The sequence below is a fragment of the Streptomyces sp. NPDC045998 genome, assembly GCF_056430285.1.
Window position 1 is genome coordinate 64,100 of record NZ_JBWKLJ010000015.1, and the last position, 47,545, is coordinate 111,644.

At 74.5% G+C, this 47,545-nt stretch carries 14 protein-coding genes and 1 pseudogene; 5 read left to right on the forward strand and 10 right to left on the reverse strand.

Features of this window, described 5'->3' with window-relative positions; genetic code table 11:
• Positions 1-131: 131 nt before the first annotated feature.
• The 3 genes from AC07FJ_RS32270 to AC07FJ_RS32280 form a co-directional block, all read right to left on the reverse strand.
• Positions 132-416 (reverse strand): acyl-CoA carboxylase epsilon subunit, encoded by a 285-nt coding sequence (locus AC07FJ_RS32270; protein ID WP_479052751.1) that lies wholly within the window; start codon positions 414-416, stop codon positions 132-134.
• Positions 417-448: 32 nt separating this feature from the next.
• A complete protein-coding gene (locus AC07FJ_RS32275; protein ID WP_479052752.1) occupies positions 449-2,038 on the reverse strand; it encodes an acyl-CoA carboxylase subunit beta in 1,590 nt (529 codons plus the stop codon).
• Between the two features lie 241 nt (positions 2,039-2,279).
• Complete coding sequence (locus AC07FJ_RS32280) at positions 2,280-3,125, reverse strand: NAD(P)H-binding protein (protein ID WP_479052753.1); 846 nt, start codon at positions 3,123-3,125, stop codon at positions 2,280-2,282.
• Between the two features lie 143 nt (positions 3,126-3,268).
• On the opposite strand from AC07FJ_RS32280, the gene AC07FJ_RS32285 reads away from it, so the two are divergent.
• Positions 3,269-4,036 carry an SDR family oxidoreductase gene (locus AC07FJ_RS32285; protein WP_479052754.1) on the forward strand — a complete coding sequence of 256 codons (768 nt, stop codon included), beginning with the start codon at positions 3,269-3,271 and terminating at the stop codon, positions 4,034-4,036.
• Positions 4,037-4,249: 213 nt separating this feature from the next.
• Here AC07FJ_RS32285 and AC07FJ_RS32290 read toward each other — a convergent pair whose 3' ends face one another.
• From AC07FJ_RS32290 to AC07FJ_RS32315, 6 genes are all read right to left on the reverse strand, one after another.
• The gene (locus tag AC07FJ_RS32290; protein ID WP_479052755.1) at positions 4,250-5,887 is read right to left on the reverse strand and encodes an FAD-binding oxidoreductase; all 1,638 of its coding nucleotides are present in this window, start codon (positions 5,885-5,887) and stop codon (positions 4,250-4,252) included.
• 261 nt (positions 5,888-6,148) lie between these two features.
• Complete coding sequence (locus AC07FJ_RS32295) at positions 6,149-7,963, reverse strand: AfsR/SARP family transcriptional regulator (protein WP_479052756.1); 1,815 nt, start codon at positions 7,961-7,963, stop codon at positions 6,149-6,151.
• Positions 7,964-8,315: 352 nt separating this feature from the next.
• Positions 8,316-9,878, reverse strand: coding sequence for an aspartate aminotransferase family protein (locus AC07FJ_RS32300; RefSeq protein ID WP_479052757.1), 1,563 nt, complete (start codon positions 9,876-9,878; stop codon positions 8,316-8,318).
• 11 nt (positions 9,879-9,889) lie between these two features.
• Positions 9,890-11,548, reverse strand: a complete 1,659-nt coding sequence (locus AC07FJ_RS32305; protein WP_479052758.1) for an MFS transporter — start codon at positions 11,546-11,548, stop codon at positions 9,890-9,892.
• A gap of 32 nt (positions 11,549-11,580) precedes the next feature.
• Positions 11,581-12,462 carry an alpha/beta fold hydrolase gene (locus tag AC07FJ_RS32310; protein ID WP_479052759.1) on the reverse strand — a complete coding sequence of 294 codons (882 nt, stop codon included), beginning with the start codon at positions 12,460-12,462 and terminating at the stop codon, positions 11,581-11,583.
• Between the two features lie 15 nt (positions 12,463-12,477).
• A complete protein-coding gene (locus tag AC07FJ_RS32315) occupies positions 12,478-13,797 on the reverse strand; it encodes an FAD-dependent oxidoreductase (RefSeq protein ID WP_479052760.1) in 1,320 nt (439 codons plus the stop codon).
• A gap of 353 nt (positions 13,798-14,150) precedes the next feature.
• On the opposite strand from AC07FJ_RS32315, the gene AC07FJ_RS32320 reads away from it, so the two are divergent.
• From AC07FJ_RS32320 to AC07FJ_RS32330, 3 genes and pseudogenes are all read left to right on the forward strand, one after another.
• Positions 14,151-27,986: a type I polyketide synthase gene (locus AC07FJ_RS32320; protein ID WP_479052761.1), complete on the forward strand. Its 13,836-nt coding sequence runs from the start codon at positions 14,151-14,153 to the stop codon at positions 27,984-27,986.
• Positions 27,987-28,103: 117 nt separating this feature from the next.
• Positions 28,104-38,801 (forward strand): annotated as a pseudogene (locus AC07FJ_RS32325) (type I polyketide synthase); the annotation flags it as partial.
• A 38-nt stretch (positions 38,802-38,839) separates the two neighbouring features.
• Positions 38,840-45,397: a thioester reductase domain-containing protein gene (locus tag AC07FJ_RS32330; protein ID WP_479052762.1), complete on the forward strand. Its 6,558-nt coding sequence runs from the start codon at positions 38,840-38,842 to the stop codon at positions 45,395-45,397.
• Positions 45,398-45,488: 91 nt separating this feature from the next.
• Here AC07FJ_RS32330 and AC07FJ_RS32335 read toward each other — a convergent pair whose 3' ends face one another.
• Complete coding sequence (locus tag AC07FJ_RS32335; RefSeq protein WP_479052763.1) at positions 45,489-47,120, reverse strand: FAD-binding oxidoreductase; 1,632 nt, start codon at positions 47,118-47,120, stop codon at positions 45,489-45,491.
• 303 nt (positions 47,121-47,423) lie between these two features.
• Here AC07FJ_RS32335 and AC07FJ_RS32340 point away from each other — a divergent pair.
• Positions 47,424-47,545: biotin carboxylase N-terminal domain-containing protein (locus AC07FJ_RS32340; protein WP_146166841.1), on the forward strand; the 122-nt coding region annotated here is incomplete at its 3' end.

The following is a 47,545-nucleotide window of genomic DNA, read 5'->3' on the forward strand; positions in this document are numbered from 1 at the left end:
TCCCACATACAAGCCACCCTCCCCACCCCCCCCCCCCCCCCCCCCCCCCCCCCCCCCCCCCCCCCCCCCCCCCCCCCCCCCCCCCCCCGCTGCTGTGGTGACGCCGCCCCGTCGGCGGCGGCCCGTGTGCGTCAGGCCGCGTCGCGCCAGGTCGGGGCGTGGGCCGCGGCCCAGGAGGTGGCCGCCCTTCGGCGGGCCGCCGACGGGAGCCAGGGGGCTCCGTTGCGGCGGCGGGCCCCGTCGCGTTCCCGGGCCTCGCGGGCCGCCTCCTCCGCGCGGGCCGCCAGCACCGCCGACAGGACCGCCGCCACCGCGGCCACCTCCTCGGCGGTGGGCGACCCGCCCGTGATGCGCCACACCTGGCTCGTGGCCTCCTCCGGCAGATCGCTCACCGCGCTCACCGCTCGTACCGCCATGGTTCCTCCTCGGGCCGGCCGGTCGTCCGGCGTCACTGGGGCTGGTTGCCGTGCTTGCGCGTGGGCAGCGGCGCGTGCTTGTCGCGCAGCATGGCCAGCGCGCCGATGAGCGCGGAACGGGTGTCGGCGGGGTCGATGACGTCGTCGACCAGACCGCGCTCCGCGGCGTAGTAGGGGTGCATGAGCTCCCGGCGGTACTCCTCGATACGGGCCGCGCGGGTGGCGTCGGGGTCGTCGGACGCGGCGATCTCGCGGCGGAACACCACGTTCGCCGCGCCCTCGGCGCCCATCACGGCGATCTCGTTGGTGGGCCAGGCCAGCGCGATGTCCGTACCGATGGAGCGGGAGTCCATCACGATGTAGGCGCCGCCGTACGCCTTGCGCAGCACCAGGGAGATGCGCGGCACGGTGGCGTTGCAGTACGCGTACAGCAGCTTGGCTCCGTGCCGGATGACGCCGCCGTGCTCCTGGTCGACGCCGGGCAGGAAGCCGGGCACGTCGACGAGGCTCACCAGCGGGATGTTGAAGGCGTCGCACATCTGGACGAAGCGCGCGGCCTTCTCCGAGGACTCGATGTCGAGGACGCCGGCCAGCGTCTGCGGCTGGTTGGCGACGATGCCGACGACCTGGCCGCCGAGCCGCGCGAGCGCGCAGATGATGTTGGGCGCCCAGCGTCCGTGCACCTCGAAGTAGTCGCCGTGGTCGACGATCTCCTCGATGACGGCGTGCATGTCGTAGGCCCGGTTCGGGTCGGCGGGCACGAGGTCGAGCAGCGACTCGTTGCGCCGGTCCGCGGGGTCGTCGGCCAGCTCCGACGGGGGCAGCTCGCGGTTGTTGGACGGCAGGTACGACAGCAGGTGGCGCACGTCCTCCAGGCAGTGCTCCTCGTCGTCGTACGCGAAGTGGGCCACGCCGGAGGTGCCGGCGTGGACGTCGGCGCCGCCCAGGTCGTCCTGGGTGATCTGCTCGCCGGTCACCGCCTGCACCACGTCGGGGCCGGTGATGAACATCTGCGAGGTGCCGCGCACCATGAAGACGAAGTCGGTGAGCGCCGGGGAGTACGCGGCGCCGCCCGCGCAGGGGCCCATGATGACGCTGATCTGCGGGATGACACCGGAGTTGCGGACGTTGCGCTGGAAGATGCCGCCGTAGCCGGCGAGGGCGGTGACGCCCTCCTGGATACGGGCGCCCGCGCCGTCGCAGAGACCGACGATGGGGGCGCCGGCCTTCTCCGCGAGGTCCATCAGCTTGTGGATCTTCTGGGCGTGCGCCTCGCCGAGCGCGCCGCCGAAGATGCGGAAGTCGTGGGCGTACGCGAAGACGGTGCGGCCGTCGACGAGGCCCCAGCCGGTCACCACGCCGTCGCTGTAGGGCTTGCGCGCCTCCAGGCCGAAGCCCGTGGCGCGGTGCCGGCGGAACGGCTCGGTCTCGGTGAACGTGCCCTTGTCGAAGAGCAGTTCCAGCCGCTCGCGGACGGTGAGCTTGCCCTTCTTCTTCTGCGCCTCGGTGGCCTGCGCGCTGGGGCCGGCCAGCACCTGCTCGCGCAGGTCCGCCAGCTCCGCCACCCGCCCGGCCATCGACGCGGGCGAGGGGCTGGGCGGCCGTTCCTCAAGGATGCTCATGCCTGTCCTTTCCAGATGCGGGGGAAGGTGGTTCTCGTCGACGCGCCGGGCGGCGCGGAACACCGTGCACCGGGCGTGCGCCTCGGCATACCACTCATAGTGGGAAATTCCGCTACAGGTCTTCTTGAGGTTGCCTTGAACCGCCGTCGGGCCCCACGTGGCGGGGGCGACCGTGCGAGGCGGCCGCGCCCCGCCCGGTGAGCGCCGGGTGCCGGGCGGGGGCGGCCGCTCCCCCGGCGCGTCAGGCGCGCCAGGCTCCGGCCGCCGCGGCGTCGGCCGCGTAGGCGGCGAAGGCGCGCGGCTCGCGGCCGAGGGCCTCGCGGACGCCGTCCGACACCTTCCGCTCGAAGCCCTGGGCGATCGGGTACATGGCCGCGGCCCACAGCTCCGCGTCCGGCTTGGCGACGCCCTGCCCGACGAGCTCGGCGACGAACTCGTCGGCGGTGAGCGGCGTGTAGCGGACGGTACGGCCGGTGGCCTCCCGGATCAGTTCCAGGACCTCGGCGAGGGTCACGGGCGCGGGCCCGGACAGCTCGTACGTGCGGCCGGCGTGGCCCTTCTCGGTGAGGGCGGCGACGGCGACGGCGGCGATGTCCTCGACGTCGATCCAGCTGGCGGCGCCGTCACCGGCGGGGAGGCGCAACTCCCCGGCCAGGAGGCCGTCGTTGAAGAAGCCCTCGCTGAAGTTCTGGGCGAACCAGCCGGGCCGCAGCACCGTCCAGTCCAGGCCGCTGTTCCGGACGGCGGCCTCGCCGGCGAGGAAGTCCTCGCTGGTCTCGGCGGCGGAGCCGTAGTAGCCGGGGGTGTCCACGCCGCGCGCGGACAGCAGGACGAGGCGCTCCACCCCGGCGCGGGCCGCCGCCTCGACGAACGCGCCGGTCCTGTTGGCGCCGTCGAGCTGGACGATGTACACGCCGCGGACGCCGTCGAGGGCGGGGCCCCAGGTGGACTCGTCCAGCCAGTCGAAGCGGTGCTCGGCGTTGCGGGACGCGGAGCGCACCGGCACGCCGCGCTCGGTGAGCTGCCGTACGACGCGGCTCCCGGTCTTTCCGGTGCCGCCGATCACGAGAACGGGTTCGTAGGTCATGGCCGGAGACTAATTCCGCGATCGCGTGCGCAGACCGGGCGATGGGCCGGGAATGGGCGGGCGGTGAGGGCACCGGAGGACGATCGCATTCGCGGCCCTGGCATCAGAGGTCGCCACGGTCGAGAGAATTGGGAGTTCCCTGCATGACTGCCCTCACGAACAAGACGGCTTTGGTCACCGGCGGCAGCCGGGGCATCGGGCGTGCCATCGCCAAGCGGCTGGCGAAGGAGGGCGCGCTGGTCGCGCTGACCTACTCGAGCGACGAGGCCGCCGCCAAGGAGACGGTGACCGCGATCGAGGCCGACGGCGGCCGCGCCTTCGCCTTCCGCTCGGAGCTCGGTGTCCCGGGTGACGCCGCCGCCCTGTGGGCGGAGTTCGACGCCCGCATCGGCCAGTACGCGGACACCCCGGGCCTGGACATCCTGGTGAACAACGCGGGCGTCGCCGGCCCGGGCCTCATCCACGAGGTCTCCGAGGAGGACTACGACCGCGTGTTCGCGGTCAACGCCAAGGCCCCGTTCTTCATCATCCAGAAGGGCCTGGAGCGGCTGCGTGACGGCGGCCGCATCATCAACATCTCCTCCGGTGTCACCAAGGTGGCCTTCCCGGGCATGACCTCCTACGCGGCGACCAAGGGCGCCCTGGAGGTCCTGACGCTGACGCTGGCCCAGACCCTGGGCTCCCGCGGCATCACCGTCAACGCGGTGTCGCCGGGCACCATCGAGACGGACATCCACCCGTGGATGGCCGACCCGGCCGCCAAGGCCCACGCCGCCGGCTTCTCGGTGTTCAACCGGGTCGGCCAGCCCGAGGACGTCGCCGACGTGGTGACCTTCCTCGCCTCGGACGACGCCCGCTGGGTGACCGGCCAGAACATCGACGCGAGCGGGGGTTCCGGCCTGGGCATCTGACCGGTTCGGCACAGAGGGGCCTTCTTCCGTCCCGCACGCGGAAGCCAGCCGCCCCCTCCCCCTCGCAGAGAGGGGAGGGGGCGGCTCCTTCGTGTGCCCCTTCCCGTGTGCGAGGGGCCCGCGGGCGGCCGGTGAACGCCGGAGCGGGCCTCCGGTCGCCGAGGGTTCGCCTCGCCGTCCGAAGGCCCGCTCCGTCAGCCGGAGGCCGCGGGGTCAGGGCTTGATGCTGAGCGCGTGCCGGAAGAGGTTGTGGGGGTCCCAGGTCCGCTTGGCCGTCTGGAGGCGGCTGTAGCCGTCCTTGAAGTAGAGCGTGCCCCAGTGGACGCCGGAGGTGTTGAGCGCCGGGTCGGCCAGGTCGGAGTCGGCGTAGTTGATGAACGCGCCGTCGTTGACGCCGCCGGGCCGCGGGACGCCCCCGGTGGCGGCGTGGACGTCCCGGTAGAACTCCCGTACCCAGGCGATGTTCTGGGCGTCCTCGGCCTCGGTGGCCCACAGGTCGATGAAGAGCATCTTGATGATGGAGTCGCGCTGGGCGGTGGCCGTGGCGCTGGACGCGAGCTGGTTGGCCCTGGCGCCGTAACCGGCGATCTCCACGAGGGCGGCCGGGTTGTTGTAGTCGGTGCGGTTCAGGTGCTTCCAGAACGCCTTGAGCTGGGCCGCGGGGAACGGCTTGCGCAGGTAGGCGGACTTGGCCTTGAAGCGGCCCTTGCCCTCGAAGCCGCTGCCGCCGAGACCCGGCCAGTTGAGCACGTTGTACAGCCAGTCGACGCGCTTGCGGGTGTCGACGCGGTACGTCAGGCCGGTGCCGGCGACGATCGCGGCGAGGTAGTCGTCGAGGAGCTTGTCGGCGTCCGGCACGGCCGAGTCGATCTGGGTGGTCATCAGGAACTCGCCGGCCGAGCGGTGCCGCGGCTTGATGGCGCTGAAGAGCTTGGCGTACGGAGCGGTGGGCGACTGGTTCGCCGCGTGCCACGCCGAGAAGTTGTAGAGCAGCCTGCTGAACGCGGCCTCGGTCATGCCGGTCCAGGAGAAGGCGACCTCGGAGAGGATCAGCTCCCGGGGGGCCTTGGGCAGGAGCGCGGCCGGGTCGGCGCCGGTCGCGCCCGGGGTACGGAACCAGTAGCGGGTGACGATGCCGTAGTTGCCGCCGCCCGCGCCGGTGTGGGCCCACCACAGCTCGCGGTTGGGGTCGTCCTGGGCGCAGGTGGCGACGACCTTGCGGGCCTTGCGGTCGGCGCCGACGACGACGATCTCGATGGCGGCCAGGTGGTCGACGGTGACGCCGTGCGAGCGGGCCAGCGGGCCGTAACCGCCGCCGGGGACGTGGCCGCCCACGGCGACGGACGGGCAGGTGCCGCCCGGCAGGGTGACGCCCCAGTTGGTGTAGAGCGTCTCGTAGACGGAGCCGAGCCGGGCGCCGGGCTCGATGGCGAACGCGCGGCGCGTGGAGTCGTAGCCGATGGCCGTCATGGCGGAGACGTCGATGAGGACGCGTATCTCCGGGTTGGTGCTGAAGTCCTCGTAGCAGTGGCCGGCGCTGCGCACGGTGAAGCGCAGGCCCTGGTCGAGGGTCTCCTGCACGGCCTGGACGACCTGGTCGGCCGTCTTGGCCACGAGGACGTAGGCCGGCGTGCCGATCCAGCGGCCATTGGCACCGGTGACGAGCGAGGCGTAGCGCGGGTCGTCGGGCGTGACCTTGACGAGCGCCTCGCCGGCCACGGCCTCGGCCGGGGTGGGCGTGTCGGCGTACGCCTCGCCCGCCCAGCCGCCGATGGCCGGGAGGGCCAGGGCGGCGGCGCCGCCGGCTACCGCGCTGTTTCGCAGGAACACCCGGCGGGAAAGTCCGGTCATTGCGAGGTACCTCCGTGAGGATGTGATTCCGGGAATTGCGGATTTCGCTGTGGGGGTGTGGGTTCGAACCGCATGGGTACGGAACTCGACAACCACAGCCGTTCCTCACGCGGAGGTGGCATGGGTTTCATGACGTTCAGCCCCAATGGCGCCGAACGTTATAGGCCAGTTCCCACCGTCGGGTAACCCCTGACCAATTCCATTTGTGTGCCCCGTTTGAAATGCCGGAACGCCGGCTCGGCCGGCGCCCCGGCGGGCCGTTCACATCGCGCGGGCGCGGGCCGCGCGGCTGTGGGCGAGGACGTCGACGGCGCGCCAGGTGCGCGGCTGTCCTTCCACCGGGGTGTAGGCGACGGCCGACGCGGTGGCCGCGCGGGTGGTGTCGCAGACCTGGATGGTGCCGGCGGGGGCGGTGCTCAGCAGGCCCTGGCAGAGGTCCAGAAGGGCGCCGTTGACGGAGGGCGGCAGGGCCTCCCCCGGGTGGAAGCGGACGAGCGCCTGACCGGTGGCGACGGAGGCGTGCAGGACGACGCCGCGGCGCGACTGCGGACGGGCCGGGTACGCGCCGGTGCCGCCGGGTGCGGCCAGCGCCTCGCGCAGGGCCGCGGCGGCGCGGACGGCCCGCAGGGCGGCGCCGTCGTCGCTCTCGGTACGGAAGACCCCCAGGGTGACCGGACCTATCGTGGCGACGGGCTCGCCGCCGAACCGTTCGATCTGCCGCTGGGCGGTGGCGCTGGCGCACTCCAGCAGCTCGTCCATGAGCTCTTCGGGGTACGCCGTGAGGCCGCCGCCCGGCAGGGGCCCGGGGACCCGGGTGCGGGCGAGGAGGACGCTCAGGCGCTGACGCTCCGTCACCATGCCGGTGCCCTGCCCGGGGACCGGGCGGCGTGCCGCGACCGGCCGGGCGGCCGCGGCCGTACGGACCGGGGCGGCGCCGGGGCGCGGACCGTGCGGCGGGGGCACGGCGCGGGCCGGGGCGGGCCGGCCGGGGGCGGGCCGTTCGGTGAGCTGGGCGGGCGGACCGCCGTTGACACGGCCCTGCCGGGCGGCCGCACCCGGGGCGCCGGAAAGGCCCGGGGCGCCGGTCAGGGGGCGGGGCCTGGCGGCGGCCGCGACCGGGCCGGCCGGGGTGGCCGGGGTGGCGGGTTGCGTGCCGGGCCGGGTGGTGGGCGGCACGGTCCTGCCGTGGTCCCGGGCGGGCGCGGCGGGTGACACCCTGGTGAGCGGACGGTGCCTCTCCGCCCATGGCGCGGCGCCTCCGTCGGCGGCGGCCGGGCCGGTGCCGAGGGCGGTACCGCCGCCGAACACCGGGACGTCCAGGAGGTCGAGGGCGGGATCCTGGGCGAGGATCGCCTGCTGCAGGCGGCGCAGTTCGTGTCCCGGCTCCAGGCCGAGGTCCTCGATGAGGGTGGCCCGGATGCGGTTGTAGACGCCGAGGGCGTCGGCCTGCCTGCCGCACCGGTACAGGGCGAGCATCAGCTGGCCGGAGCTGCGCTCGCGCAGCGGCTCCGCCTCCACGGTGGCCTCGATCTCGCCGATGACGGCGTAGTGCTGGCCGCAGCTCAGCCGGGCCTCGAAGTAGTCCTCCAGGACGTCGAGGCGGGCATTCTGCACGGCCGTCAGCTCGGGCCACATGATGCCGATCTCGACGAGGTCGGCGAGGACCGGGCCGCGCCACAGCTCCAGCGCGCGGCACAGCAGGGCCAGGGCCTCGTCCGGGGAGCCGGCGGCCAGCTTGGCGCGGCCCTGCGCGACCCACATGCGGAAGAGGTGGAGGTCGACCCGGTCGGGTTCGACGCAGATCATGTAGCCCGGTACACGGGTGACGAGTTCCGCGGAGGACCCCCCGGCCGGGGCGTGCGTCCCCAGCAGGCCCCGCAGGCTCCAGACCGCGTTCTGCAGGATCTTGCGGGCGGTCGCGGGAGCGTTGTCGGCGCCCCAGAGGGCCGACAGGAGGCGGCTGGTGGGGACGACCTGATTGGCCTGGAGCAACAGATAGCCCAGGGTCGCGCGCTGCTTCGTCCCCCCGAGGGGGACCGGTACGTCGTCCGATGTGACTTCGAGCGGTCCCAGCATCCGAAAGCGCATGTCTCCCCCACGTCCGAGCCGATGGGCTCTGCCACTTGACCCGGAGATTACAAACCAGCAGTCCGGTTTGTCAAAGAGACATACGCCGATCGACTATGCGGACGACACGCCCGGACGCCGCCGACAGCTCCGCACCACCGGTGACGTCGCGTCAAAACAGCAGGCCAGAGGGCCCGGACTGGGAAGAAGTCCGGGCCCTCTGGGGGTTCCGCCAACCCCCGATAGCCGGGAGTCGAGAGGCGAGGTGATGCGGTGGCGAGGTGGCCGCGAGGTGATCTACGCCACCGAAAACCAGACCGGACGGTCTGTTAACGGATCACCACGCGGCGAGGATGGTGCCTCACTGGGGGGCGAGGGCGGCGCCGTCGGTGTCGCGGATGACGGCGCACACGTCCCGCAGCCCCGTCTCCAGCCGGCCGATCTCCTCGTCCGTGAGGTACACGGACGGCTCGAAGCGCAGGGTGTTGACGGCGCTGGACGTCGGGAAGACGCGGACGCGGTGCGCGCGCAGCAGGTGCCCGGCCACGAAGTAGCCGAAGAACCCGCTCAGCGCCACCTGCCGCAGCGGCTCGGCCGCCGCACCCGACTGGTCGTGGAACTCCAGCCCGAGCATCAGCCCGCGCCCGCGGACGTCCTTGACGACCTCGGGGAAGTCGTCCCGGACGGACCGCAGCATGGCGAGCAGCCGCTCCCCGCGCTCGGCGGCCGTGCGGTACACGGCTCCGCCGTCCGCCTCCATGAGCTCCAGCACCTTCAGCGCGACGAGGCAGGAGAAGCTGTCCTTGGCGAAGGTCGAGCTGTGGGCCAGCTCGAACTGACCCCGGTACAGCGGCCTGCGGACCAGCATCACCGCGGCCTTGGCGATGCCGCCGCCGAGGCTCTTGGCGAGGGTGTAGTAGTCGCCCTTCAGGCCGAGCCGCGTGGCGGCCAGGAAGGTTCCGGTGCGGCCCATGCCGGTCTGGATCTCGTCGATGACGAGCGGGATGCCGGTCTCGGCGCACACCTGCTGGATCTCCTCCGCGAACGCGGGGGTCAGCTCGTGGATGCCGCCCTCGCCGAGGACCGGCTCCAGCACGAACGCCGTGAACAGCGGGAAGTCCCGCTCGACGAGCTGGACCTCGCCGCCCTCGACCGCCAGGTCGAGGACCGTGGCCCGCTCCTCCTGGACGATCTTGCGCAGCGCCCCCGGCTGGTCGCGGGGCACGAATCGCGCCTGCGCGGCCAGCGCCCGGAACGGCAGCCGGTAGACCTCGTTGTGGGTCAGCTGGACGCTGCCCGCGAGCTTGCCGTGGAAGCCGCCCTCGGGCACCAGGAACAGCGGCTGCCGGGTGAACTGCGCCTCGTTGCGGCGGCGCACCTCGGCGGCCAGCTCCTCCGCGGAGTCGGCGAGCCCGGCGGGCAGGACGGCGGTGCCGGCGGCGACCCGCGCGGTCACCTCCGTGAGGTGCCCGTCGATCTCCTCGGCCAGCGCCGCCACGCGCAGGCCGCGGTCGAGCTCGGCGTGCTTCATGGCCGCCTCGTTCGCCTCGGCGCCGCTGTTGGCGAAGATGGCGTAGTACGACTCGTCGTCGCCGCGCTCCCGCTGGATGATGCGGTTGAGCGCGGCCGCCACGTCGTTGGCGTACGGGTGGCGGGAGAACTGCGCGTGGACGGGGGTCCCGCCGTCGAGCAGCTCCTTGGCATACGCGTTGATCTCGGGGTGGTTGTGCCCGAGCATCAGCGAGCCGTAGCCGCCGACGAAGTCGGTGACGGGGATCTCGTCGCCGTTCTCGCCGCGCAGGTAGAGGGTGTTGCGCTCGCCGCGTACGTACTCGGCGTCGAGGCCGCCGGAGGCGAGTACCTCGAGCAGGAAGGGCTCGGCGTACTCCGATCCCGCGGCGTGCGGGGTGGTGTTCTCGGTCATCTGACGCCCCTTCAGGCCGTGGTGACGGTCTCTTCGCGGGCGCCCGCGGGGGCCCCCGCGCCGGCCTGCGCGGCGGCCTCGCCCGGGACCTCGGCGGAGTCCGGAGCGCCCTCGTCGGCCTCCGGGGCGGCCTCGCTGCCGATCGCCGGGATCTGCCGGAGCAGGGCGAGGACGATGACGGCCGTCAGCACCGCGAGCCCGGCGCTGACCCAGGCCGTCATGTGGAAGCCGGCGGTGAAGGCGTCCCGCGCGGCGGCGACGAGCTGGCCCGCCTGCTCCGCCGGGAGCGACTCCGCGGCGGCGGTGGCACCGCCCACCGAGTCGCGCGCGGCCTCGGCGGCCGAGGCCGGGATGCCGGCCGGGGCGGACTCGGCGACGTCGCCGCGGTAGACGGCGACGGCGACGCTGCCGGTGACCGCGATGCCCAGGGCGAGACCCAGGTCGTAGGCGGTCTGCCCGGTCGCGGCGGCGGCACCGGCCTTCTCCGGCGGCGCCGAGCCGACGGCGAGGGCCGTGCCGAGGACGCTGATCGGGGCGACACCGAACATGACGACCGCCAGGCCGATCGAGGCCGGTACGACACCGTCCTTGTCCCCGTCGGCGGCGACGGTCAGGGCGAAGCCGACCAGGGTGACCAGCAGGCCGGCGGTGATGACGTACGCCGGGCGCATCCGCTTGGCGAGCACGGGGGTCAGCTGGGAGCCGACGATGAGGCCCACCGCGCCGGGCAGCAGCCACAGACCGGCCGCCAGCGGGCTCAGCCCGCCCGCCACCAGCAGGTACTGGGGCACCAGGTACTCGACGCCGTTGAGCGCCATCATGCCGAACAGCAGGGTCAGCAGTGCGCCGGTGAAGGCGCGGCCGCGGAACAGGCGCATGTCGAGCAGGGGCGTCTCGAGGCCGTTCTGCCGGCGGACGAACACCACCGCGAGGACGACTCCGGCGACGATGGCCACCAAGTTGACGGTGGACCAGCCGTCCTCGGCGAACTTCTTCACGGCGTAGACGATCGGCAGCATCGCGGCGAGGAACAGCACGACGCTGGCGAGGTCCATGCGGCCCGGGTTCGGGTCGCGGTACTCGGGCAGCAGCACGGGCGCCAGGAGCAGCGGCACCAGCATGACCGGCACGCCCATGAGGAACACCGAGCCCCACCACCAGACGTCCAGCAGGACGCCGCCGATGACGGGGCCGATCGCGATGCCGACCGAGAGGGAGGTCACCCACATGGCGATCGCCGTGGCGCGCTGCTTGGCGTCGGCGAACATGTGGCTGATCAGGGAGAGGGTGGAGGGCAGGACGGCGGCGCCGGCCACGCCGAGGAGGCCGCGGGCGACGATGAGCACCTCGGGGCTGGTCGCGTAGGCGGCGAGCAGCGAGGAGGCGATCACGCCGAGGGAGCCGAGGATCAGCAGCCGGCGCCGGCCGAGCCGGTCTCCGAGCGTGCCCATGACCACCAGGAAGGCGACGGTCATGAAGCCGTAGATGTCGGTGGTCCACAGCAGCTGGGAGCTGCTGGGCTGGAGGTCGGCCGCGAGGTACGGGGTGGCCAGCCACAGCACGCCCAGGTCGGCTGTCATCAGCGTGACCGGGAGCAGCAGCACCAGCAGTCCGAGCCACTCGCGTGGTCCGGCCCGCAGCTCCGCCGCGGGTGCGGTGTTGGAGGACATGAGTGAGGGGGTCCCTTCTTCTGCCTGATGGTTCAGTACGTCGCGGGGGGCGCCGCGGGCGCGGGTTCGGCCGTGCCGTGGGTCCGCACGCGGGCGGTGATCTCGGCGGCGATGGTGGTGGGGTCCTGCTGCGGCTGCCAGTGCGAGGTCTCGTCCAGGGTCACCAGCCGGTAGGGGCCGGTGACGTGCCGGGCGGTGTGCTCGACGGCCAGTTCGCTGACGGCCGTGTCGGTGCGGCTGTAGACGAACGTGGTGGGCACGGTGACCGGGCCGAAGTCGAGCGGGTCACCGAGCAGGTCGTTGGCGCGGTACCAGTTGAGGGCCGCGTCGAGGGTGCCGGGGCGCGTGTGGGTCGTCACGTACCGCGCGATCTGCGCGTCCGTCAGGACGCCCTCGCCGGCCTGGGTGAACCAGGCGTGGAGCTGCGCGGCGCCGTCCGCGAGGAAGTGCTCGGCGGCGCCGTCCGACACGAGGAACTTCACGTACTGGGAGCTGCGCTGCTGCTCCTCGTCGACGCGGTACGCGTGCTGGTAGGCGTCCAGGTGGGGGATGGCGAGGGCCGTCAGGGTGCGCACCCGGTCGGGCCGCTTCGCGGCCAGGTACCAGGCGACGGCGGCGCCCCAGTCGTGTCCGACGACGTGGGCGGTCTCGACGCCGAGGCGGTCGAGGACGCCGAGCGCGTCGGCGGCCAGGTGCGGCAGCCGGTAGGCGTCGACGTCCGCGGGGCGGGCGCCGGGCGAGTAGCCGCGCTGGTCGGGGGCGATGGTGCGCAGCCCGGCCGCGTGGAGGAGGGGGGCGGTCTCGGTCCAGGACTCCTTGTTGTGCGGGAAGCCGTGGAGCAGCAGGACCGGTTCGCCGTCGAGCGGTCCGTCGACGGCGACGTCGAAGACGAGGTCGTCCAGGGTGATCTGCATGGTGGTCGCCGCCCGTCAGTTCCGCGGTCCGGCGAGGGCGGCCTCGATCTCGGGGTCGTGGAGGACCGACGGCGGGTCGACCAGGCCGATGACGCGGGAGTACGCGCGGGCGACGGCCGCGTCGCGGGCGGCGCCGTCCTGGACCTGGGCGATGAAGGCGTGGGCGGCCTGGACCTCGGGGGTCCGCTCGCCCTCGACCTCGGGGAAGCTCAGGTCGGCGCCGACGGCCATCTCCCAGCAGCCGTCGACCGCGTCCGTCGCCAGGTCGCGGAAGTACGCGAGGGCGTCCGGGCGTCGGTTCTCGGCGACGTGCTTGCGCAGCACGAGGGAGCCCATCGCGGCGACGGTCATGCCCTGCGCGTAGCTGGGGTTGAAGCTGCACACGGCGTCGCCGATGACGAGCAGGCCGGACGGGAAGTCCGTCATGCGCTGGTAGTGGCGGCGCAGGTTGGTGGGGAACTTGTAGGCGACCGGGTCGTCGAGCGGCTCGGAGACCTGCAGCACCTCGTGGATGTCGGGCGCGGCGAGGGACTTGATGAAGCTGATGAAGCCCTCGGGGTCGGTGGGCGGGTGGTCGCCGAGGATGCCGTACGCGGTGACGATGGCGCGGTCGCCGTCGATCTTCTGGCAGATGGCGCCGCGCGGGATGCCGGCGGAGGCGACGGTGTTGATGGAGATGTTGCCCTCGAACGCCTCGTCGGGCACGCGGTAGTAGCGGGTGGTGTAGCCGAGGCCGATCTTGTGCTTCTCCTCGGGCACGGCCTCGTAGCCCAGCTCCTCCAGCCAGACGGAGGTGCGTGAGCCGCGGCCGGTGGCGTCGACGACGAGGTCGGCGTCGAGGGTCTCCTCGGCGCCGTCGCGGGTGACGACGACCCCGGTGACCTCGCGGCCGTCCGCCTCGGTGCGCAGGCGCAGGATGGTGGCGTTCTCCAGGACGCCGACGCCGTCGAGGGCCAGCACCCGGTCGCGGACGTGCCGCTCCAGGAAGGGGCGGCTGGAGGTGAGGGCGACGAGGCCGGACTCGACCTGCACCAGGCGCTTGCCGTTGATGATCCAGCGGACGTCGCCGGCGACGTCGCCGGTCTGGGCGCCGTCGGCCCTCATCTCGTCGGTGATCCCCGGGAAGTACTCCTCGGTGATCTGCTGGCCGCGGGCCAGCAGGCCGTGCAGGTGGTGGCCCTGCGGCAGGCCGCGGCGCAGGTCGCCGGGGCCGGTGAGCTCGTCGCGGTCCACGATGACCACTTCGGCAAAGGTCTCGGACAGCGCACGTGCCGCGAACAGTCCCGCCATGCTGCCGCCGAGCACTATCGCGCGGCCTTCCCGATCGTTGATCATGGCGATTCGATCTCCTTGAATTCGCTGGGGATTCCCGGGGCGGGGCCACGACGAACTCGCCGAAGAACTGCCGTGACTTCATATCGCGTGAGCCCGCGTAAGAAGGTATCCAGTCCCGTCCCACCGGCCGCCCACCGTGCGGCAACGCGTGGGTCATCGGCCTTCCCCCACGCGGGAGTTACCGTCGCGTGACTGTTCGAAAACCCTGCGTCATTAGCCTTTCGAGCATCAGCTTTCAAGGTTTCGTACAGAACTCGCGCGAAGAACTCCGGGCGCTTTCCGCAGGAGGCGCGGGCGCCCGCGGAATTCATCCGCCGGGGAGTTCACCGAGTGGTCCATGGAGCGACACAGCCATGAAAGGGCAGCCGAGCGTGGTGACGAGTGAGAACAATCCTGTAGCAGCCGGGGCACCGAAGGGGAAGGCCGCGAACGCCGGCCCCGGGGAGCCGATCGCTGTCGTGGGGCTGTCCTGCCGGTTCCCCGGTGCGGCGGGGCCGGCCGAGTTCTGGAACCTTCTGCGCGAGGGCGCGAGCGCCGTCACGGAGGTGCCGCCGGGCCGCTGGGACGTGCCCGAGGACGCGGCCCCGGGCACGCGTGAGGGTGCCCGGCGCGGCGGATTCCTGCCCGACGTCGACCACTTCGACGCGGGCTTCTTCGGCATCTCACCGCGCGAGGCCGCCGCGATGGACCCGCAGCAGCGGCTGGTGCTGGAGCTGACCTGGGAGGCGCTGGAGGACGCCGGGATCGTGCCGGCGGCGCTGCGCGGCACGTCCACCGCGGTGTTCGTCGGCACGCTGCGCGACGACTACACGAACCTGCTGTACCAGTACGGCGCCGAGGCGGTCACGCAGCACACGATGACGGGCGTGAACCGCGGCGTCATCGCCAACCGGGTCTCGTACCAGCTGGGCCTGCACGGGCCGAGCATGACGGTGGACTCGGCGCAGTCGTCGTCGCTCGTCGCGGTGCACCTGGCGTGCGAGAGCCTGCGCGCCGGGGAGTCGACGACCGCGATCGCGGCCGGGGTGAACCTCAACCTGCTGGCGGAGAACGCCCTCACGGAGGAACGTTTCGGCGCGCTCTCCCCCGACGGCGTGTCGTACACCTTCGACGCCCGCGCGAACGGCTTCGTGCCCGGCGAGGGCGGCGGCGTCGTCGTGCTGAAGCCGCTGTCGGCGGCCCTCGCGGACGGCGACCGGATCCACGGCGTGATCCGCGGCACCGCCGTCAACAACGACGGCGCCACCGAGGGCCTGACGGTGCCGGGCCGCGACGCCCAGGAGCAGGTGCTGCGCCTGGCCCACGAGCGTGCCGCGCTCAGCCCCGACGAGACCGTCCAGTACGTGGAGCTGCACGGTACGGGCACGCCGGTCGGCGACCCGATCGAGGCGGCCGCGCTCGGCGCCGCGCTCGGCGCGGACCGCGCGCCCGGGGACCCGCTGCTGGTGGGCTCCGTCAAGACGAACATCGGCCACCTGGAGGGCGCCGCCGGTATCGCGGGGCTCATCAAGACCCTGCTGAGCATCACGCACCGCGAGCTGCCGGCGAGCCTCAACTTCGAGACGCCCAACCCCGCCATCCCGCTGGACGAGCTGGGTCTGGCCGTGCAGCGCGAGCGCACGGCCTGGCCGCGTCCGGACCGGCCCCTGGTGGCCGGCGTCAGCTCCTTCGGCATGGGCGGCACCAACGCCCACGTCGTGGTGGCGGAGGCGCCTTCGACGGCGGCGGCCGAGCCGGTCGTCGCCCCGGAGGGCGCTCCCGACGCCCTGGCCTGGGTGGTCTCGGCGCGGTCGGAGGCCGCCCTGCGCGCCCAGGCCGGGCGCCTGGCCGCGTTCGCCGCGGCGGAGGACGCGCCGCGGCCGCTGGACGTGGGCCTGTCGCTGGCGACGGACCGTACGGCCTTCGCCGAGCGCGCGGTCGTCGTCGGCGCGGACCGGGACGAGCTGGTGGCGGGGTTGCGGGCGCTCGCCGAGGACCGTCCGTCGGGCGCGGTCGTCCGCGCGGACGGTGACGGGACGGCGGGGCCGGCCGGCACCGCGTTCCTGTTCACCGGCCAGGGCGCGCAGCGCACCGGCATGGGCCTGGAGCTGTACGAGGCCTATCCCGCGTACGCGAAGGCGTTCGACGCGGTGTGCGCGGAGCTGGACCCGCTGCTGGACAAGCCCCTGCGCGAGGTCATCGCAGACGGGCGGGAGCTGGACCAGACCGGTTACACCCAGCCCGCCCTGTTCGCCACCGAGGTCGCCCTCTACCGACTGCTCGAGTCCTGGGGCGTGACCCCCGACTACGTCGCCGGGCACTCCATCGGCGAACTGGCCGCCGCCCACATCGCGGGTGTCCTCAGCCTGGCCGACGCCGCCCGACTGGTCGCGGCCCGGGCCCGGTTGATGCAGGAGCTGCCCACGGGCGGGGCGATGATCGCCCTCCAGGCCACCGAAGACGAAGTCCTGCCGCTTCTCACCGACTTGGCCGACCGCCTCTCCATCGCCGCCATCAACGGCCCCGAGTCGGTCGTCATCTCCGGCGACGAGACGGCGGCCTCCCGTGTGGCGGCGCACTTCCGCGACCTGGGCCGCAAGACGAAGCAGCTCACCGTCTCGCACGCCTTCCACTCCCCCCGCATGGACGCCATGCTGAAGGAGTTCCACAAGGTCGCCAAGGAGCTCACCTACCACGAGCCGACGATCCCCGTCGTCTCCACCCTCACCGGCACCCTCGCCACCGGCGACGACCTGCGCACCCCGTGCTACTGGTCCGAGCAGGTCCGCCAGGCCGTCCGGTTCGCCGACGCCGTCGCGACCCTCCGCGAGCTCGGCGCCACCACCCTCATCGAGGTCGGCCCCGACGCCGTCCTCAGCCCCCTCGCGGGCGCCGTCCCCGCCCTGCGCGCCGGCCGGTCCGAGGCGCGCACGGTCCTGACGGCCGTGGCGACGGCCTTCACGCAGGGCGCGGACGTCGACTGGGCCGCGGTGTACGGGCCGTGGGGCGGCCGGCGCGTCACCCTGCCCACGTACGCCTTCCAGCGGAGGCGCCACTGGTTCGACGCGGCCACCCGCAAGGAGGCGGTCCTGCCGGCCTCCGGCGACGGCGGTGTCCGGGCCGAGGCGGCCGCGGCCGCTCCGCGCGGGGCGCTCGGCGAGCGGCTGGCCGGGCTGTCCGGCGACGAGCGGCGGCGCGCCGTGGCCGAGCTGGTCACCGGGCACGTCACGGCCGTCCTGGAGTACGGCGACGACGAGCGCCTGGAGCTGCGCACGCCGTTCCAGGAGCTCGGGTTCAGCTCGATGATGACGACCGAGCTGCGCGCGGCGCTCGCCCGCGCGACCGGTCTGGACCTGCCGACGAGCCTGCTGTTCGACCACCCGACGCCGCAGGCGCTGATCGAGTTCGTGGAGGCGGAGCTGCTGGGTGCGGCCGGCGACGCCGACACGTTCGTGCGGCCCGTCGACGCGGACGAGCCGATCGCCATCGTCGGCATGGCCTGCCGCTACCCCGGCGGCGTGGCGTCCCCCGAGGACCTGTGGCGGGTGGTCGCCGAGGGCGTCGACGCGATCTCGGAGTTCCCCACGGACCGCGGCTGGGACGAGGACCTGTACGACCCCGACCCGGACCGGCCCGGCAAGAGCGCGGTGCGCCACGGCGGGTTCCTGCACGACGCGGGCCGCTTCGACGCGGGCTTCTTCGGCATCTCGCCGCGTGAGGCGCTGGCGATGGACCCGCAGCAGCGGCTGCTGCTGGAGACGGCGTGGGAGGCGATCGAGCGGTCCGGGATCGACCCGGAGGCGCTGCGCGGTTCGCGCACGGGCGTCTTCGTGGGCGCCACGGCCCTGGAGTACGGGCCGCGCATGTACGAGGCGCCGGAGAACGTCCGGGGCAGCGTCCTCACCGGCAGCACCGCCAGTGTGATGTCGGGCCGCATCGCCTACCAGCTGGGGCTGCTGGGCCCGGCCGTCACCGCCGACACGGCCTGCTCGTCGTCGCTCGTGGCGCTGCACCTGGCGATCCGCTCGCTGCGTTCGGGCGAGACGAACATGGCGCTGGCGGGCGGCGCGACCGTGATGTCCTCGCCGGGCATGTTCGTGGAGTTCTCGCGGCAGCGCGGCCTCGCCCCCGACGGCCGCTGCAAGTCGTTCGCGGCGGCCGCCGACGGCACCGGCTGGTCCGAGGGCGTGGGCCTGCTCCTGGTGGAGCGGCTGTCGGACGCGCGCCGCAACGGCCACCGCGTCCTCGCCGTCATCCGGGGCTCGGCGATCAACCAGGACGGCGCGTCCAACGGACTGACGGCCCCCAACGGCCTGTCGCAGCAGCGGGTCATCCGCCAGGCGCTCGCCGACGCGGGCCTGACCACGGCCGACGTGGACGCCGTCGAGGCGCACGGCACCGGCACCCGGCTCGGCGACCCGATCGAGGCCGAGGCGCTGATGGCGACGTACGGCAGCGACCGGGAGGACCGCGCGCCGCTGTTCCTGGGCTCCCTGAAGTCCAACATCGGCCACGCCCAGGCGGCGGCCGGTGTCGGCGGCGTCATCAAGATGGTCGAGGCCATGCGCCACGGCGTCCTGCCGAGGACGCTGCACGTCGACGAGGCGTCGCCGCACGTCGACTGGAACCGCGGCGCGGTGGAGCTGCTGACCGAGGCGCGCCCGTGGGAGGCGCCCGGCCGGCCGCGGCGGGCCGCGGTGTCGTCGTTCGGCATCAGCGGCACCAACGCCCATGTCGTCCTGGAAGAAGCCCCCGAGGAGGCGGCCCTCCCGGCCGGGGAGCCGGCGGGCCTCGCCGCGCCGGCGCTGCCCGCGCCGTGGCTGCTGTCCGCGCGGGACTCCGCCGCGCTGCGCGACCAGGCCGAGCGCCTGCGGGCGTACGCGGCGGGCGACGGCGCGCCGGACGACGCGGCCGTGGGCCGTGCGCTGGCCACCACGCGTACGGCGTTCGAGCAGCGGGCGGCCGTGGTCGCCGCGGACCGTGCCGGGTTCCTGGCCGGTCTGGACGCACTCGCCCGTGGGGAGCAGGCGCCCGGCGTGGTGACGGACAGCGCGGCGCACGCGGGCCGTACCGCGTTCCTGTTCACCGGTCAGGGCGCCCAGCGGGTCGGCATGGGCCGTGAGCTGGCGGCGCGCCACCCGGTGTTCGCGGCGGCGCTGGACGAGGTGTTCGCGGCGTTCGCGCCGCACCTGGAGCGGCCGTTGCGCGAGGTGGTGTTCGCGGACCCGGACGGTCCGGACGCCGCGCTCGTCGACGAGACGACGTACACGCAACCGGCGCTGTTCGCCGTCGAGGTGGCGCTGTTCCGGCTGCTGGAGCACCACGGGGTGACCCCGGACCTGCTGGCCGGGCACTCGATCGGCGAGCTGGCCGCCGCGCACGTGGCGGGCGTGCTGTCGCTGGAGGACGCGGCGAAGCTGGTCGCCGCCCGGGGCCGGCTGATGCAGGCGGCCCGTGCGGGCGGCGCCATGATCGCCGTGCAGGGGCAGGAGGCGGAGATCGCCGCCTCGCTCGCCGGGCACGAGGACGCGGTGGCGATCGCCGCCGTCAACGGGCCCGACTCGGTGGTGATCTCCGGGGACGCGGAGACCGCCGAGCGGATCGCCGCCGAGTGGCGGGAGCGCGGCCGCAGGACGAAGCGCCTGACGGTGTCGCACGCCTTCCACTCGCCGCACATGGACGGCATCCTCGACGCGTTCCGCGAGGTCGCCTCCCAGGTCGACTTCAAGGCGCCGCGCATCCCGATCGTGTCCACGGTGACCGGAACGAGGGCCACGGACGCCGAACTGACCTCGCCGGACTACTGGGCCGGGCAGATCCGGGCCACCGTGCGGTTCCTGGACGCGGTGCGCGAACTGGCCGCCCAGGGCGCCACGGTGTTCGTGGAGGCCGGCCCGGACGCGGTGCTGACCGCGCTCACGCGCGGCGCCCTGGACGACGTCACGGCCGTGCCGCTGCTGCGGGCCGGGCAGCCGGAGGGCGACACGCTCGTCGAGGGCCTGGCGCGGGTGTACGCGGCGGGCGCGCCGCTGGACGGGGCGTCGTTCTTCACGGGCGCCGGCACCCCGGCCGCGTCGGCCGACCTGCCGACGTACCCCTTCCAGCGGCAGCACTACTGGCTGGCGCCGTCGGTGCCGGCGGACGCGCGGAGCCTCGGGCTCGACCCTGCCGGGCATCCGCTGCTGTCGACGACGCTGGACCTGGCGGAGCGCGAGGACGCGGTGTTCACCAGCCGGCTGTCGCTGCGCGGCCACCCGTGGCTGGCGGACCACACCGTCGGCGGGACCGTGCTGGTGCCGGCGACCGCGTTCCTGGAGCTGGCCGCGGCGGCCGGCGACCACCTCGGCGCGCCGCGCGTGGAGGAGCTGACGCTGGAGGCGCCGCTGCCGCTGACGGAGCGTGCGGCGGTCCGCGTCCAGGTGGCGGTCGGCGCGGCGGACGCCTCGGGTGTCCGGCCGTTCTCGGTGTACGCCCGCCCGGACACGGGTGACGCGGGCGCGGGCGTCGGCGACGACGCGGCCCGCGCCTGGACACGGCACGCGGCCGGTGCGCTGGCCCCGGCCGCGGAGACGGCGGACGAGGCCGACCGCTGGACGGCGTGGCCGCCCGAGGGGGCGGTCCCGGCGGACCTGACCGGTGTGTACGAGCGCCTCGCCGCGCTGGGGTACGGGTACGGCCCCGCGTTCCAGGGGCTGCGGGCGATGTGGCGGGCCGGTGACGAACTGTTCGCCGAGATCCGGCTGCCGGAGGAGCACGCCGAGGCCGCCGCGCGGTTCGCCGTGCACCCGGCGCTGTTCGACGCGGCGCTGCACCCGCTGGTGCTGGACGCGGCCGTGGAGGGCGAGACGGACCGGATCCGGCTGCCGTTCGCCTGGTCCGGGATCGACGTACGGGCCACGGGCGCGGCCGAGGTGCGGCTGCGGATCTCGCCGCTCGGCGCGGACACCTACCGGCTGAGCCTGGCGGACGCCACCGGCGCCCCGGTCGCCGAGGTGGAGTCGCTGGTGCTGCGGCCGATCGCCCGCGCGGACCTGGAGTCCGCGGCGGCCGGCCCGGTCGACGACGCGCTGTTCACGGTGGAGTGGGCCGCGGTGGCGGCGCCCGAGGGCGAGGCCGACCCGTCGTGGGGCCTCGTCGGCGACGACCTGGACGCGGCCGTCGGCGTGGACGTGGCGGTGGTACGGGTGTCCGGCACCACCGGCGCGGACGGCACCGCGGGTACGGACGGCACCACCGGTGCGGACGGCATCCCGGCGGCGGCGCACGAGGCGACCGTACGGACCCTGGAGCTGGTGCGGCGCTGGCTGGCCGACGACCGGTTCGCCGACGCGCGGCTCGCGGTGGTCACCGGGGGCGCCGTCGCGGCGCTGCCCGGCGAGGGCGTCGCGGACCTGGGCGCGGCCCCGGTGTGGGGCCTGCTGCGGTCGGTGCAGTCGGAGCACCCGGACCGGGTCGTGCTGATCGACCTGGACGCGCCGGACGCGGCCGTGCCGGTCGCGGCGCTCGCCGCCGGTGCGGCGGGCGAGCCGCAGCTGGCGGTGCGCGGCGGCGCCCTGTACGCGCCGCGCCTGGCCCGCGCCGGGCGCGGCTCCGCAGCGGCGGAGCGCCGCGTGCTCGACCCCGGGGGCACCGTGCTCGTCACGGGCGGCACCGGCGGGCTGGGCGCGCTGTTCGCCCGGCACCTGGTCGCCGCGTACGGGGTGCGGCATCTGCTGCTGAGCAGCCGGCGCGGTCCGGACACGCCGGGCGCGGCGGAGCTGGTGGCCGAACTGTCCGCGCTGGGCGCGGAGGTGACGGCCGTCGCCGCGGACGCCGCGGACCGTGCGGCGGTCGAGCGGCTGCTCGCCGCGGTCGACCCGGCGCACCCGCTGACCGCCGTGGTGCACACGGCGGGGGTGCTGGCGGACGGGACCGTGGAGTCGCTGACGGAGGAGCGCGTGGCGGCGGTGCTGCGGCCGAAGGTGGACGCGGCCTGGCATCTCCACGAGCTGACGAAAAATCAGAATCTGTCGGCGTTCGTGCTGTTCTCGTCCGTGTCCGGGCTGACCGGCACCGCCGGGCAGGGCAACTACGCCGCGGCCAACACCTTCCTGGACGCCCTGGCCGCGCACCGGCGCGCCGCCGGCCTGCCGGCCACCGCGCTGGCGTGGGGCCTGTGGGACGGCAGCCACGGCATGGGCGCGTCCCTCACGGACGCGGACCTGGCCCGCTGGAGCCGGGCCGGGATGACGCCGCTCACGCCCGAGCAGGGCCTGGCCCTGTTCGACGCGGCGCTGGCGGGCGACGAGCCCCTGTGGGCCCCGGTGGCCCTGAACCCGGCCCGGTTCGCGGGCGGTGCGGAGCCCGTACCGGCCCTGTACCGGGGCCTGGTACGGACCCGTACCCGGCGGTCCGCGGCGCGCGGAGCCGAACCGACCGCGGGCGGCGGTACCGACTGGGGCCGGCAGATCGCCGGACTCCCCGAGGAGAAGCGCCGCGAGGCGGTCCTCGACCTGGTGCGCGCCACGGTCGCCGGGGTGCTGGGCCACGCGGGCGCGTCGGCCGTCGAGCCGGACCGGGCGTTCAACGACATCGGCTTCGACTCGATGGCCGGAGTGGACCTGCGCAACCGGCTCGCGGCCACCACGGGGCTGCGGCTGCCCGCGACGGCCGTGTTCGACCACCCGACGCCGGCGGCGCTGGCCACGTACCTGCTGACCCGGGTGTCCGCCGCGAAGGCCCCGGCCGCCGTGGCGAAGACGCGGTCGCGGGGTGCGACGGACGAGCCGATCGCCATCGTCGGCATGGCGTGCCGCTACCCGGGCGGGGTGTCGTCGCCGGAGGAGCTGTGGCGGCTGGTCGCCGAGGGCACCGACGCGGTCAGCGGGTTCCCGGTGAACCGCGGCTGGGACCTGGACGCCCTCTACGACCCGGACCCGGAGCGCACGGGCACCTCGTACGTCCGCGAGGGCGGGTTCCTGCACGACGCGGACCTGTTCGACCGGGAGTTCTTCGGCATCTCGCCGCGTGAGGCGACCGCGACGGACCCGCAGCAGCGGCTGCTGCTGGAGACCGCGTGGGAGACGTTCGAGAGCGCGGGCATCGACCCGGCCGTGCTGCGCGGCAGCAACACCGGGGTGTTCACGGGCGCCATGTACGACGACTACGCGTCGCGGCTGGCGACCGCCCCGGAGGAGTTCGAGGGGTTCTTGCTGGCCGGGAACCTGTCCAGCGTGATCTCGGGCCGGCTGTCGTACACGTACGGCCTGGAGGGCCCGGCGGTCACCGTCGACACGGCGTGCTCGTCGTCGCTGGTGGCCCTGCACCTTGCGGCGAACGCGCTGCGCTCCGGCGAGTGCGACCTGGCCCTGGCCGGCGGTGTGACCGTGATGAACGGCCCGAACACGTTCGTGGAGTTCTCGCGGCAGCGCGGCCTGTCGCCCGACGGGCGCTGCAAGTCGTTCGCGGCGGCCGCCGACGGCACCGGCTGGTCCGAGGGCGTGGGCCTGCTGCTGGTCGAGCGGCTGTCGGACGCGCGCCGCAACGGCCACCGCGTGCTCGCGGTGGTCCGCGGTACGGCCGTCAACCAGGACGGCGCGTCCAACGGGCTCACCGCCCCCAACGGGCCGTCCCAGGAGCGGGTCATCCAGCAGGCGCTGGCGAGCGCCGGGCTCCGGCCGGGCGACGTGGACGCCGTCGAGGCGCACGGCACCGGCACGCGGCTCGGCGACCCGATCGAGGCGCAGGCCCTGCTCGCCACGTACGGCCAGGACCGGCCCGACGGGCGGCCCCTGTACCTGGGTTCGCTGAAGTCGAACATCGGCCACAGCCAGGCGGCGGCCGGCGTCGGCGGCGTCATCAAGATGATCGAGGCGATGCGGCACGGCGTCCTGCCGAGGACGCTGCACGTGGACGAGCCGTCCCCGCACGTGGACTGGGACTCCGGCGCGCTGGCCCTGCTGACGGAGGAGACCTCCTGGCCCGAGACGGGACGGCCGCGACGCGCGGGGGTGTCCTCGTTCGGCATCAGCGGCACCAACGCCCACGTGATCATCGAGCAGGCCCCGCCCGCGCCGTCCACCGCACCGCGCACCGCCCCGCAGGAGGCGGCGCCCGCGGTGGTGCCGTGGATCCTGTCCGCCAAGGACGAGGCGGCCCTGCGGGCCCAGGCGGCGAAGCTGCACCGGTACGCCGTGGAGGCACCCGAGGTGTCCGTGGCCGACATCGGCCTGTCCCTCGCCACCGAGCGCGCCGTCCTGGAACAGGGCGCGGCGGTCGTCGGCCGGGACCGGGAGGAGCTGCTGCGCGGCCTGGCCGCCCTCGCCGACGGTGAGGGCACGCCGGCGGGCGTGGTGCGCGGGCACGCGGCGCGCCCCGGCAAGCGGGCCTTCCTGTTCACCGGGCAGGGCAGCCAGCGGCTCGGCATGGGCCGCGAACTGTACGAGGGCGACCCGGTGTTCGCGCGGGCCCTGGACGAGGTGTGCGCGCACCTCGACCCGGAGCTGGCCCGCCCGCTGAAGGACGTGCTGTTCGCCCGTCCCGACACGGCGGACGCGGCGCTGATCGACCAGACCGCGTTCACGCAGGCCGCGCTGTTCGCGGTGGAGGTGGCGCTGTTCCGGCTGTTCGAGCACCACGGCATCACCCCCGACTACCTCCTGGGCCACTCCATCGGCGAGGTGACGGCCGCGCACCTGGCGGGCGTCCTGGACCTGCCGGACGCCTGCTGCCTGGTCGCCGAGCGCGGCCGGCTGATGCAGGCGGCCCGCGAGGGCGGCGCCATGGCGGCCGTGCAGGCCACGGAGGAGGAGGTGCGCGCGTCGCTCGCGCCGTACGGCGGTGCCGTGGCGGTCGCGGGTGTCAACGGGCCCGACTCGATGGTGATCTCTGGTGACGCGGACGCGGTCGACGAGCTGACGGCGGCGTGGCGGGCCAAGGGTGCCCGTACGAAGCGGCTGCCGGTGTCGCACGCCTTCCACTCGCCGCACATGGAGGAGGTCCTGGACGAGTTCCGGGAGGTGGCGTCGGGGCTGACGTTCCGTCCGCCGCGCATCCCGGTGGTGTCCAACGTGACCGGCGCGCTCGCCACCGCGGAGCAGCTGACTTCGCCGGACTACTGGGCCACCCACATCCGGGAGGCGGTGCGCTTCCTCGACGGCGTGCGCTGCCTGGAGGCCGAGGGCGTCACGGACTTCGTGGAGCTGGGCCCGGACGGGGTCCTCACCGCGCTGGCCCAGTCCTGCCTGGAGCAGGAGGCCGGGCTGCTGGTGCCGGCGCTGCGCCGGGACCGCTCCGAGCAGGAGACCGTCATGGGCGCGCTGGCGCGGCTGCGCCTGCGGGGCGCGTCGCCCGACTGGGCGACGGTCTTCCCGGGCGCCCGCACGGTGCCGCTGCCCACGTACGCCTTCCAGCGCGAGCGCTACTGGCTGGAGGGCACCGAGGCCCCGGCCGACGCGGCCGGTCTCGGGCTCGCCGCGACGGAACACCCGCTGATCGGTGCGGCGGTCGGCGTGGCCCACCGCGACGAGCACCTGTTCACCGGGCGGTTGTCCCGGCGCAGCCACCCCTGGCTGGTGGAGCACGCCGTGCACGGCACGGTGCTGCTGCCCGGCACGGGCCTGGTCGAGCTGGCCGCCCGGGCCGGTGAGCGGCTGGGCGCCGAGCGGGTCGAGGAGCTGATGCTGTCGGCGCCGCTGGTCCTGCCCGAGGACGGGGCCGTACAGGTACAGGTGGTCGTCGGCGAGGCCGACGGGGCGGGCCGCCGCTCCGTGGAGGTGTTCTCCCGGCCCGACGACGGCGACGAGTCCGGGGAGCGCCCCTGGACGGCGCACGCCTCCGGCACGCTCGCCCCGGCAACAGGGGCCACGGGCACCGCGCTGACGGCGTGGCCGCCGGCGGGCGCGGTCGAGACGGACCTGAGCGGCGTCTACGAGCGCCTGGAGACCCTGGGGTATCAGTACGGGGAGGCGTTCCGCGGGCTGCGCCGGGTGTGGCGCGGCGACGGGGAGGTCTTCGCCGAGGTCGCGCTGCCGGAGCCGGTGCGCGGCGATGCCGGGCGGTTCCTGCTGCACCCGGCGCTGCTCGACGCGGCCCTGCACACCCTGCTGCCGGGCGTCGTCGACGAGAAGGGCCAGGCGCGGCTGCCGTTCGCCTGGTCCGGGGTCACGGTCCACGCCGTGGGCGCCTCGGTGCTGCGGGTGCGGCTGGCAGTGTCCGGCCAGGACACCGACACGCTGGAGGCCGCGCTGACGGTGGCGGACGGCACGGGCGCCCCGGTGGCGACCGTGGAGTCGCTGCTGCTGCGGCCGCTGTCGGCACAGGCCCTGCGCGAGGCGGCCGCGACGACCCGGGACGGGCTGTTCGGCGTCGTCTGGACGCCGCTCGCCCGCCCGGCCGGTACGGCTCCGGTGGACGCCTCCGGCTGGGCCGTCCTCGGTGACGTCACCGTGCCGGGCGCGTCCCGGCACACCGGCCTCGACACCGTCGAGCGGGCCGACACCCTGGTGTACGCGCCGCCCGCCGGTACGGGCACGGGCACGGGCAGCGCCGAGGAGGCCCACGCCGCGCTCCGGGACACCCTCGCCACGCTGCGGTCGTGGCTGGCGGACGAGCGCTTCGCGGACGGCAGGCTCGTCGTGACGACGCGCGGCGCGGTCGCGACCGGACCCGGCGAGGACGTCACCGACCTGGTCCGGGCGGGTGTCTGGGGTCTGGTCCGGGTGGCCCAGACCGAGAACCCGGGCCGTATCGTCCTCGTCGACCGCGACACGGACACTCTCGACCCGCGGCACGTCTCCCCCGACGTTCCGCAGGCCGCCGTACGCGGCACCGCGCTCCTCACGCCGCAACTGGCCCGCACGACGGCCGGGGCGGCGGAGCCCGCGCCGCGCTGGGACGGCGGCACGGTCCTCGTGACCGGTGCCACCGGCGCCCTCGGCGGCGTCCTGACCCGGCACCTCGTCACCCGGCACGGGGCACGGCACCTGCTGCTGCTCAGCCGCCGCGGCATCGACGCCCCCGGCGCCGCCGACCTGCGGGACGAGCTCACCGGGCTCGGCGCCGAGGTCACGGTGGCCGCGTGCGACACCGCCGACCGCGAGGCGCTGGCCGGAGTGCTGGCCGCCATCCCGGCCAACCGGCCGCTCACCGCGGTCGTCCACACCGCCGGCGTCCTCGACGACACGGTCCTCACGGACCTGACGCCGGAGCGGCTGGCGAAGGTCCTCCAGCCGAAGGTCGACGCGGCCTGGAACCTGCACGAGCTGACGAAGGACCAAGACCTGACGGCCTTCGTCCTGTACTCGTCGATCGCGGGCCTGATCGGCAACGCCGGGCAGGCCAACTACGCGGCGGGCAATACGTTCCTCGACGCGCTCGCCCAGCACCGCCGGGCCCACGGCCTGCCCGCCACCAGCCTCGCCTGGGGCCTGTGGGCCGAGGCCTCCACCATCAGCGGCGGCCTCGACGAGACCGACCTGCGCCGGCTCGCCCGGCTGGGCCTGCTGCCGCTGTCGTCGGACGACGCGATGGAGCTGTTCGACGCCGCGCCCACCACGGGCGAGGCCGTCCTGGCCGTCACCCGGCTCGACACGGCCGCGCTGCGCAGGCAGCCCGACCGGCTCCCGGCGATCCTGCGGGCCCTGGCGCCGAGCGCACCGCGCCGTACCGCCGCGGCGGCCGGCACGGCCGGCGGCTCGGACGGCGAGGGCGGTCCCTCCCTGGCGGAGCGCCTCGGCGCACTGCCGGAGGAGCAGCGCATGGAGGTCCTGACGGACCTGGTGCGCGCCCAGGTCGCCGGGGTGCTGGGGCACTCCGACCACGGCGCCGTCGACGCCGGGCGCGCCTTCCAGGAGCTGGGCTTCGACTCGCTCACCGCCGTGGAGCTGCGCAACCAGCTCAACGCGGCGACCGGGCTGCGGCTGCCGTCCACGCTGGTCTTCGACTACCCGAACCCGACCGCGCTCGCCGCGTACCTGCGGCAGCAGATCACGGTCGAGGAGGTGTCGGCGGCGACCCCGGTCCTGTCGGACCTGGACCGGCTGAAGCACTCCATCCAGTCGGCCGCCGCGGCCGACCGGGAGGCGTTCGAGCAGATCACCGGCCGGCTCAAGGAACTGCTGGACCTGGCCGGAGCGGCGGCGGGCGAGGGCGACGGCGACGAGGCCGTCGGCCGGGACCTGGACACGGCGACCGACGAGGAGCTGTTCGCGCTCCTCGACGACCTGAACTGAGGCCGCGCGATGGCGGCGGACACCGAGGCGCGACGACGCGCCCACAACGACCTTTCACCACCGAGCCACATCACGTCGGGGAGCTGAGAACACGTGGCGAACGAGCAAGAACTGAGGGAGTACCTCAAGCGGGCCATCGCGGACGCGCGGGACGCGCGCAAGCGCCTGCGCGAGGTCGAGGACAAGGCCCAGGAGCCGATCGCGATCGTCGGCATGGCCTGCCGCTACCCCGGTGGCGTCACCAGCCCCGAGGACCTGTGGCGCCTGGTGTCGGACGGTGTGGACGCCGTCGGCGGCTTCCCGACGAACCGCGGCTGGGACCTGGAGCGGCTGTACGCCCCCGACCCGGACGAGCCCGGCACGTCGTACGCGACCGAGGGCGGGTTCCTGCACGACGCGGACCGCTTCGACCCGGAGTTCTTCGGGATGTCGCCGCGCGAGGCGCTGGCGGTCGACCCGCAGCAGCGGCTGCTGCTGGAGACGACCTGGGAGACCTTCGAGCGGGCCGGCATCGACCCGGCGTCGCTGCGCGGCAGCCGTACCGGCGTGTTCACCGGCCTCATGTACAACGACTACGGCTCCCGCCCCCACCTGCCCGCCGAGGGCAACGAGGGCTATCTGTTCAGCGGCAGCGCCGGCAGCATCGCCTGCGGGCGGCTCGCCTACACCTTCGGCCTGGAGGGCCCCACCGTCACGGTCGACACGGCGTGCTCGTCGTCGCTGGTGGCGATGCACCTCGCGGTGAACGCGCTGCGGGCCGGGGAGTGCGACCTCGCCCTGGCCGGCGGTGCCGCGGTGATGTCGACGCCGACCGCGTTCGTCGAGTTCTCGCGGCTGCGCGGCCTGGCTCCCGACGGGCGCTGCAAGTCCTTCGCGGAGGGCGCGGACGGCACCGGCTGGGCCGAGGGCGTGGGCCTGCTCCTCGTCGAACGGCTGTCGGACGCGCGCCGCAACGGCCACCAGGTGCTGGCCGTCATCCGCGGCACGGCCGTCAACCAGGACGGCGCCTCCAACGGCCTCACCGCCCCCAACGGCCCCTCCCAGGAGCGGGTCATCCGCCAGGCCCTCGCCAACGCCGGCCTCCAGCCGCACGACGTGGACGCCGTGGAGGCCCACGGCACCGGTACGGCCCTGGGCGACCCGATCGAGGCGCAGGCCCTGCTCGCCACGTACGGCCAGGACCGGCCCGAGGGGCGGCCCCTGTGGCTGGGCTCTCTCAAGTCGAACATCGGCCACGCCCAGGCGGCGGCCGGTGTCGGTGGCGTCATCAAGATGATCGAGGCCATGCGGCACGGCGTCCTGCCGAGGACGCTGCACGCCGAGGAGCGCTCGTCCCGCATCGACTGGGACGCGGGCGCGGTCGAGCTGCTGACGGAGGCCCGTCCGTGGCCGAAGTCCGATACGCCGCGCCGCGCGGGCGTGTCGTCGTTCGGCTTCGGCGGCACCAACGCGCACGTCGTGATCGAGGAGCCCGAGGAGGTCGCTCCCGCCGAGGACGCGTCCGACGAGCCGGTCGCGGCCGCCCCGCCGGTGAACGCGTGGGTGCTGTCCGCCCGTACGCCCGATGCCCTGGCGGGCCAGGCGCAGCGGCTGCTCGCGTACGCCGAGGAGCGGGACGGGCTCGACCCGGCCGCGGTGGGGCACTCGCTGCTGACCACGCGCGCCCTGTTCGACCACCGTGCGGTGGTGGCCGGTGCCGACCGCGACGAACTGCTGGCGGGACTGCGGGCCCTGGCCGCCGGGGAAACCGCCCCGTACGTGGCCCAGGGGACGAAGACCGCCGGGAAGACCGGCTTCCTCTTCACCGGCCAGGGCGCCCAGCGCACCGGCATGGGCCTGGAGCTGTACACCACCTACCCCGCGTACGCGGAAGCCTTCGACGCCGTGTGCGCCGAACTCGACCCGCTGCTGGACAAGCCCCTGCGCGACGTCATCGCGACCGGCGAGGAGCTGGACCAGACCGGCTACACCCAGCCCGCCCTGTTCGCCACCGAGGTCGCCCTCTACCGGCTCCTGGAGTCCTGGGGCATCACCCCCGATTACGTCACCGGGCACTCCATCGGTGAGCTGGCCGCCGCCCACATCGCGGGCGTCCTCAGCCTGGCCGACGCCGCCCGACTCGTCGCCGCACGCGCCCGGCTGATGCAGAACCTGCCCACCGGCGGGGCCATGATCGCCCTCCAGGCCACCGAAGACGAAGTCCTCCCCCTCCTCACCGACCGGCTCTCGATCGCCGCCATCAACGGCCCGGAATCCGTGGTCATCTCCGGCGACGAAGCGGCGGCCTCCGATGTGGCGGCACACTTCCGCGACCTGGGCCGCAAGACCAAGCAGCTCACCGTCTCGCACGCCTTCCACTCCCCCCGCATGGACGCCATGCTCGACGAGTTCCGCCGCACCGCCGCCGAACTCACCTACAACGAACCGACGATCCCCGTCGTCTCCACCCTCACCGGCACCCTCGCCACCGGCGACGACCTGCGCACCCCCACCTACTGGGCTGACCAAGTCCGCCAGGCGGTGCGGTTCGCAGACGCCGTCACCACCCTCCGCGACCTCGGCGCCACCACCCTCCTCGAAATAGGCCCCGACGCCGTCCTCAGCCCCCTCGCCGACGCCACCCCCACCCTCCGCAAAAACCGCCCCGAAGCACACCAACTCGTCACGGCCGTCGGCGAGTTTTTCTCCCGGGGCGGCCGCGTCGACTGGGAGCGGTTCCTCGGCGGGCGTCCGGGCGAGCCGGTCGACCTGCCGACGTACGCCTTCCAGCGTGACCGATACTGGCTGGACGCCTCCGACGCCCCGGCCGACGCCTCCGGGTTCGGCCTGCTCGCGACGGAACACCCGCTGCTGGGTGCCACCGTGGAGCTGGCGGACGGTGACCACACGCTCTTCACGAGCAGGCTGTCGCTCGCCACGCACCCGTGGCTCGCGGACCACGCCGTGGCCGGGACGGCACTGCTGCCGGGCACCGGTTTCGTGGAGCTGGCGGTTCGCGCGGGCGAGCAGCTGGGCTGCCCGAGCCTGGAGGAGCTGACCCTGTCGGCGCCGCTGGTGCTGCCCGAACAGGGCGGCGTACAGGTGCAGGTCGTCGTGCGCGACGCGGACGGCGCCGCCGGCGGGCACCGGGCGATCGAGGTGTACGCGCGGCGCGAGGGCGACGCGGGCGGCGACGCCGGCCCGTGGACGCTGCACGCCAGGGGCACGCTGGCGCCCGCCGCACCGGCCGAGCAGGGCACCGCCCTGGTGGCGTGGCCGCCGGCCGGTGCCGTCGAGGTCGAGCTGACGGACGTGTACGAGCGCCTGCTGGACGAGGAGTACGCGTACGGCGGCGCGTTCCGCGGCCTGCGCCGCGTGTGGCGCGGCGCGGACGGCGAGCTGTTCGCGGAGGTCGTGCTGGAGGAGGGCGCGCGGGGTGACGCGGGTCGGTTCCTGCTGCACCCGGCGCTGCTCGACGCGGCCCTGCACCCGCTGCTGCCGGGCGTGGCCGACGAGGACCGCGTGGCGATGCTGCCGTTCTCCTGGTCCGGGGTGCGGGTGTACGCGTCGGGCGCGACGGCGCTGCGCGTACGGCTGACCCCGTCGGGCGCCGACACGGTGTCCCTCGCCGTGGCGGACGCGGTGGGCGCCCCGGTGGCGTCCGTCGAGTCGCTGCTGCTGCGGCCGCTGTCGAAGGAGGCGCTGCGGGAGGCCGCGTCGACGGCACGCGACGGGCTGTTCCGGGTCGTGTGGTCGGCGGGCGCGCCGGCGGCGGCGCCGGTGGACGCGTCCGACTGGGCGGTCGTCGGCGGGGTCGCCGTCGAGGGCGCCGCGCGGTACCCGTCGCTGGACGAGGTCCCGGCCGGGACGGGCACGGTCGTGTACGCGCCGGCCCCGACGGTCGGCTCCGACGACGTGGCCGGGACGGCGCACGCCCTGCTGCGCGACACCCTGGCGGCGCTCCAGGCGTGGCTGGCGGACGAGCGGCGGGCCGACGCGACCCTGGTCGTGACGACGCGCGGCGCGGTCGCGACCGGACCCGGCGAGGACGTCACGGATCTGGCGCACGCCGGTGTGTGGGGTCTGGTGCGGGTGGCCCAGAGCGAGAACCCGGGCCGTATCGTCCTCGTCGACCGCGACACGGACACCCTCGACCCGCGGCACGTCTCCCCCGACGTTCCCCAGGTCGCGGTCCGGGGCGCGGAGGCCCTGACGCCTCAGCTGGCCCGTACGACCACCACCGCCGAGGAGGCGCAGGCGCCGCGCTGGGACGGCGGCACGGTCCTGGTGACCGGTGCCACCGGCGCCCTCGGCGGCGTCCTGGCCCGCCACCTGGTCACCCGGCACGGGGCACGGCACCTGCTGCTGCTCAGCCGCCGCGGCATCGACGCCCCCGGCGCCGCCGACCTGCGGGACGAACTGACCGGGCTGGGCGCGCAGGTGTCGTTCGCGGCCTGCGACGCCGCCGACCGGGAAGCGCTGGCCGGAGTGCTGGCCGCCATCCCGGCCGACCGGCCGCTCACCGCGGTCGTCCACACCGCCGGCGTCCTCGACGACGGGCTCCTGTCGTCGCTCACCGCCGAGCGGCTGGCGAAGGTCCTCCAGCCGAAGGTCGACGCGGCATGGAACCTGCACGAGCTGACGAAGGACCACGAGCTCACGGCGTTCGTCCTGTACTCGTCCATCGCGGGTCTCATCGGCAACGCCGGGCAGGCCAACTACGCGGCGGGCAACACGTTCCTCGACGCGCTCGCCCAGCACCGCCGCGCCCACGGCCTGCCCGCCACCAGCCTCGCCTGGGGCCTGTGGGCCGAGGCCAGCACGATCAGCGGCGGCCTCGACGAGACCGACCTCAAGCGCATCGAGCGCACCGGGCTGCTCCCGCTGTCCTCGGACGACGCGATGGAGCTGTTCGACGCCGCCCCCGCCACCGGCGAGGCGGTCCTGGCCGTCACGCGGCTCAACACGGCCGCGCTGCGGCGCCAGGACGACCCGCAGCCGCTGCTGCGCGGGCTCGTACCCGCGGCTCCCCGCGCCACGGCCGCGTCGGCCGCGACGGGCGGCGGGGACGCCGGCTCGCCGCTGGCGCAGCGGTTCGCGGGCCTGTCGCCGGACGAGCGCCGGCAGGCGCTCACGGACCTGGTACGTGCCCAGGTGGCCGGGGTGCTCGGCCACGCCGACCCGTCCGCCATCGGGGCCGAGCGGGCGTTCCAGGAGATCGGCTTCGACTCCCTGACCGCCGTCGAGCTGCGCAACCAGCTCAACAAGGTGAGCGGACTGCGCCTGCCGACCACGCTCGTCTTCGACCACCCCAATCCGGCGGCGCTCGCCGCGCACCTGGAAGCGGAGCTGTTCGGCTCGGCGCCCGAGGCGGCCCCGGCCGTGGTGACGGCAGACTCCTCGTCGCTGGAGCCGATCGCGATCGTCGGCATGGCCTGCCGCTACCCGGGCGACGTCAACGGGCCCGAGGACCTGTGGCGGCTCGTCGCCGGCGGCGTCGACGCCATCACCGCGTTCCCGTCCAACCGCGGCTGGGACCTGGAGAACCTCTACCACCCCGACCCGGAGCACACCGGCACCACGTACGCCAAGGGCGGCGGGTTCCTGCACGACGCCGACCGGTTCGACCCCGAGTTCTTCGGGATGTCGCCGCGCGAGGCGCTCGCCACCGACCCGCAGCAGCGGCTGCTGCTGGAGACCGCGTGGGAGACCCTGGAGAACGCGGGCATCGTCCCGGCGTCGCTGCGCGGCAGCCGCACCGGCGTGTTCGCCGGCGTGATGTACCACGACTACGGCTCCCAGCTGGACAGCGTCCCCGAGGACCTGGAGGGCTACCTCGCCAGCGGCAACGCGGGCAGCGTAGCCTCCGGCCGGGTGTCGTACACGCTGGGGCTCGAAGGCCCCGCGGTCACCGTCGACACGGCCTGCTCGTCGTCCCTCGTGGCCCTGCACATGGCGGCCGGCGCCCTGCGCTCGGGCGAGTGCGACCTCGCGCTGGCGGGCGGCGTGACCGTGATGGCGAGCCCGACCTCGTACGTGGAGTTCTCGCGGCAGCGCGGCCTGGCTCCCGACGGGCGGTGCAAGCCGTTCGCCGACGGCGCGGACGGCACCGGCTGGTCGGAGGGCGTCGGTCTGCTCCTCGTGGAGCGGCTGTCGGACGCGCGCCGCAACGGTCACCAGGTGCTGGCCGTGATCCGCGGCACGGCCGTCAACCAGGACGGCGCCTCCAACGGCCTCACCGCCCCCAACGGCCCCTCCCAGGAGCGGGTCATCCGCCAGGCCCTCGCCAACGCCGGCCTCCAGCCGCACGACGTGGACGCCGTGGAGGCCCACGGCACGGGCACCCGGCTCGGTGACCCGATCGAGGCGCAGGCGCTGCTGGCCACGTACGGCCAGGACCGGCCGGCCGACGGGCGGCCGCTCTATCTGGGCTCGCTCAAGTCGAACATCGGCCACAGCCAGGCGGCGGCGGGTGTCGGCAGCGTCATCAAGATGATCGAGGCCATGCGGCACGGCATCCTGCCGAAGACCCTGCACGTCGACCGGCCGACCAGCCACGTCGACTGGGAGGCGGGTGCGGTCGAGCTGCTGACCGAGGCCCGCCCGTGGGAGGCGCCCGGACGTCCGCGGCGCGCGGCGGTGTCGTCGTTCGGCATCAGCGGCACCAACGCCCACCTCGTACTGGAGGAGCCTCCGGGCGCCGACGCACCGCAGGACGGCCCGGCCGTCTCCCTGCCGGTCACACCGTGGGCCCTGTCCGGCCGCACGCCCGAGGCGGTGTCCGACCAGGCCGCCCGGCTGCTGGCGTACGCCGAGCGGCACGCGTCCCTGGACCCGGCCGCCATCGGCTGGTCGCTCGCCACGAGCCGGACGGCCTTCGACCACCGTGCGGTGGTGGCCGGTGCCGACCGCGACGAACTGCTGGCGGGCCTGCGGGCCCTGGCGGCCGGAGAGTCGGCGCCGTACGTGGCCCAGGGGACGAAGACCGCCGGGAAGACCGGCTTCCTCTTCACCGGCCAGGGCGCCCAGCGCACCGGCATGGGCCTGGAGCTGTACACCACCTACCCCGCGTACGCGGAAGCCTTCGACGCGGTGTGCGCGGAACTGGACCCGCTGCTGGACAAGCCGCTGCGCGAAGTCATCGCAGACGGGCGGGAGCTGGATCAGACCGGTTACACCCAGCCCGCCCTGTTCGCCACCGAAGTCGCCCTCTACCGCCTCCTGGAATCCTGGGGCATCACTCCGGATTACGTCACCGGGCACTCCATCGGCGAACTGGCCGCCGCCCACATCGCGGGCGTCCTCAGCCTGGCCGACGCCGCCCGACTCGTCGCCGCACGCGCCCGGCTGATGCAGAACCTGCCCACCGGCGGGGCCATGATCGCCCTCCAGGCCACCGAAGACGAAGTCCTCCCGCTCCTCACCGACTTGGCCGACCGGCTCTCGATCGCCGCCATCAACGGACCCGAGTCGGTCGTCATCTCCGGCGACGAGGACGCGGCACAGACGGTCGCGGAACACTTCCAGAAGCTGGGCCGCAAGACCAAGCAGCTCACCGTCTCGCACGCCTTCCACTCCCCCCGCATGGACGCCATGCTCGACGAGTTCCGCCGCACCGCCGCCGAACTCACCTACAACGAACCGACGATTCCCGTCGTCTCCACCCTCACCGGCACCCTCGCCACCGGCGACGACCTGCGCACCCCCGCCTACTGGGCCGACCAAGTCCGCCAAGCGGTGCGGTTCGCAGACGCCGTCACCACCCTCCGCGACCTCGGCGCCACCACCCTCCTCGAAATAGGCCCCGACGCCGTCCTCAGCGCCCTCGCCGACGCCACCCCCACCCTCCGCAAAAACCGCCCCGAAGCACACCAGCTCGTGACGGCCGTCGGAGTGCTGCACAGCCGGGGTGTGCGGGTCGACTGGCGGGCGCTGTTCGCGGGTTCCGGTGCCGAGGCAGAGCCGCGGCCCGTGACGCTGCCGACGTACGCGTTCCAGCGCCGGGCGTTCTGGCTCACCGGTACCGCCGGAGGCGGGGACTCCGGGTACGGCCTGGCGGGCACCGGGCATCCGCTGCTGGGTGCGGCGGTGACCGTGGCGGGAGCCGAGCAGACGCTGTTCACCAGCCGGTTGTCGGCGCGTACGCACCCGTGGCTGGCCGAGCAGGCGGTGTTCGACGCGCCGGTGGTGCCGGCGTCCGCGCTGGTCGAGATGGCCGTGCGGGCGGGTGACGAGCTGGGCCTGCCGGGCTCGGTGGAGCTGGACCTGGTGGCGCCCGTGGTGCTGCCCGCGGACGGTGCGGTGCAGCTGCAGCTGGGCGTGGGCCCGGCGGACGCGGCCGGCCGCAGGCCGTTCACCGTGCACAGCCGCGGCGAGGACGCCGGGGCGGACGCGGTGTGGACGGTCCACGCCCGGGGCTTCCTGGTGCCGGCCGGTACGGGTACGCCGGAGGCCGCGTCGGCTCCGGTGCCGTCGGACGGCCCGTCGGTGGAGGTGCGGCTGCCGGAGGACCTGCTGCCGGACGCCGCCCGCTACGAGCTGCACCCGGCGCTGCTGGAGGCCGCGGTGACCGCGTCCGCCGGCGACGGCGAGCCGGGGACGACCCGGGTGCCGGCGCGCTGGGAGCAGGTGCGGCTGCACGCGAGCGGCGCGACCGCCGTCCGCGTACGGATCGCGCCGGCCGAACTGCCTCTGCCGGAGTCCGCGGCGGACGCGGGTGCCGGGGCCGATGGCGGCGGTGCGGTGGACGCGCACGCGGTCGCGGTGGTGCTGGCCGACGCGGAGGACCGGCCCGTCGTGACGATCGGGCGGCTCGTCTTCCGGGACGTGCCGGACGCGGCGTTCAGCGGGGCCGCCGTGGACGCGGCGAGGCCGCTGTTCGAGCTGGACTGGGAGCGCGCCGCGCTGCCGGCTCCGGACGGTTCGCTCCGTTGGGGCGTCCTCGACGGGGACGGCCTGGACGCGGCGGGCGCCGTCGCGGGCGCGGGTGCCGAGGTGCCCGTGTTCGACGAGGTGGCGGCGGTCGGCAAGGCCGTGGAGGCCGGGGCCGGGGTGGACGCCGTGCTGGCCCGGTTCGCGGCCGGTGCCGCGGACGACGTGGTGGGCGCCGCCCACGCGGCGGCGCGGCGGGCGCTCGGTCTGGTGCAGGAGTGGCTGGCCGAGCCGCGGCTCGGCGGTACGCGGCTGGTGGTCCTCACGCGGGGCGCCGTCGACACGGGCGCCGAGGGCGTGCCGGAACCGGCCGCGGCGACCGTATGGGGCCTGCTGCGGTCGGCCCAGGCGGAGGCGCCGGACCGGTTGACGCTGATCGACCTGGACGGGGCGCCGGGCGCCACGGCTGAGGCGCCGGACGCCGCCGGTGCGACGGCGGAGGTGCTGTCCGCGGTGGTCGCCTCGGGCGAGCCGCAGGCGGCGGTACGCGGCGGTGCGGTGCTGCTGCCGAGGCTGCGTCGTATGCCGGTGGGCTCCGCGCAGGGTGGTACGGAGGGCCGGGCCGCGGCCTGGGACCCGGACGGCACCGTGCTCATCACGGGCGGTACGGGCGCCCTGGGCGGCCTCTTCGCCCGGCACCTGGTCGCCGAACACGGCGTGCGGCACCTGCTGCTGCTGAGCCGCCGCGGGGCCGGGGCCCCGGGTGCGGCCGAGTTGGAGGCGGAGCTGTCGGCGCTGGGCGCGCGGGTCACGTTCGCGTCCTGCGACGTGGCCGACCGCGAGGCGCTGGCGGCCGCGCTGGCCGCCGTACCGGACGCGCATCCGCTGCGGGGTGTCGTGCACACGGCCGGTGTCCTGGACAACGGGTTGGTGCCGGCGCTGACCGAGGGCGGTCTGGACGCGGTGCTCCGCCCGAAGGCGGACGCGGCCTGGTACCTGCACGAGCTGACGGAGCACCTGGATCTGTCCGCGTTCGTCCTGTTCTCGTCCAGCGTGGGCGTGATCGGCGGGCCCGGGCAGTCCAACTACGCGGCGGCCAACGCGTTCCTGGACGGGCTGGCCGGTCACCGGGCGGCCCGGGGGCTCGCGGCGACGTCGATCGCCTGGGGCCTGTGGGGTCTCAGCTACGGCATCAACGGGGCGCTGACGGACAACGACCTGCAGCGGTTCGGCCGCGAGGGCTTCCGGCCCGTGTCGCCGGAGGAGGGCGCGGCGCTGTTCGACTCGGCGCTCACCGACAGCACGGCCGCCGTCGTGGCGCTGCCCGTGGACCTGTCCGCGATGCGGGCGCACGGTCAGGTGCCGCCGGTGTTCCGGTCGCTGGTGCGGGTGCCGGGCCGGCGGGTGGCCCGGTCGGGCGGCGGCGAGGTGGAGTCGCTGGCGCGACGGCTGGCCGGGCTGTCGGCCGTGGAGCGCCGGCAGACGGTCCTCGACCTGGTGCGTACCGAGGTCGCGGCGGTGCTGGGGCACTCCGGGGTCGACGCGGTCCACGCGGGGCGCGCGTTCCAGGAGATGGGCTTCGACTCCATGACGGCGGTGGAGCTGCGGAACCGGCTGAACGCCAGGACCGGGGTGCGGCTGGCCGCGACCGTGGTGTTCGACCACCCGAACCCGGAGGCGCTGACCGAGCACATCGTGGCCGAGATGGCCCCGGAGGGCGACGGCCCCGGCGCGTCCCAGCCTCTGCTCGCCGAGCTGGACCGGCTGGACGCGGCACTGGCGGAACTGGGCGACGACGCCGCTCGGACGGCCGTCTCCGTACGGCTCCAGACCCTGCTGTCCCGGCTCAACGAGACCGCGGCGCAGAGCGGCCGGGACGAGGAGGTGGCCGAGGCCCTGGAGGCCGCCTCCGCGGAGGACCTCTTCGACTTCATCGACAACCAGCTCGGCCGCAGCGCGAACTGATCACCCCCACGACCAGCCCGAGGAGAAGTTGATCCCGCATGTCCCTTGAATCACCTCAGACGTCAGGTCAGGACGCCGGCAAGGACGGGGCGTCCGCACGCGAACAGAAGATGGTGGAGTACCTGAAATGGGTGACCACCGACCTGCAGAAGGCCCGGCAGCGGCTCGCCGAACTGGAGGCCGGCACCGAGGAGCCGGTGGCGATCGTCGGCATGGCGTGCCGCTTCCCCGGCGGGGTGACGTCCCCGGACGAGCTGTGGCAGCTCGTCATGGACGAGGCCGACGGCATCACCGAATGGCCCACCGACCGCGGCTGGGACATCGACTCCCTCTACGACCCGGAGCGCGGCAAGCCGGGCAAGTCGTACACGAAGAAGGGCGGTTTCCTCGACGGGGCGGCCCTCTTCGACCCGGGCTTCTTCGGCATATCGCCGCGTGAGGCGCTGGCGATGGACCCGCAGCAGCGGGTGCTGCTGGAGACCGCCTGGGAGACGTTCGAGCAGGCCGGCATCGACCCGGCGACGCTGCGCGGCACCCCGGTGGGCGTGTTCGCGGGTGTCGTGGAGCAGAGCTACCTGGGGCTGGAGGGCCCCGAGGAGCTCGAGGGCTACCTGATGACCAGCAAGCTCAGCAGTGTCGCCTCGGGCCGCATCGCGTACACCTTCGGTTTCGAGGGGCCCGCGGTGTCGGTGGACACGGCCTGCTCCTCATCGCTGGTGGCGCTGCACCTGGCGGTGCAGTCGGTCCGCAAGGGCGAGTCGACGCTGGCGCTGGCCGGCGGTGCCACGGTGTCCGGCAACCCGAGCGGGTTCGTGGACTTCTCGCGGCAGAACGGGCTCGCCGAGGACGGCCGCATCAAGTCCTTCGCGGCGGCCGCCGACGGCACCGCCTGGTCCGAGGGCGTGGGCCTGCTGCTGGTGGAGAAGCTGTCGGACGCGCGCCGCAACGGCCACCGCGTGCTGGCCGTGATCCGCGGTACGGCCGTCAACCAGGACGGCGCGTCCAACGGCCTCACCGCGCCCAACGGTCCCTCCCAGGAGCGGGTCATCCAGCAGGCGCTGGCCAGCGCCCGGCTGTCCGCGTCCGACGTGGACGTGGTGGAGGCGCACGGTACGGGCACCCGGCTGGGCGACCCGATCGAGGCGCAGGCGCTGCTGGCCACGTACGGGCGGGGCCGGCCGGAGGGCAAGCCGCTGTACCTGGGCTCGCTGAAGTCGAACATCGGGCACACGGTGGCGGCGGCCGGCGCGGGCGGCGTCATCAAGATGATCCAGGCGATGCGGCACGGCATCCTGCCGCGGACCCTGAACGTCGACACGCCGACCCCGATGGTCGACTGGGAGGCGGGCGCGGTCGAGTTGCTGACCGATGCCCGGCCGTGGCCGGACACGGGCGCGCCGCGCCGGGCGGGCGTCTCGGCGTTCGGTGTGAGCGGCACCAACGCGCACGTGATCCTGGAGGAGCCGGCGGCGGAGGACCTGGCCGGTACGGCGGAGGCGTCCGGTGACGGCGAGGCCGCGTTCACGCACCCGCTGCTGCCGTGGGTGGTGTCGGCGAAGACGGCGCAGGCCCTCGCGGCGCAGGCCGGGCGGATGCTGGCGCACCTGGAGCGGGACGCGGACCTGGTGTGCCCGCTGAACGTGGCGTATTCACTCGGTACGGGCCGCTCCGCGCTGGAGCGGCGCGCGGTGGTCGTCGGCGCGCACCGGGACGAACTGCTGGCGGGGCTGCGGGCCCTGGCGGCCGGGGAGCCGGCGCCGCACGTCGTCCAGGGGACACGGACCACCGGCAAGACGGCGTTCTTGTTCACGGGCCAGGGCGCGCAGCGCACCGGCATGGGCCTGGAGCTGTACGAGGCTTATCCGGCGTACGCGAAGGCGTTCGACGCGGTGTGCGCGGAGCTGGACCCGCTGCTGGACAAGCCGCTGCGCGACGTCATCGCCGCCGGGGGCGAACTGGACCAGACCGGGTACACGCAGCCGGCGCTGTTCGCCACCGAGGTGGCCCTGTACCGCCTGGTGGAGTCCTGGGGCGTCACGCCGGACTACGTCGCCGGGCACTCCATCGGCGAACTGGCCGCCGCCCACATCGCGGGCGTCCTGAGCCTGCCCGACGCGGCCCGGCTGGTGGCCGCCCGGGCCCGGCTGATGCAGAACCTGCCGGCCGGCGGCACGATGATCGCCCTGCAGGCCACCGAGGAGGAGGTCCTCCCCCTCCTGAAGGATGTCGGGGACCGGCTGTCGGTCGCCGCCGTCAACGGGCCCACGTCCGTGGTCGTCTCGGGCGACGAGGCGGCGGCCTCGGACGTGGCGGCGCACTTCCGGCGGCTGGACCGCAAGACGAAGCGGCTGACCGTCTCGCACGCCTTCCACTCGCCGTGCATGGACGGCATGCTCGACGAGTTCCGCCGTATCGCCGGCGAACTGACGTACAACGAGCCGACGATCCCGGTCGTGTCGACGCTCACCGGCCGGCTCGCCACCGGTGACGACCTGCGCACCCCCGCCTACTGGGCCGACCAGGTCCGCCGGGCCGTCCGCTTCGCCGACGCGGTGACCACCCTGCACGGCCTGGGCGCGACCGCGTTCGCCGAGGTGGGGCCCGACGCGGTGCTGACCACGCTGGTGCGGGACACGGTCGACGTGGGCCCGGAGGCCGCGGTGCCGCTGCTGCGGCGCGGCCGGCCGGAGCCGGAGGGCCTGGTCACCGGGGTGGCCCGGCTGCACACCGCGGGCGTGCCGGTGGACTGGCAGGGCTTCTACGCCGGTACCGGGGCGCACCACACCGACCTGCCGACGTACGCGTTCCAGCACGAGCGGTTCTGGGTGGAGACCTCGGGCGTGGTCGCCGAGGCCTCGGACCTGGGCCTGGAGTCGGCGGAGCACCCGCTGCTGGGCGCCGCGGTGACCGTAGCGGGCGTCGAACAGACGCTGTTCACCAGCCGGTTGTCGGTGCGGACCCATCCGTGGCTGGCCGACCACGTGGTGCTGGGGCAGACGCTGGTGCCGGCGACGGCGCTGGTGGAGATGGCCGTGCGGGCCGGCGACCAGCTGGGCTGCACCGTGCTGGAGGACCTGTCGATCCTCGGCCCGCTGGCGCTGCCCGCGAAGGGCGGGGTGCACGTGCAGGTCAGCGTGGGCGCCGCGGACGCGGGCGGCCACCGGGAGGTGTCGATCTACTCGCGGCCCGACAGCGCCGACGTGCCGTGGACGCTCAACGCCCGCGGGCACCTCGGCTTCCGCGGCCCGGACGCCCCGTTCACGCTCGCGCAGTGGCCGCCGGCCGGCGCGGAGGAGGTGCCGCTGGACGGCGCCTACGAGAAGCTGGCCACGCAGGGCTACGCGTACGGGCCGGTGTACCGGGGTCTGGACGCGGTGTGGCGGGTCGGCGAGAACGAGGTGTACGCCGAAGTGAGCCTGCCCGAGCAGAGCCGCACCGGCGTCGAGGGCTTCGGGCTGCACCCGGCGCTGCTGGAGATCGCGCTGGCCGCCTCCTGCCTGGCCACGTACGGCAGCAGCCCGGCCGGCGCGGTGTGGATCTCGACGGACTGGCACGGCGTACGGCTCCACGCGACCGGGGCGCGGAGGCTGCGCGTGCGCCTGGCCGTGGGCGAGGACGGGGCGCTGGAGGTGCGGCTCGCGGACATGGCGGGGCAGCCGGTGGCGACCGCGTCGGCGGTCGCGTGCCGGGCCATCGCCGTCGGCGAGCTGTCCAACGCCCTGGCCAGGAACCGGGACGCGCTGTTCCACGTGGACTGGGCCCACTACCCGCTGGTGCCGGCGGACGAGCCGGAGCACTGGGCGGCGCTGGGCGAGGGCCCGTTCGCCGCGGGCCGCGCCTTCGCGGACGTGGCGGCGGTCTCGGGAGCGGTCGCCGCCGGTGAGCGCGTCGACGTCGTCCTGGCCCCGCTGGGTGCGATGTCCGACGGTGCCGCCGGGACATCCGGTGACGTGGCGGCCGCAACCCACACGGTCGCGCGGGACGCGCTGGACCTGGTCCAGCGGTGGCTGGCGGACGAGCGACTGGCCGACACCCGGCTGGTGGTGCTCACCCGCGGCGGCGTCGCCGTCACCGACGCGGAGGACGTCACCGACCTGGGCGCCTCCGCGGTGTGGGGCCTGCTGCGGTCGGCGCAGTCGGAGAACCCGGGCCGGATCGTCCTCGTCGACATGGACGGCCAGTCCTCGTCGGCGGCGGCGCTGCCCGCGGTGCTGGCCGCCGGGGAGCCGCAGGCGGCGGTACGCGGCGGGCGGGTGCACATCCCGCGGCTCGGCCGGGTCGCCGAGTCGGCGTCCGGCACCACCGGCTCCTGGAACCCCGACGGCACGGTGCTCGTCACCGGCGGTACGGGCAGCCTGGGCGCCCTGTTCGCCCGGCACCTGGTCACCGAGCACGGTGTGCGGAGCCTGCTGCTCACCAGCCGGCGCGGCCCGGCCGCCGAGGGCGCGGCCGCGCTCGAGGCGGAACTGCGGGCGCTGGGCGCCGAGGTGACGATCGCCGCGTGCGACGTCGCGGACCGGGAGGCGCTGGCCGCGCTGCTGGCGTCCGTACCGGAGGACCGCCCGCTGACCGGTGTGCTGCACACGGCCGGTGTGCTGGACGACGGGCTGGTCGGCTCGCAGACCCCGGAGCGGCTGGCGGCGGTGCTGCGGCCCAAGGTGGACGCGGCGTGGCACCTGCACGAGCTGACGAAGGACCTGGACCTGTCGGCGTTCGTGCTGTTCTCGTCGATCGCCGCGGTCGTCGGCGGCCCCGGCCAGTCGACGTACTCGGCGGCCAACCACTTCCTGGACGGGCTCGCCCAGCACCGCAGGGCGCGCGGTCTGGCGGCGACCTCGCTCGCCTGGGGCCTGTGGTCGCAAACCAGCGGCATGACCGGGCACCTCGACGAGGCCGACCTCAAGCGCATCGCCCGCGGCGGGTTCCGGCCCGTCGAGTCGGAGCAGGGCCCGGCGCTGCTGGACCTGGCGATGACGACGGGTCACGCGACGCTCGCGGCGACGCCCATGGACCTGGCGACGCTGCGGGAGCAGGTGCAGGTGCCGGTCCTCCTGCAGAAGCTGGCCCGCTCGTCGGGGCGGCGGACCGCGCAGAACACCGAGGTCTCCACGGAGTCGCTGGCCGACCGGCTGGCGGGGCTCTCCGAGGAGGAGCAGCGGACGGCGGTGCTGGAGCTGGTGCTGGGCCGCGTGTCGGAGGTGCTGGGCCACGCGGACGCGTCCGGGGTGTCGACGGACCAGCCGTTCTCGGCGCTCGGCTTCGACTCGCTGACCTCCGTCGAGCTGCGCAACCAGCTCGGTACGGCGACGGGCCTGAAGCTGCCGCCGACGCTGGTGTTCGACCACCCGACGCCCGCCGCGCTCGCCGCGTTCCTGCACGGCGAGGTGGTGACGGCACTGGCCCCGGCGGACGGGTCCGGCGGCGGCCGCGGCGGCGTGGACTTCGCCGCCGAGGTGCGGCTGGCCGACGACGTCCAGCCGGCCGCCGAGGTGATCGTGGCGGCCGACGCGCCGCGTGACATCCTCCTCACCGGCGCGACCGGCTTCCTCGGCGCGTTCCTCCTCCGCGACCTGATGCGCACCACCACGGCGCGCGTGCACTGCCTGGTGCGCGGCGAGGACGACGCGGCGGCGCTGGAGCGGCTGCGGGACAACGCCCGCTGGTACCGGGTGTGGGACGACGTCGACCCGGAGCGGATCGTCGTCGTCCGCGGCGACCTGGCCGAACCGCGGCTCGGCCTCACCGAGGAGGCGTTCGACGCGCTGGCCCGTACCGTCGACGTGGTCTACCACAACGGTGCGCGGGTGCACTGGCTGCTGCCGTACGAGGCGCTGAAGGCGTCCAACGTCGGCGGCACCGAGGAGGTCCTGCGGCTGGCGGCCCGCCACCGCACGGTGCCGGTGCACTACGTCTCGACGGTCGGCGTGTTCAACGGCGTGCGGGAACCGGGCGTGCCGCTGAAGGTGACGGACCCGACCGGCCCCGCCGAGCGGCTGGCGAGCGGCTACCTGCGCTCCAAGTGGGTCGCCGAGCAGGTCATCGAACTGGCCAGGGAGCGTGGCCTGCCGGTGTCGGTGTACCGGGTGGACGTCATCTCCGGCGACCAGGTCAACGGCGCCTGCCAGACGCGGGACTTCGTGTGGCTGACGCTCAAGGGCCTGGTCCAGGCGCGGTCGGTGCCCAAGGGCGTCGAGGGCCGCTTCCACCTGCTGCCCGTCGACTACGTCAGCGCGGCCATCACCGGCATCGCGGCCCGCCCGGAGGCGGCCGGCGGCACGTACCACCTGTTCAACCAGGGCTCCCTGGCGCTCACCCAGTGCGCCCAGTACCTGCGCGCCCTCGGTTACGAGCTGGACGAGGTCGACTGGGAGACCTGGACGTCGACGGTGACCTCGGGCGACAACGCGCTGCTGCCGCTGCTGGACGCCTTCGAGATGATGACGTCCGACACGGACGGCTTCTACCCGCCGATCGACACGACGGAGACGGAACGGGCCCTGGAGGGCACGGGGATCGGGATCCCGGCCCTGACCCAGGACCTCTTCGAGAAGTACGTCCGGTTCTTCGTCGAGGAGAACCACTTCCCGGCCCCGTAACACCCGGGCGCCCACGCAAGGGCGCGAAAGGGCCCCGCCGGCTTCGGCCGGCGGGGCCTCTTCGTACGTCGGGAGGGGAAGGGGGCGGCGGTTACGGAAGGCGGACGGAGAGGCGGTGGCTGAAGACGTTCTTCGGGTCCCACTTCGCCTTCACCCGCTGCAGGCGCGGGTAGTTGTCCTTGAAGTACAGCTGGTGCCAGGGCACGCCCGAGGTGTTGAGCGTCGGGTCGGCGAGGTCCGCGTCGGCGTAGTTGATGTAGGCGCCGTCGTTGACGCCGCCGGTGCGGGGGACTCCGCCGGTCGTGGCGTAGACGTCCGCGTACGCCTCGCGCACCCAGCGCGTCTGCACGGCGTCGTCCGCCGGGTCGCTCCACAGGCTGCAGTAGAGGATCTTGGCGAAGGAGTCGCGCTGGGCGGTGGCGGTGTCGGCGCTCGCCACCGCGTTGATCCTGCCGCCGAAGCCGACGACGGCGATCATCCCGTACGGGCCGGGGTAGTCGTCGCGGGTCAGCTGCCGGTAGACCGCCTTCAGCTGCTCGTCCGGCATGGCCTTGCGGACGTACGCCGACTTGGCCTTCCAGCGCGGTACGGCGGCCTCCACGAAGCCGGACCATTCGGAGACCGCGTACAGCCAGGGCGCCCGGTAGCGGTCGCCCACGTGGTAGGCGACGCCGGTGCCCTCGGTGACCGCGGCGAGGAACTCGTCGAGCAGCTGCTCGGCGCCCGGCACCGACGCCTCGACCTGGGTGCTCATCCGGAAGTAGCCGGCCGCCTTGTGCATCATCTTCAGCTGGCTGAACAGGTGGCGGCCGGGCGAGGTGGGCGCCGAGTTGGCCTCGTGCCAGGCGTTGAAGTTGCGCAGCAGCCGGGTGAGGCTCGCCTCGTCGAGGTCGCTCCAGGACCAGCTGACGTCGGACAGCAGCACCTCGGTCGGCGCCTGCGGGAGCAGCTTCGACGGGTCGGTGCCGGTGGCGCCGGGCGAGCGGAGCCAGTAGCGGGTGATGACGCCGAAGTTGCCGCCGCCCGCGCCGGTGTGGGCCCACCACAGCTCACGGTTCGGGTCGCCGGGCTCACGGGTGGCGACCACCTTGCGGGCCCGCCCGTCGGCCCCGACGTGGACGACCTCCACCGCGTACAGGTGGTCGACGGTCAGGCCGCGGGAGCGGGACAGCGCCCCGTACCCGCCGCCGGTGATGTGCCCGCCGGCGCCGACGGTGGGGCAGGTGCCGCCCGGCAGGACGACGCCCCACCGCTTGTACAGCGTGCGGTACACGGAGCCGAGGAGCGCGCCGGGGCCCACGGCGATGGCGTTCATGGCCGGGTCGTAGTCGATGGCGTTCATGCCGGCCATGTCGATGACGACGCGGACGTCCCGGTGGGCGGTGAAGTCCTCGTCGCAGTGCCCGCCGCTGCGTACGGCCACCTTCAGGTTGCGGTCGACGGCCTCCTGGACGGCCGTGACGACCTGGTCGGCGCTGTGGACGACGCGTACGTAGTCGGGCGAGCCGACCCAGCGCTGGTTGGAGCCCGATATGAGGCCCTTGTACCGCGGGTCGGCCGGGGTGACGTGGATGGCCGGGGTCGCGCGCACGGTGTGCTCCGCGCCGTCGATCCCGTCGACGGCGGCGGCCACGGCCGGTGTCGTGGCGAGGGCCGGCAGCGCGAGCGCGCCACCGGTCGCGGCGGCGCCTCTCATCAGCCCGCGCCGGGAGAATTCGGTCATGATCGCATGCCTCCATGAGATCTGAGCGTCGGAAATCCGCACGAGTGTCGTGCCGTGCGCGAACGTTTCCAGCCGTTCGTCATGGCCGGGTAACCCGGCGGGAACCCGGGCGCGGACGCCGGCGCGCGACGGCGGGGCGGCACCCGGTGTCCAGCGGAAGGTCATCCGCCGGTCCGGTGAGGGCGCGCCGGTGATTACCGGCGGGTGGCCGATGCACGGAACGGACGCCTATACGTTCGAGCGGTGCTGTTTCGAGCGGTGCTGTTCCGTGCCCGATGTTCGTGACGTTTTCGAGGAGCCTTCGTGCGCAAGGTGCTCATTGCCAATCGCGGCGAAATCGCTGTCCGTGTCGCCCGTGCCTGCCGGGATGCCGGGATCGCGAGCGTAGCCGTCTACGCCGATCCGGACCGGGACGCTCTGCACGT

Coding starts and splice junctions, on each gene's coding strand:
- AC07FJ_RS32270 (WP_479052751.1), bottom strand. CDS start 416: ATGGCGGTACGAGCGGTGAGCGCGGTGAGCGATCTGCCGGAGGAGGCC.
- AC07FJ_RS32275 (WP_479052752.1), bottom strand. CDS start 2,038: ATGAGCATCCTTGAGGAACGGCCGCCCAGCCCCTCGCCCGCGTCGATG.
- AC07FJ_RS32280 (WP_479052753.1), bottom strand. CDS start 3,125: ATGACCTACGAACCCGTTCTCGTGATCGGCGGCACCGGAAAGACCGGG.
- AC07FJ_RS32285 (WP_479052754.1), top strand. CDS start 3,269: ATGACTGCCCTCACGAACAAGACGGCTTTGGTCACCGGCGGCAGCCGG.
- AC07FJ_RS32290 (WP_479052755.1), bottom strand. CDS start 5,887: ATGACCGGACTTTCCCGCCGGGTGTTCCTGCGAAACAGCGCGGTAGCC.
- AC07FJ_RS32295 (WP_479052756.1), bottom strand. CDS start 7,963: ATGCTGGGACCGCTCGAAGTCACATCGGACGACGTACCGGTCCCCCTC.
- AC07FJ_RS32300 (WP_479052757.1), bottom strand. CDS start 9,878: ATGACCGAGAACACCACCCCGCACGCCGCGGGATCGGAGTACGCCGAG.
- AC07FJ_RS32305 (WP_479052758.1), bottom strand. CDS start 11,548: ATGTCCTCCAACACCGCACCCGCGGCGGAGCTGCGGGCCGGACCACGC.
- AC07FJ_RS32310 (WP_479052759.1), bottom strand. CDS start 12,462: ATGCAGATCACCCTGGACGACCTCGTCTTCGACGTCGCCGTCGACGGA.
- AC07FJ_RS32315 (WP_479052760.1), bottom strand. CDS start 13,797: ATGATCAACGATCGGGAAGGCCGCGCGATAGTGCTCGGCGGCAGCATG.
- AC07FJ_RS32320 (WP_479052761.1), top strand. CDS start 14,151: ATGAAAGGGCAGCCGAGCGTGGTGACGAGTGAGAACAATCCTGTAGCA.
- AC07FJ_RS32330 (WP_479052762.1), top strand. CDS start 38,840: ATGTCCCTTGAATCACCTCAGACGTCAGGTCAGGACGCCGGCAAGGAC.
- AC07FJ_RS32335 (WP_479052763.1), bottom strand. CDS start 47,120: ATGACCGAATTCTCCCGGCGCGGGCTGATGAGAGGCGCCGCCGCGACC.